The sequence below is a fragment of the Bradyrhizobium sp. genome (assembly GCF_050014615.1).
GTDB lineage: Bacteria > Pseudomonadota > Alphaproteobacteria > Rhizobiales > Xanthobacteraceae > Bradyrhizobium.
On the sequence record NZ_JBEKCZ010000041.1, the window covers coordinates 1 to 49,996 of the forward strand.

Here is a 49,996-nt window from a genome sequence, read left to right on the forward strand (position 1 = left end):
CGCCCATTTCGGCTCGGTCATGGTCAGCCAGCGGCGATACGCCTCCAGACGCCATTCCAGCATCCAGGCCGGCTCGTTCTTTTTTGCTGAAATAAACCGGACGGTATCTTCCGACAGGCCCTTCGGGGCCTTGTCGGACTCGATCAACGTCTCGAATCCATATCGATACTGGTCGACGTCGATTCGCCTGACGCGATCGACCGTCTCTTGTACGGCAGCCATTCCATCCTCCGCTCGCGGTTTCAAGGACCGCGGTGGATCAATTCCGCAACACTATTACGATGTTTCACCGACGAAATCACCTGCTTAGAACCGTTCAAGCTGTGTTTCGTCGCTAACCCCTAAGTAAGGTACCTTCGAGCTTTCGCCAAGCCTCAAGACAGCGGTCGACGTCCGCGTCCGTGGTGGACCAGCCCAGACTGAGCCGCACCGCTCCCTGGGCCAATTCGGAGCCGAATCCCATGGCTTCCAGCACATGTGAGGGCTGCACCTTGCCCGATGAACAGGCGGAACCCGAGGAAACCGCGATCCCCGCGAGGTCGAATCCAATGACCGCGGTCTCCGCCTTGAGGCCGGGAACCGTAAACAGCGTGGTATTGGGCAGCCGTGGCGCGCCATCGGCGAACACGATCGCGTCAGGGGTATCCCGCAGGCCATTTTCGAGGCGATTTCGCAGGCTTTCGAGACGGACCGCATCGCTGTCCCGACTGTCCATGGCGGCCTTCACGGCGGCTCCGAACCCCGCGATTCCCGCGACATTTTCGGTCCCCGCCCGTCGGCCCAGCTCCTGACCACCACCGCGCAGCAGCGGCTCGAACCCGAGCACCCCCTCGGCCAGGACCACGACGCCCACGCCTTTGGGGCCGCCGATCTTGTGCGCTGACAGCGTCACCAGATCGGCATTCATCTCATTGATACTAAATGGTATTTTTCCAAACGCCTGGATCGCATCGACGTGCAGCAAACCGCCGGCCGCATGAACCATCGCACCGGCCTCCGCCACCGGCTGCACCGCCCCGGTCTCGTTGTTGGCCAGCATCAACGACACCAGCATGGGGGGCCTGCCGGCAAGCATCTCGCGCAGGTGGTGCAGGTCCAGCAGACCCGAACGGGTGACGCCGACGGTATCGATGGCCTCCGACGGAAACCGGCCGCCCGCGAGCACCGAGGCATGCTCGATCGCCGAGACCACCAGCCTTTCAGCCGGCAGGCCAGAACCGCGTCGAAGCCCTGATGCCAGCGCCAGCGCGTTGGCTTCGGTTCCACCCGACGTGAATACGACGTTGCGCGGCTGTGCCCCGATCGCGCCGGCAACCCTCGCCCTGGAGTCCTCGACCAGCTTTCGGGCCTGGCGGCCCTCGGCATGGACCGATGAGGGGTTGCCGCAGAGATCCCACGCCGCAGCCATCGCCTCGCGCGCCTCAGGGCGGAGCGGCGTGGTCGCATTCCAGTCGAGATAGACCCGGTCAGGCATAGACGTATTATAATACCTTCAATGGATGATTTCGGACCCGCATGCCGGCTGATCCGGCGCGTCCGACCTTATGCCAAGTGGCGATCGCCATGTCTTGAGGCAATCGGCCGGCTAACGCTTTGAACGCGTTGCGGGATGTTCATGAAGCTTGCTTTTGGCCCCTCGCCTCATGCTAGAACGCGGCCTCCAGTTCACCGAGCGCCATCAGCTCAAGCCCGACGACGCCTGATCCGCCCCCTTTATCCTTGCCAAGGCTTGGTCTGCGAACAGCCAGACGAACCCGGCACAAAGGCGGTTGATTTGCCAAGCGATCAATCAAGGGATCCAGATGCCTGAAGTTATTTTCACCGGCCCCGCAGGCCGCCTCGAAGGCCGTTACCATCCCGCCAAGCAGAAGAACGCGCCGATCGCGATGGTGCTGCATCCGCATCCGCAATTTCACGGCACGATGAATCATCAGATCATCTACCAGTGCTACTATGCGTTCGCACATCGCGGATTTTCCGTGCTGCGTTTCAATTTCCGCGGCGTCGGCCGCAGCCAGGGATCGTTCGATCACGGCACCGGCGAACTTTCCGATGCGGCCTCCGCGCTCGACTGGGCGCAGACCATCAATCCCGAAGCGCGCGCCTGCTGGGTCGCCGGCTTCTCGTTCGGCGCCTGGATCGGCATGCAGCTTCTGATGCGCCGGCCGGAGGTCGAGGGCTTCATCTCGATCGCGCCGCCCGCCAATCTCTACGACTTCTCGTTTCTGGCGCCCTGCCCGTCTTCCGGCCTGATCGTGCATGGCGAGAAGGATGCGGTGGTGCCGCCCAAGGACGTCAACACGCTGGTCGAGAAACTCAAGACCCAAAAGGGTATCGTGATCGACCAGCAGATCATCCCCGGCGCCAACCATTTCTTCGACGGCAAGCTGCAGCCGCTGATGGAAACCGTGACCGGTTATCTCGACATGCGGCTCGCCAACGTTCGCTAGGAGCTGGATCGGCGATGGGCTCGTTCGTGGCTTTGCTGCGCGCGGTCAATGTCGGCGGCACCGGCAAACTGCCGATGAGCGATCTCAAGGACCTCTGCGAGGAGCTTGGGTTCGCAACCGTCCGCACCTACATCGCCAGCGGCAACGTGGTCTTCACCAGCCGCAAGTCCGAAACCGCGATCAAGACCGCGCTTGAAAAGCGGCTGGAAGCCTATGCCCGCAAGCCGGTCGGCGTGCTGGTGCGCAGCGCCGCCGAGATGGCCCGGGTGCTGGCGGACAATCCATTTCCGAAGGCCGCGCCAAACCGCACCATGGCGGTGTTCCTCGACCAGGCGCCGCCGGCGGACACCCTGGCCAACGTTCGCGGCCGGCGGGACGAACAAATCCAGTTGGGACGCCGCGAAATCTACATCCATTACGGAGAAGGCATGGCGGCGTCGAAGCTCGTCATTGCCGCCGCCAAAACAGGAACCGCGCGCAACATGAATACGGTGGCAACGCTGGCCCGGATGGCTGCCGAATCCTGAGGGCGAAATCGTGCGACTACGCTGAAGCTTTGCCGTTAGCTGATAGCAAGGCTGCCATGCGCGGCGCAGCCTGGTTCACGGCCGGGCGATCAGCCCGCCCGTCATCGGAATCGGGACGCCTGTTGTCGCGGGATAGCTGAGCGGGAGGCCCTTCAAGCCCCGTGCTGCCAGGAAACCAAAAGCCTGCGCCTCGATGGCATCGGTCGACCATCCCAGCGCGTCGGCGGCCTCGACGGTGGCCGGCGCCAGCCGCTCGCGCAGCATCCGCAGCATGGTAAGATTGCGCGCGCCGCCGCCGGCCACGATCCAGCTCTGCGGCGCCTTCGGCAACAGCGGAACGATCCGGGCGATCGCGGCCGCCGTGAAGGCGGTCAGGGTCGCGGCACCGTCGGCCGGAGGCATGTCGCGCAGCGCCAGCGCGGCAAAATCGTTACGGTCCAGCGACTTCGGCGGCGGGCGCACAAAGAACGGATGCTGCAGCGCCCGGGCAATCCAGGCTTCATCGGCATGGCCCTGGGCGGCCATGCGGCCCTCGCAATCGTACGGCTGGCCGGCGACGCGGTACATGAAATCGTCGAGCAGGGCATTGCCGGGCCCGGTATCGCAGGCGATCAGGGTATCGGCACCATCGATATAGGTGATGTTGGAAACGCCGCCGATATTGAGCACCGCCATCGGCCCTTCGCGCTCCAGCGATTGGGCCAGCGCGCGGTGATAGACCGGCACAAAAGGCGCGCCCTGCCCGCCGGCGGCGACATCGGCGGCGCGGAAATCGTGCATGACAGGGATATGGATCGCCCTGGCGAGCGCGGTGGCATCACCGATCTGCACGGTCATTTTCTGCGCCGGCCGGTGCAGGACGGTCTGGCCGTGAAAGCCGACGATATCGACGTCCTCGCGCGCGATGCGGTGCTGCGCGGTAAAGGACGCGACGGCTTCGGCATGGGCGAGGGTCACCACGCGTTCAGCCTCGGGCAGGATGCCGGGCCGCGCGTCGCGCTGCGGCAGGTTTACGGCCTCCGCCAGGGCCTGGCGCAGCAGATCACGCTCTTTTTCCGTGTAGGGACGATAGCCTGACGGGCCGAACGCCTTGACGCGCTTGCCGTCGGTTTCGATCAAGGCGACATCGACCCCGTCGAGCGAGGTGCCGCTCATCAGACCGATTGCCGTCAACATCATCGCCCTGGTGCCTTCGCGGCGCCGGCCCCGGGCGCCCAGCTTGTATCGAACCAGTACATCTTATAATGCCACAGCGCGCCGGGCAGCGGCAGCCTATTCCGCAGAGTTCCGCAACTCGTTACAAATACCGTGAAATAAGAATTATCAGAGTCGCACAGAAATGACCGCCTTCAAATCTGATTTTCTCAATGTGCTGCAGGAACGCGGATTCATCCACCAATGTTCCGATTTCGAGGGCCTCGACGCGCTCGCCGCCAAAGGTCAGGCGACCGCCTATGTCGGCTACGACTGCACCGCACCGTCCCTGCATATCGGCAACTACCTCACCATGATGATGCTGCATTGGCTGCAGGAAAGCGGCAACAAGCCGATCACGCTGATGGGCGGCGGCACCACCATGGTCGGAGATCCCTCGGGAAAGGACGAATCCCGCGCCCTGCGCAGCGTCGGAGAGATTGAGGCCAACAAGGCCAGCATCCGCGGCGTGTTCGCCAAGGTGCTGCGCTACGGGTCGGGAGCGAGCGATGCGGTCATGCTCGACAACGCCGAATGGCTGACCAGACTGAACTGGATCGAAATGCTGCGCGACATTGGCCGGCATTTCTCGGTCAACCGCATGCTGACGATGGATTCAGTCCGCCTGCGCCTCGAACGCGAGCAGGAGATGAGTTTCATCGAGTTCAACTATATGGTCTGCCAGGCCTATGACTTCGTCGAATTGTCGCGTCGCGTCGATTGCCGGCTGCAGATGGGCGGTTCGGATCAGTGGGGCAACATCGTCAATGGCGTCGAACTCGGCCGCCGCATGGGAACACCGCAATTGTTCGCCCTGACGACCCCGCTGCTCACGACCGCGTCGGGCGAGAAGATGGGCAAGACCGCCAAAGGCGCGGTCTGGCTCAACGCCGACGCGTTCAGTCCCTACGAATTCTGGCAATACTGGCGCAATGTCGAAGACGCCGACGTCATCAAGTTTCTCAAGCTTTTCACGATCCTGCCGATCGGCGAGATCGCCCGGCTCGAAGCGTTGCAGGGCGTCGAAATCAACGAAGCCAAAAAGGTGCTGGCAACCGAGGCAACCGCTCTGCTGCACGGCCGCGACGCGGCCAACGCCGCATCCGATACGGCCCGGCAAACCTTCGAGGAAGGCGCGATCGCGGAAAACCTGCCGAGGGTGGAAATCTCCCACGGCGAACTGGAAGCCGGCATCGGCGTGCTGGCGTCGTTCGTCAAGGCGGGCCTTGTCGCGTCGAATGGCGAAGCACGGCGCCAGATCAAGGGCGGCGGTCTGCGTGTCAACGATGCCGCTGTCACCGACGAGAAGATGGTGCTGAAACCTTCCGACCTCACACCAGAGGGCGTGATCAAGCTGTCGATGGGCAAAAAGCGCCATGTCCTGCTCAAGCCTGCATAGGCGCATTCGCTTTTGACACTTGCCCGGGAGCGCGGAAACGCGCTCCTTGCGGGTGATGGATGAAAAAACGCCAGGGAAAATGCCGGGGGAGGATGTCGTTGCGAAGCCGCTGAAACCGGCGCGCGTGGCGCTGAACGTGCTGGCGCTGTGCTTTTCGCTATCGGTGCTCGGCCGCGGCCTCGGCGAAAGTTTCACGGTCTTTCTCAAACCGATCTCGGAGAGTTTCGGCTGGGACCGCGCCCAGGTGGTCTCGGTCTATTCGCTGTCCGCGCTGGCGGGCGGCTTGGCTTCACCGCTGATCGGCCGGCTGTTCGACTATTCCGGACCACGCAGCGTCTATTCGCTCGGGCTATTGCTGCTTGGCGGCGCGTTCCTGTTCGCCGGGCATGCGCAGCAGCTCTGGCAGTTCCAGCTCAGCCTTGGCGTTTGCGTCGGCGTCGGCATCGCCTTTATCGGCAACGTTCCGAACTCGATCCTGCTCGGCCGCTGGTTCGGCCCGCGTTTGCCGACCGCGATGGCAGTGGTTTATTCGGCGACCGGCGCCGGGGTGTTGATCCTGCTGCCGGCGTCGCAGGTCCTGATCGATCATCTCGGCTGGCGCGGCGCCTATCAGGTTTTTGGCGGCGCGGCGCTGTTCCTGCTGGTGCCGCTGTTGATCCTGCCGTGGCGGCTGTTCTCCGGCGGCTCCCCCCATCTCGCCAGGCCCGACGCCGCCGATTTCGTCGACCAGGGCTGGACCCTGCTCCGCGCGCTGCGCCACCACGCGTTCTGGGCCCTGTTCTCGACCTTCTTCTTCACAGCGATCGGCATGTATGCGATTGCGCCGCAAGTCGTCGCCTATCTGATCGACGTGGGTTTCCCGCCATTGCAGGCCGCGACAGCCTGGGGCTTCAGCGGAGTCGTGCTTTTGTTCGGCATGCTCGGCATCAGCTGGCTCGACGGCATCATCGGCCGCAGGCCGTCGGTCCTGTTCAGCTACGCGCTGTCGATCGTCGGGATTTTTCTGCTGTGGCTGCTGCAATGGCATCCGAACATCTGGATACTGACCGGCTTTGTCGTCTGCTTTGGCAGCATGATCGGCTCACGCGGCCCGCTATTGACGGCAACCGCGATGAAGATCTTTCGCGGCGAGCGGGTCGCCACGATCTATGGCGCCATTTCAATCGGCAGCGGACTGGGGTCGGCGTTCGGTTCCTGGAGCGGAGGGCTGATCCACGACTGGACCCACAGCTATAATCCGCTGATCGCGTTCGCGCTGGTCAGCGTACTCTGCGGGATGATCCCGTTTCTGGTGGTGCCCGCGCTACGGCGCTGACCGGACCGGGGATTCGCCGGTCAGTTGTTGTTCGAGGGAAATTCGACCGGATTGTTTTGCTTGCCGGTGCCGAATTCAAAGATTTTCCGCAGTACCCCCGGCGCCATGGCCGAGATCGGATTAACGCGAAGCACCGGCTGGCCGAGTGTGCCGACGACCTCGTAGGTCATCCCGAACAACCCTTCATTGCTGCCGCCGCCCAGAAACAGCCCCAGCACCGGAATCTGGCCGAACACGTTGTTGATCCCGTACAATGGAACGAAAGTGCCGCTCATGCGCACCTGGCTTGCGGAATCGATAGTGCCTTCGATGGTACCGCCGATTGTCAGCCCTTTCAGGACCCCCTCCCGGATCGTGAGCTGGCCATTTTGCCGGGTAAATTCCGCGCGCAGTCCCGTGAAGGCAACGCCGCCTTGCGCGCCGGTCGCCCCGCCCGCCGCCAACCGGTCGAGCGCGGCCTCGCCCTTGATCGAGAAGTCGCGAACGCTGATCAGGCCCTCTTTCGCGCTGGGTTCGACGGTCGGCGGATCCATCGCCAATTGAAGCTGGCCGCCGACCAGCTTGGAGTAAGTGTCAACGAAGCGGAAGAATGCGCCGGCGTCATTGGTCTCGAGATAGATCACGTCGCGTCCCTGCGCGCGGCCGCGCAAATCTCCCGTCAGCAGCGTATCGCGTCCAAGCTTGCCGCTGAGCGCAAAGCTTTTGATGGTTCCGTTGCGCCGCGATAATTTGGCATCGACGCTGCGCAGCGCTTCGCCAAAATAGCCCGCGACCGCGCCGAGCTTGATGTCCAGATCGAAATCGACGTTCTTGGCCTTGCTCTTGGGGTCGGCTTCCTTGCCCGAAACCGCGGATTTGAGAAAGCCGCGGCCATCGAACACGTCGCCGCGCATGACGACTTTGAGCGCGCCATCGGGGCCACGATCGGCCCGCAGCGAGGTCTTGTCGCCTTCGGACGGCGAATAGGTCGGGAAGTTCACGTTCATCAGGTCGCCGTTCTGATCGACTTCGACCGATCCCTTGATCGACACGCCGCCGCCATCGACGACGATGTTTTCAAGACGGGTGGACTGCGGCGTCTGGACCACGTTAAAGACGGCCCGACTCGATTTGCCCGGCAGCTTGACCCATCCCGGCAGGATATTGTCGAGCTTCAACGAGGTCAGATCGGCGTCGATGCCGAGGCGGCTGTCGCCTCCGATCTTGCCGATCAGCTTGATCGGGACTGCGCCACTGACCGCCGGTCCGAGATCGAACCCGAGACGGGCGCGGCTGGCGTCGTCGAGCGTCGCCTGCAGTTTGATGTCCGCATCGCCCTCGCTCGGCTTGCGGTAATCGAGCGAGGCCGGCTGCCCGTTGATGCGGACGTCACCCTTGACCTGATAACCCCCGTTGTTGGCGACGACCTTCAGCGCGTTGGCTTCGAGCTTTTGATTCATCACCAGGCGATCGGCGGCGAATCCGCCGAGGTCGGCGGTAATGGCATAGGTGGTGTCGGCTTTGGTCAGTTCGCGCTTGATCGGCAGGCCGAGCGTGACCACCGCGGAAACCGTTCCCTTGCTCGAATTGGGATCGATCAAGGTGCCGGAAAATTCGCTGAGCCTGTCCAAAGCGAGAATCTCCGCCGCCGCCGGTACCGGGCCGTCGATCCGGAATTTAACCCGGGCCGGAGACGGCTTCGGTGCCATATCCGGCACCTCGAAAACAAAATCTGAAATGTTGAGTTTGCGGCCCGTGGGCGTGTCGACCGCGGCCTGCCCGATGGTCACCGTCGCGGTGCGGCCCGTGACATGGGCCTTCAAATCCGCGTCGCGCACCAGCGGCAAATCATCCACCGGCCGCAATGTAACTCCGGTACCGACGATGTTAACCGCGAGGCCGTCGTCGGGAATCGGCGGGCCTCGCCGCGAAAGGTTTCGAACCGGCGAATTGATGCCAATCTCGATGCGCTGCAGCGAGCCGCGTTCGACCCGGCCGATCACCCATTCGCGCACCTCCGGAACGGCCAGGGTCGGCCAGATCCGCTTCAGCGCGGAGGCCGACATCGGCGTTCCCGCAAGACCGAGCTGCAGACGCGGTTCCGCCGAATAGTCGACGCTGCCGCTTCCGGCGACGCCGATTTCCCCGTTGCTGATGTCGGCCTGGGTCAGCAGCACCCGCCGTTTTTCGGTGTCGAAACGCAAATTGATGGCGATGCGATTCAAAATCAGCGGCGGTTCGTTGTCGATTCCGGCCAATACGATGGTGCCGCCACTGAAGCCCATCTGCCAATCGTTGACGCTGTCATTGGGCGGCTCAAGATGCGCGAGCAGCGTGATCCTGTTCGCGCCGGAGAATATCTTGAAAGGGGCCACCAGCACGCGCCGTCCGGCATCCCATTCGACGTTCACTTCGATCGAATCGATCGCCATCGGATAATCAGGCGTATCGCTGTCGATGATGTTTCCGGCGCCGGTGGTGATTTTGCCGCGGAAATAGGTCGGCAGGCCGTCGCGGCCCAATTCGCCCTTCAGTTCGCCGGTGAGCAACAGATCCGCGCTGTAGGTCAGGTCCTTCAGCCGCAACACCCGCAGGATATTGGTCGTCGATACCTTGTCGGCGCGAATATCCACCGATCGCACGCCGTTCGCGGCGGGGCCGACCGCCACCCGAAGCGACCAGGCATGGCTGCTCTCTTCCCCGACACTCAGCACCACGCCACCGCCGCTGGGCCGACGCAGACTGAGGGTGATATTCTGGAAATTCCACTTGTTGCCGCGCTGCTGATCGTCGACGATCAGGTTGCCGTTCTTCAAACCGATTTCGTTGAGATTTTGTCCGTCGAGCCCGGTCAGGCTCAGGCTATCGAGCCAGTCAAGGCCGGCCAGCACTCCGCTCGTGGTATCGCGGCTATTGGGGGCCACCGACGGCGTGTTTGACTGCGCACCTGATGGCGGCGGAGCAACCGGGCTGGCAGGCGTCGCCGCCTGGATTTGACCTGACGGTGACGGCGGGCCGCCCGGCTGTCGCTTTGAGGTGACGCCGGTCGCGAGCGGCCGCGCGTTATCGCCGGTGGACACGGTCACGTAGCCGTCCGGCGTGATGCGCACCGAAAGCTCGGCGTCCACCAGATTGAGGCTCTCGGCGCGAAGCCGCCCCATCAACAGCGCGGAGCCTGAAAGCTTCACCTCGGCTTTCGGCGCGCTCGCCACAATGGCATGGTCGCGATCCCTGACGATGATGTCGCGGATGCGGACAGCGATGCGAATCCGGCCGGCGCGCTCGATCTGCGTGCCGCCGACCTCGACGGTATTGCCGTGGCCGATATTTTCCTCGATCGCCTGGGCCAGCCATGGCGTCGCCATTTCGAGGTTGATCGGACCGGCGCCAAGCCGCCACCAAAGCCCGCCGAAGCATCCGGCAAAGATCACCAGCAAGGCGCCAATGACGACGGCTAGCCGTTTCACCCAGCGTTCACTGGCGACCCACCGGCGAAGCGCTCCGAGGCGATCGCCGAACCGGTGAAAGCGGGAGTTCGACCTCGACAACAGCCGGCGCGCCCGATGACCCGCCGCCTCGTCGTGTTCCTGATCCCAACCGGCATCATCCCACTGCGAGAGCTGGACGTCAGCACGCGGATTTGACCCCTGGGGCGACGTATTCCTTGCCATTGCCTCTCGGTGCTGGCGCTGATTGTCAGATTGATCGCCGCCAAGGCTTCGCCCGTCGACACGCAACGAGCGCTCCCGTGCCGGCATTGCTACCAATCCTCACCTATAGCGTTGCTCGTCATCCGACCCAAGGAGCACGTTCCAAGGAGCACGTTCCAAGAGACACATTCAACGAGCGGATGGGTGGTGCGTCGAATTCCTTGTAAGCTTATTCAGAGGCCATCAGACTCACCTGACAGTCTGCTCGATTCCAGTCTGCCTCAATACCCCAATGATTGATCCGCGGAAAGCGACGAAAGGAAGGCGTATGTCCAAGAAAACGCGCAAGAAATCCTCCAAACCCGCGGCCGGGAAGGCGATCCGCACCCGATCGGCGATGCCTGCGAAAGCGGCGCCTTCGAAGGCACGCAAGGCGACTGCGACCAAGTCAGGCAAGAACACAAAAAACAGGCGAACCGGCACCCCGACCGCAAAAGCATCGCATAAGGCCCCGTCGAAAAAGTTAAAATCATCCAGCCCGGAAAAATCAGCGCCGCCGACGATTGCGGCACCGAAGGCGGCCGCCGCCAGGCCTGACGCTGGAACTCCGCCCGTGAGGAAGCTGCCGGTCGAAAAGGCCGGCGGATCGCCCGCTCCCCGCGTGACCCCTTCCGCACCCGTTTCAGTCCACGCTTCAGTCCACGCTTCAGTACCCTTGGCCGAGGGCGCAAAGGCGCCGGCATTCAGCCTGCCGCGCGACGGCGGCAGCACGGTCTCCCTGAAGGATTACGCCGGCCAAAAGCTGGTGCTGTTTTTCTATCCACGCGCGGACACTCCGGGCTGCACCAAGGAGGCCATCGACTTCACTCGCCTGGCGAGCGCGTTTGCGGACAGCCAGACCGCGGTCCTCGGGGTTTCAGCCGACCCGTTAAAGGCACAAGAAGCCTTTCGAAACAAACACCAACTCTCCACTCCTCTTGTTTCAGATGAGCAACACCAGATGTTGGAGGCTTATGGTGTGTGGGGCGAAAAATCCATGTACGGCAGAAGCTTCCAGGGCATTCTTCGCACAACGGTTTTGATCGGAGGCAATGGCCGCATCGTGAGGATATGGCGCAATGTGAAGGTCGACGGCCATGCCGACGAGGTGCTCGCGGCTGCCCAAGCTGGCTGATTTGCCGACTAAATTGCGGGCCCGCTGATTTGCGGGTCCGCTGATTTGAGAGCCTCGTTCGCTAAAAATTAACCATGAGAAGGTCAAATCACTTCCGTAAATTTGGCCGTACGGAACTCGCCTCCGACCGGCGCGGGAGTGCCGATGTCGTACCGTTCCGGTCATTATACCGAGTATCCCCAGCACCATCCGCACGACCAAGGCAGGCTATCCGCCCGTCGTCCGGTCGCCACCAGCCATGCCGCCCCGGGTACCGCGCAGCACGCACAAGCTGGCTATACGCTGGTGCATGCCGGCAAGCAGGTCCGGTTCGGTCCGGTGGTGTTCTGGATCGTGATCGGCACCGTGACGGCGCTCGGCATGTGGTCGGCCGCGACCGCGACCTATTTCGCGTTCCGCGACGATGTTCTCACCCGGCTGATCGCACGCCAGGCGGAGATGCAATACGCCTACGAAGACCGCATCGCGGAACTGCGCGCGAAGGTGGATCGCACCACCAGCCGACAGTTGCTGGATCAGGAACAGTTCGACCAGAAGCTCGAACAGGTCATGCGCCGCCAGACCACGCTGGAATCCCGCGCCACCGCGCTCGGCACCATTCCGGATGTGCAGGTCACCGGATCGATCAGGGCCCCTTCGCGGGGAACAACCGATCCGGCCCCGTCGGGCGTGCCTAAACCCTCCCCGATCAGCGACACCGTCATTTTCGTGGCGCCTCCGGATCGCGAAGCGCGCCTGGAATCGCGGGCGCCGCTGGTCACCACTCCGCAGCCGAACAAGTTCGCGAAGATCCAGGGCGTCGATAATGTGATTGTCCGCCTGCAGACCTCGCTCGATCAGGTCGAGGGCCGCCAGCTCGCGGCGCTGAGCTCGGTCGAAGACGGCATGGAATCGCGGGTGCGCCGGATGCGCGGCGTGTTCAGCGATCTCGGTCTCGACATGACGCAACTGGAAGCCGCGACCCCGCGCGCGGGCATGGGCGGTCCCTTCGTTCCCGTCAAGCTTGCCGCCGACGCCGGTCCATTCGAGCGTCAGCTCTACCGAATCAACATCACCCGCGCCCAGGTGGAACGTCTCAACCGGACCCTTGCGCTGGTGCCGTATCGAAAGCCGGTGATCGGCGAAGTCGAATTCACGTCCGGTTTCGGGGTCCGCAGCGATCCATTCCTCGGCCGCCCGGCCATGCACACCGGTCTGGATTTCCGCGCGGCCATGGGCGATCCCGTGCGCGCCACCGCGAATGGAAAAGTGGTGTCGTCCGGATGGGCCGGCGGTTACGGCCGCATGGTGGAAATCGACCACGGCAATGGTCTGTCGACCCGCTACGGCCATCTGTCGGAGATCAGCGTCAGGGTCGGGGACCCGATCAAGATCGGGCAGGTGATCGGCGCCGTCGGCTCAACCGGCCGGTCGACCGGTCCGCATCTGCATTACGAAACCAGGATCGACGGCGAAGCGGTCGATCCGCAAAAATTCCTGCGCGCCGGCGTGCGGCTGAGCGCGGGCTGAAGCCGCGGCACGACCCCTGCTCTGCGTTAATCCACATCCTCGACCGCGCCGGGCGATACACCGAAAGCGCGCTGCGCCAGCGTCGCCGCCATGAATTCGTCGAGGTCACCGTCGAGCACGCCTGAGGTATCCGAGGTCTGCACCCCGGTGCGCAGGTCCTTCACCATCTGATAGGGCTGCAGGACATAAGAGCGGATCTGATGGCCCCAGCCGATATCGGTCTTGGCGGCCTGGTCGGCGGCGGCCTGCTCCTCGCGCTTCTTCAATTCGATTTCGTAGAGCCGCGCGCGCAGCATGTCCCACGCCTGCGCCTTGTTCTTGTGCTGCGACCGTCCGGCCTGACAGACCACCGCAACCCCGGTCGGAATGTGGGTGAGCCGCACGGCGGATTCGGTCTTGTTGACGTGCTGACCGCCGGCGCCGCCGGAGCGCATGGTGTCGGTGCGCACGTCGGATTCCTTGATGTCGATCTTGATGCTGTCGTCGACCACCGGGAATATCGCGACGCTGGAGAACGAGGTGTGGCGGCGCGCGTTGGAATCGAATGGCGAGATCCGCACCAGCCGGTGCACACCCGCTTCGGTCTTCAGCCAGCCATAGGCATTGTGGCCGCTGATCTGGATGGTGGCGGATTTGATGCCGGCTTCCTCACCCTGCGTCTCTTCCAGATATTCGATCTTGAAACCGTGCTTCTCGGCCCAGCGCGTATACATCCGCAGCAGCATCGAGGCCCAGTCCTGGCTTTCGGTGCCGCCGGCACCGGCGTGAACCTCGAGGTAGGAATCGAAGCGATCGGCCTCGCCCCCCAGCAACGCCTCGAGCTCGCGGCGCGCGACTTCCTTTTTCAGGGCCTTGAGCGCGGCCTCGGCCTCGGCCACCACGCCTTCATCGTTCTCGGCCTCGCCGAGTTCGATCATGCCGATATTGTCCTCGAGCTCGCGTTCGACCTTGCCGATGCCACTGAGCGCGTCCTCCAGCGAGGTTCGCTCCTGCATCAGCTTCTGCGCCTTCTGCGGGTCGTTCCAGAGATTGGGGTCTTCGGCGAGCTTGTTCAGCTCCGCCAGGCGTGCCGTGGATGCATCGACGTCAAAGATGCCTCCTCAGCAGCCCGACTGACTGCTTGATCTCTTCAACGAGGCGTTCGACTTCAGCGCGCATGGCTTCTCTGATCTGCGGCGCAAGCCGCTATTGCAGGGTGTGAGGGATGTAGCGGCGAAGGCCGCAAAGCGCAATCGGGCTCGTTCTATTTAAGTGTTTTCTTCGTGCCAACCGGCGCCCGCGTCGCCCAAGTCCGCTAGTAATGCCCGCTAGTAAAGCCCGCCGGTACCGGAGCGCATGATGGTGCGATCGGCGTCCGGCGACACCGTGAGCGAACGGCCGTCGGCATCGGCAACGCCAATGACCGAATAATTATCCGGCGGCGCCGTGCCCGGCTTGAAGGCTTCGAGAATCGTCCGGCCGCCGTCGCCCGGACCGGCGCGCATGCCGCTCTTGGCATCGACCCGGATCAGCTTGATCCCCGCCGGCACCTTGAACGGAATAGCCGGCTTGTCGGCGAGCGCGAGTTTCAGGAAGTCGCGCGCGATCGGCGCGGCCAGATGGCCGCCGGTCGCGGCATTGCCTCGGCCGAGCGGCCGCGGCTTGTCGAAACCCAGATAGATGCCGACCACGATGTCGGGCGAGAAGCCGACGAACCAGGCGTCTTTCGCCTCGTTGGTGGTGCCGGTCTTGCCGGCGATCGGCTTGCCGACTTCCTTCACTGCGATGGCGGTGCCGCCTTGCACCACGCCTTCCAACATCGAGGTGATCTGATAGGCGGTCATGGTATCCAGCACCTGTTCGCGGCGATCGACGAGTTGCGGCTCGGGCTGGTTCTTCCAGCCGCCGGGAGCTTCACAGCCCCGGCATTCGCGGGCGTCGTGCTTGAATATCGTATGACCGTAGCGATCCTGAATACGGTCGATCAGGGTCGGCTTGACGCGACGGCCGCCATTCGCAAACATCGAATAGGCCGTGACCATCCGCATCACGGTGGTTTCGCCGGCGCCGAGCGCATAGGACAGATAGTTCGGCAATTCATCATAGACGCCGAAGCGCCTAGCATACTCGCCGATCAAGGGCATGCCGATGTCCTGCGCCAGACGCACCGTCACCGTATTCAACGACAGGCGTAACGCGTTGCGCAGCGTCGTCGGCCCCTGATACTTGCCGTTCGAGAAATTCTCCGGGCGCCAGACGCCACCGCCCTGCCCCTGGTCGATTTCAATCGGCGCGTCGACCACGACGGTCGACGGCGTATAGCCATTGTCCAGCGCCGACGAATAGACGATCGGCTTGAACGACGAACCCGGCTGCCGGTAGGCCTGGGTCGCGCGGTTGAACTGACTCTGGTCGAATGAGAAGCCGCCGACCATCGCCAGCACGCGACCGGTCCAGGGATCCATCACCACCATCGCGCCGGACACTTCCGGCAGCTGGCGCAAGCGGTACTGGCCTTCGACCGGATTGCCGTCCTTGAATAACGGATCCGCATAGATAACGTCACCCGGCGACAGCACCTGCGACATCGCCGTCGGCGTCCTGCCCTTCGCCGGTCCGGCCGTGGGCTTGGCCCAGCGGATGCCATCGAGCGTGATGATTCCGGTCTGCCGTTCCTTGCTGATGGCACCACCGAGTTCGCGGCCGGGCTGAAAACCGATCCGCGCCGATTGATCGCTGGTCTCCAGCACCACGGCCATCCGCCATGGCGAGATGTCCGACAGCGATTTGACGTCGGCCAGTCTCACGCCCCAGTCGCCGGCGATATCGAGCTTGCTCAGCGCGCCCCGCCAGCCCTGCGCCTCGTCGTAATTGACGATGCCGGCCGCCATGGTCTTGCGCGCCATCACCTGGATCTTCGGATCGAGCGTAGCCCTGACCGACAGGCCACCTTCGTAGAGTTTCTTTTCGCCGTAGCGCTCGAAGATATCGCGGCGAACTTCCTCGGCGAAATATTCACCGGCGAAAATATGCGCCCCGTTGGAGCGGTTGGTGACGGTCAGCGGGTCCTTGCGGGCCTTGTCGGCATCGGCCTGCTTGATCCAGCCATTTTCCAGCAAGCGGTCGACCACATAATTTCGCCGCTCGATCGCCCGGTCGCGGTTGCGCACCGGATGCAGCGCCGCCGGCGCCTTCGGCAGCGCCGCCAGATAGGAGGCTTCCGCAACCGTGAGTTCGTTCACCGATTTGTCGAAATAGACCAGCGAGGCCGCGGCGACACCGTAAGCGCCAAGGCCGAGATAGATTTCATTGAGATAGAGTTCGAGAATCTTGTCCTTGGAATAGGCGCGCTCGATCCGCATCGCCAGCAAGGCTTCCTTGATCTTGCGGGTGAACGACACTTCATTGGTCAGGAGAAAGTTCTTCGCCACCTGCTGGGTGATCGTGGAGGCGCCCTGCGGACGGCGGTTGGAGCCAAAGTTCTGCGCGTAGAGAACCGCGGCACGCGCCATGCCGGAAAAGTCGATACCGCCATGCTCGTAGAAATTCTTGTCCTCGGCCGCGAGGAAGGCGTTGATGACCAGTTTTGGAACCGCCTGGATCGGCAAATACAGGCGGCGCTCCTTGGAATATTCGCCGAGCAGCGCACCATCCGCGGCATGAACGCGCGTCATCACCGGCGGCTCATAATCCTGCAGCTGCGAATAATCCGGCAAGTCCTTGGAAAAATGCCAGATCAGCCCCGCCACGGCGGCGACGCCCACCAGGAACACAACGGTTCCGGCGGCGAACAGGAAACCCAAGAACCGCACCAGCAAGCGCATTATCGAATATCCGTTTCAGCCCGTGCGCCGCAACTTTTGGCGCTTTCCTTAACGCGAATCCTGGCACGGAACGATCGAGCATTCCACGCAGACGCATAACACGCTGGCCACGAGGCAGTTTTGAACGATTCCGAGGACCTCGCGCCAGCTTTTTTATAGTGCAGTCGCTGTGGCCAAACTAGGGCTACCGGCATCGCGGTTCCCTTCAGTTGGCCGGACCGGCGGTTGCGAGACGTTTGGCGAAGAAGGCATCGATGGCATGCGCCACCGACCCAACCGTTCGGGAACGCCAATTCTCCGAGACCAGATGTTCGAGATCTTCCTTGTTCGAGACGTAGCCGAGCTCGATCAGCACCGACGGCACGTCAGGGGCCTTCAGTACCCTGAATCCGGCCGATTTGAGCGGGTGCTTGTGCATCCGCGTGGTCGTCTTCATATCGCCCATCAGGAGGCGCGCGAACCGGTTCGAGAAGGTTCGGGTTTCGCGCTGCGCGAGGTCGATCAGAATGTCGGCGACGTCGGTCGGCTCTTCGGTCAGGTTTACGCCGCCGATGGCGTCCGCCTTGTTTTCGGCCTCGGCCAGCCTTTCCGCCTCGGCGTCGGAAGCGCGGTCCGATAGCGTATAGATCGTGGCGCCCTGGGCATCGCCCTCGCGACGCGGCAGGGCGTCGGCATGGATCGATACGAACAGCGCGGCCGACTGATTGCGCGCGATCCTGACCCGGTCATTGAGCGGGATGAAGGTGTCGTCGGTGCGGGTCATGACGACCCGATATTTGCCGCTCTTCTCGATGCGATCGCGCAACGCCGAGCCGAATTCCAGCACCAGGTTCTTTTCGTATTCATTGCCGGACTGGGTGCCGTTGTCGATGCCGCCATGGCCGGGATCGATCACGATCACGGGACGCAAATCAGCTGGCGTGGCGGGCTTGTCCAGCACTGCCGCGGGCTCCGCCTGCGCCTCGATGGTGGCGACGGCGTCTTTGGTTGCGGCGATCGCGGGCCGCAGCTCGGGCCGGTTGTCGACTGAGAGCGACTGAACGAAGGTGGTGCGGTCCACTTCTTCCAGTTCAAGCACCAGCCGCGGCGGTTGTCCGTTGGCTGCCTCGAGCAGATAGGAATTGGCGATCCTGGCCGGGCCATTCAGATCGAACACGATCCGCGAGCCGCCGGGCATCACCAGACCGTAGCGAAATGCCTTGATCAGCCCGCGCCCGGCAGTGCCGGCACCGGCAGGAAGCTGAAAGCTGACCTGGGGAATATCGAGCACCACGCGGTACGGATCGGCCAGCGGAAAGGCACGAAACGAGATGGTCTGGTCGAGGTCGAGAATGAAGCGGGTCTGTTTGCCGTCACCGGCCAGGCGGACGTCCGAGACCACCGGAATGCCAGACGCCGCGATCGGTTTCGAAGGCTGATCTTCGGTCGCGCGGCCAATGGCGACCGGGGAACACAGCAATGCTGCGGCGCACAATAGCGCGCAGATCAGCAAAACATAATGATTTGCGCGGCTCGCCAACGAATCTATGCCTCCGAGCAGCCCTCTTACCGCAATAGAACCACAGGGTTAACCACTGCTTAAGGCCCCCGCGGCGAATAAGGCCGAGTGTTGCCGGGGGGCGACGCTTCACTTGCACGCGGCGACCAATCCACGTATGTAAAAGGGGCTGACGGCTAAAACTCCCGGTTGTGTCGCGTTCAGCCTCCCGGTGCAGCGCCGGAACCTTCGAACAAATCTGAGGTTCCAGCGTCCTTCCGATCCCTCCACGGCCAGCGCAGCGCGCGGCTGACAAGGAGCGGCGGTTTCGAGCCCGAGCGGCGTCCGGTCCCAGGTTACCATCTTGTTCCAGGGACGGCTTTAGACACGGCATAACCGATTATCGGGCCGCATGGCCCCGATATGCGATGGCCGGCGGGCGCTTTGGCGCCACGCCGGGCTGTCAGCGACCGACAAGGCGGCGCTTTTTGCCGCCAACGTGTTCAGACGGGCCGACGCTTGATGCGCCAGACTGTGTTGCCGACGATGATCCACGGAAGAACCGCGCCGACGCGGAGCGAAAGCTCCGCGCGTCGTTTTACTCCGCCAAGATCCCGTTCGGCTCGGCGCCCCGGGTTGCGTTTTGGCCTTCCCCTCACCCCCGAATCAGGTGGACCGTCGCGTCACCCGGCCGCGCCATACGCGCGCACCGACATACGCGCCCGCCGCCGTCAAGAGTCCCAAAATGCCCAACAAAATGTTGATCGATGCCACCCACCCGGAAGAGACCCGGGTCGTCGTGGTCCGCGGCAATCGCGTCGAAGAGTTTGATTTCGAGACCGCTCAGCGCAAACAACTGCGCGGCAATATCTATCTCGCCAAAGTCACGCGCGTAGAGCCATCGCTGCAAGCCGCCTTCATCGAGTATGGCGGCAACCGTCACGGCTTTCTCGCCTTCAGCGAAATCCATCCGGACTATTATCAAATTCCGGTCGCCGATCGCCAGGCCCTGATCGAGGCGGACGAGCGCGCCCATCGCGAGGCCGAGGAAGAAACCGAAAATCGCTCCAACAACCGCCGCCGCCCGCGTCACCGCAACTCGCGCCGCCGCGGCAATGGCGAACGCGTCCAGAGCGAGATCGTCGAGAACGCCAGCACCGATCCGTCGCAGGCCGCTCAGCCCTTTGAACATGCTGATGGTTCGCACCCCGACGACAGCCACGGCCACGACGCCGGCCATCACCACGCCGATGCCGAGCATCATGACCACGAACATCATGACCATGAAGATCATGAGCATTCACACGATCATGAGCATGAACACGCTGATGGAGAGCACGTTCACGCGAGCGAAACGCCTGCCGTTGAATCCTCGCCCGATATGCCGGTGTCGATGGCGATCGAGGCATCGGCCGCGGTAGCGCCAGAAGCGCACGAAGAACATGCGCATGACGAGCACTTCCACGAGGAGGACGCGCGCGAAAACGCCGCCCATGCCGACGACGCGCCGCACGCCGAGCACGGCGACGGTGAGCACGCCAGTGAAGCCCACGCCGTTCCATCCCACGACGAACATGCCGCCGCGTCGCATGGCGACGAGCATCACGACGATGACGATGAAGGCGATGAAGCCGAGGAAGAAGTCGTTGAATCCGTCGGCGGCGACGATGTCATGGAAGAAGTGCCCGAGCGCGCCTTCCGCCCGCGCCGGCAATACAAGATCCAGGAGGTCATCAAGCGCCGCCAGGTCATGCTGGTGCAGGTGGTCAAGGAAGAGCGCGGCAACAAGGGCGCCGCGCTGACGACCTATTTGTCGCTGGCCGGCCGTTATGCCGTCCTGATGCCGAACACCGCGCGCGGCGGCGGCATCAGCCGCAAGATCACCTCGGCGCAGGATCGCTCACGGCTGAAGGAAGTGGTGCAGGATCTCGACGTGCCCGAGGGCATGGGGATCATTCTGCGCACCGCGGGCGCCTCGCGCACCAAGCCCGAAATCAAGCGCGACTTCGAATATCTGATCCGGATGTGGGAAACCGTGCGCGACATGACCCTGAAGTCGCAGGCACCGACCCTCGTCTACGAGGAAGGCTCGCTGATCAAGCGGTCGTTGCGCGATCTCTACAACAAGGAAATCGACGAAATCCAGGTTGCCGGCGAAGCCGGCTATCAGGAAGCCCGCGATTTCATGAAGATGCTGATGCCCTCGAACGTGCGTGCGGTCCGGCAATATCGCGACGGCCAGCCGCTGTTCTCGCGGATGGGCGTCGAGAGCCAGCTCGATGCGATGTTCTCGCCGACCGTGCAATTGCGCTCCGGCGGCTACATCGTGATCAACCAGACCGAAGCGCTGGTTTCGATCGACGTCAATTCCGGTCGCTCGACCCGCGAACATCACATCGAGGATACCGCGCTCAAGACCAACCTCGAAGCCGCCGAGGAAGTCGCACGCCAGCTGCGCCTGCGCGACCTCGCGGGCCTCATCGTCATCGACTTCATCGACATGGACGAGAAGCGCAACAACCGCTCGGTGGAACGCAAGCTCAGCGACTGCCTGCGGCAGGACCGCGCGCGCATCCAGGTCGGGCGCATTTCGCATTTCGGTCTGCTCGAAATGTCGCGCCAGCGCATCCGCGCCAGCGTGCTGGAGAGTTCGACCGAGCCCTGCCCGCAATGCGGTGGCAGCGGGCACGTGCGCTCGGTATCGTCGGTGGCGTTGCAGTTGCTGCGCGGCCTTGAGGAAATATTGATGAAGGGCGCGACCCACAATCTCGTGGTGCGCACCCGGACCGATGTTGCGCTCTACGTACTCAACCACAAGCGCGGCCATCTGCGCGATCTCGAAAACAGTTTCAAGGTCACGCTTGCCGTGATCGCCGATCCGACCGTGAGCGGCCAGCAGTCGTTCATCATCGATCGCGGTGAACAGGTGCACACGCTGGAGGCCGCCAAGGCGCTGCTGGCAGCGCAGGTCGCCGCGTTCCCGCCGCACGTCGAGGAAGCGTTCGACGAGGACGAACCGTTCGACATCGAAGCCGAAGCGGAAGTCGAAACCGACGAGACCGAAGGCCTGGTCGGCGATTCGTCCGTCAGCGAGGCAAGGGACGGCGAACCCGATGCGGATGGCCACAAGCGCAAGCGGCGGCGGCGGCGACGCGGCCGTTCCGGCGAGGCTCGCGAAGGTGGCGGGCGTGATGAGAACGTGGTGCGGGACGACAATGCTATGGCGCCGATCGCGCCTGACGCGGGTGCGATCGCAGGCACCGATGAAGCCGAATCCGACGAGGACGAATCCGAGGAGCAGCCCGGCGTTGTTCGCGCCGATCAGGCCGCAGGCGGCGAGCGGCGGCCCCGCCGCCGCGGACGCCGTGGCGGACGCCGCCGGCGCGGCGGACCGGAGGACGGTCTCGCCGGATCGATTGCCGACGAACTCGGGCCAACCTCGGCTCCGGAAGCGACCAGCGCGGTTGCCGATTTCGATGGCTATTCCGCCCCGGAACCCTCTGTGCCGGTGATCCAGCCCGAATCCATTGCACCGACCCCCGAACCACAACCGGCCGATCATGGTCACGGGGAGGCCCGCGCCTCCACCCAGGAAGAGACCGCTCAGGAAGCCGAGCGCGCCGCGCGGCGGCGTTCGACGGTACGCGAAAAAGTCAGCTTCCTGGTCAATGCCCAGCCCGAGGCCACCTCGCCCGTCACGCACAGCCCGCCCGGACCATCGGCGCCCCCTGCCCCGGCGGAGCCCGCTTCCGAGGACACCCAGCCCCGCCGCGCGGGATGGTGGTCACGGCGCTTCGGTAACGGCGAATAGATCATCAGGATTCGTGAAACGAAAAACCGCCCGGCAAAACCGGGCGGTTTTTATTTGTGGGAATAGCAAAAGCCATTTCGGACGAAAGCTCGCAGCAAACCTGATGCGGCCCGGCTACCGGTTCGAGGCAAAAAACGTGGCAAACCAAAACAATTCGGTTCCAATCCGATCAGAACCGATCTCGCTTTAGATTAGCCCGTCGTCACCGCCGTCTCCAGATCCGACGGATCGATGGTCTTGTTGAGATTGGCGTGCAGCCGCTCGTGATCGAGTTCGCCTTCCCACCACGACACAAACACCGTGGCAATGCCATTGCCGGTGATGTTGGTGAGCGCACGGACCTCGCTCATGAACTTGTCCACCGAGAACACGATCGCCATGCCCGGTACCAGCGCCGGATTGACCACCGAGAGCGTCGCCGCCAGCGTGATGAACCCCGCGCCGGTGACGCCGCTGGCGCCCTTCGAGGTCAGCATCGCGACCACCAGAATGGTCAATTGCTGGCCGAAAGTCAGGTCGACGCCAAGCGCCTGGGCGATGAACAGCGTCGCCAGCGTCATATAGATATTGGTGCCGTCGAGGTTGAACGAATAGCCGGTGGGCACCACCAGCCCGACCACCGATTTTGAACAACCGAGCCGCTCCAGCTTCTCCATCAATTGCGGCAGCGCGCTTTCGGACGAACTGGTGCCGAGCACGATCAGCAATTCATCCTTGATATAGCCGATGAACTTGAAAATATTGAAACCGATCAGGCGCGCGATCAGGCCGAGCACGAGGATCACGAACAGCCCCGCCGTCGCATAGAACAGCGCGATCAGTCCAATCAGATTGCCGAGCGCGGCCGGCCCGAATTTCCCGATAGTATAGGCCATCGCGCCGAAGGCGCCGACCGGCGCGGCCTTCATGACAATGGCGATCACGCCGAATACCGCGTGGGACGTGTCATCGACGAGGTCGCGCAGCCGGTGGCCGCGTTCGCCGAGCGCCATCAGCGCAAAGCCGAACAGAATAGCGAACAACAGAACCTGCAGGATGTCGCCGCGCGCCAGCGCGCCGACCACGCTGTCGGGAATGATGTTGAGGACGAAATCGACCGACTTCTGCGATTCCGCCTGCTTGACGTAAGTCGCGACCGCCGCGGCGTCGGGCTTCGCCGCCAGCCCGTGGCCGACTTGAATGAGGTTGCCCATCAGCAGGCCGAGGATCAGCGCGAAGGATGAGACGATTTCAAAATAGACCAGCGCCTTGACGCCGACGCGGCCGACCTTGCGGGCATCCTGAATGTGCGAAATGCCCGAAACCACCGTGCAAAAGATGATCGGCGCGATCACCATCTTGATCAGCTTGATGAAGCCGTCGCCGAGCGCCTTGATCCAGTCATTGGTGGCCAGTTCCGGCAATTTCCAGCCCACGACCACGCCGAGCAGTATGGCGATCAACACCTGAACATAAAGGATCTTGTACCAGGGTTTAGCGGCGCGGGCCGGCGCCTCGGTTGCGATCGTTGCCGCCATCAGTCTCACTCCCCAACCTTAACTATCGGTCCGTCGCGTTTGGCGCGGGCCGCCCTGTTTCCGGATACAGCCAAAAGCAATTGGATCAACGAAGTCAATGGCACCGGCGCATTTTACGGCGTTTGGAGCCAGCGCGTCGGATCGAATCTGCGACTGATGGCCTCATCCAAGCCATTGCGCGATGCGCGCGACCGCTTCGCGCATTTCGTCGGCCGAACGCGCATAGGAGAACCGGATGAACTGGCGGCCGTGAACCGGATCGAAGTCGATGCCGGGGGTTGCGGCGACGCGCGCCTGTTCCAGCATCTCGCCGGCGAATTTGAAACTGTCGGAGGTGAATTCCGAAACGTCGGCGTAAAGGTAAAATGCGCCGTCGGCCGGCAGGAATTTGGTGAGGCCGGCCCGCGGCAGGCCCTCGATCAGAATGCGGCGGTTCTCCAGATAGCCGCGCTTGACCTCTTCCATCTCCGGGCGGCCTTCGAACGCCGCCTCGGCGGCAATCTGCGACAGCGTCGGTACCGAGATGGCGAGATTTTGCTGCAACCGCTCGATCGGACGCACCAGAGGTTCCGGCGCCACCATCCAGCCGACCCGCCAGCCGGTCATGCAGAAGTATTTCGAGAACGAGTTGATGACGAGCGCATGGGGCGAAAGCTCCGCCGCGGTCACCGCCGGAAACGCATAATCGAGGCCGTGATAGATCTCGTCAGAAATGAAACGGATACCCGCGCTTTCCGCCGCCGCAATCAGGCTGGTGAGGGCTTCGCGGGACATCATGGTACCGGTGGGATTGGCCGGACTTCCGACCAGCACCCCCTTCAGCGGTGTCTTGCGATGGACCGACAGCAAGGTTTCACCGGTCAGGGCATGCCGGGTTTCGCTCGAGGTCTCGATCAGCACCGGCTCACAGCCCAGCGCGGTGAGAATATGGCGATAGGGCGGGTAACCGGGCACGGTGACCGCAACCCGGTCGCCGGGCTCGAACATGGCCAGAAAGCCCAGGATGAACGCGCCCGAAGAGCCCGTGGTGACCACAATGCGCTCGGCATCGACATCACAGCCGTAAGCCTCGCGGTAGTGGCGGGCGATGCGCCCGCGCAACGAGGGGGTTCCCAGCGCGGAAGTATAGTCGATCCGCCCGCCATCGAGCGCGGCATGCGCGGCCATGATCGCCGCTTTCGGCGCCGAAGCCGCCGGTTGTCCCACTTCCATGTGAATGACATGGCCGCCGGCCGCTTCGATGCGCGCCGCGGCCGCCATCACATCCATCACCATGAACGGCGGAACGTCGCTTCGCCCCGATGCCGCCAGCAGGCCTTTTGCACGGTCTCTCAGTGTCGCTTCAGGCATCGATATCTGCTATTTGAGCTGGCGCCCCAGACTAGCCGCATTCGGCGGTTTGTTAGGGCATATCGCGTATCCGCCCCGCCGCCAATCATTAAAGACTGCTCGATGCTGCTCCGCCTAGCGTTACGCAAGAAAACCTGGAAGCTCACCGCCGTCACCGCCGCGATCGCGCTTGCGCTTGCGCCGATATCGGCGCTGGCGGAGGAAAAGGAAAAGGGCCCGCCGATACTGCGCGACACCGAGACCGAGCAATTGCTGCGCGACTACTCGCGACCGATCCTGCGGGCCGCCGGCCTCGAGAAGCAGAACATCCAGGTGACCATCATCAATGAGAGCGTTTTTAACGCCTTCGTCGCCGACGGCCACCGCATTTTCGTGAACTACGGCGCATTGATGCAGTCGGAGACCCCGAACCAGATCATCGGGGTGCTGGCGCACGAAACCGGCCATCTGGCCGGCGGCCATCTCGCCAAGCTTCACGAGCAACTGGAGCGGGCACAGACGCAGGCGGTCATCGCGATGCTGCTGGGGGCCGGCGCGCTCGCGGCGGGCGCCAAGAGCGGTAACGGCAATAACGGTCTGGCCGATGCCGGCGCGGCCGCCATTGTCGGGCCGCAGGAAATGATCCGCCGCAGCCTGCTCTCCTATGTGCGCGGACAGGAAGAAAACGCCGACCGCGCCGGCGTGAAGTTTTTGACCGCAACCGGCCAGTCCGCGAAGGGCATGTACGACACCTTCAAGCGGTTCACCAATGACAGCCTGTTCGCCGCGCATGGGGCCGATCCTTACGTCCAGTCGCATCCGATGCCGGCCGAGCGCGTTGCCGCGCTGGAGGAAATGGCGCGAACCAGTCCCTATTGGGACAAGAAGGACGATCCGGCCCTGCAAATGCGCCACGACATGATGCGCGCCAAGATCTCGGCCTTCATGGAGCGGCAGGACACCGTCTATCGGCGCTATCCGATATCGAATACCGGCATGCCGGCGCGCTATGCGCACGCGATCACAACCTATCTGCACGGCGATTTGCACAATGCGCTCACCCAGATCGACGGGCTGATCGCGGCGCAGCCCAACAACCCCTATTTTTATGAATTGCGCGGCCAGGCGCTGCTGGAAGGCGGCAGGCCCGCGGAGGCGATTGCGCCCCTGCGCAAGGCGGTGCAACTCTCGAATAACGCGCCGCTCATCGAGATGTTACTTGGGCAGGCGCTGGTGGCGTCCGATAATAAGGCCTACGCTGAGGAAGCGATCGGGATTCTGCGTGCCGCGGTGGCGCGCGAGACCGAGGCGCCGCTTGGCTATTTGCAGCTTGCAATGGCCTACAGCCGAAAGGGAGATTTGGCGGAGGCCGATCTGGCATCGGCACAGGCGGCCTATCTTCGCGGCGACAACAAGACCGCGCGCGATCTCGCCTCCCGCGCCAAAACCCGTTTCGCCGTCGGCACGCCCGGATGGGTCAAGGCCGACGACATCATCACCGCCAAGCCGCCACCAAAGAGCAAGTAAAAATAAGCCGAGTTGAGCTAAGCCGAATCGAACCAAGCCATGAGAAATAAACTGACCTGACCTAGCAAGGTTTCCGAAAGCCGCTTTTAAAAGAACTTGCTCCAAGAACTTGCTCCTAAGAACTTGCCCCTAAGAACTTGCCCCTAAGAACTTGCCGTAAGTCTCACTCAAGAGGATTTGCCGATGCCTCCGTTCCGCCTGCTGATGCCCGCCCTGCCCGCTTTGTTCGCGTTCGCCCTGTGGGTCACGCCGCCGGCGGCATCGGCGGAAACCTTCTCCGACGGCCAGCGCGGGGAGATCGAGAGCATCGTCAAGAATTATCTGATCGCCCATCCCGAGGTGCTGGAAGAGGCGATGGCCGAACTGAACAAGCGCCAGGCCGCCGCCGAAGCGGAGAAGCACGAAGCCAGCGTCGCCACCAACGCCGATGCGATTTTCAATTCGCCGCGCGGTGTCACGCTCGGCAACAAGGACGGCGACGTTACCTTCGTCGAATTCTTCGACTACAATTGCGGCTACTGCAAACGCGCCATGTCCGACATGCTCGATCTGATGAAAACAGATCCCAAGCTGAAGGTGGTGCTGAAGGAATTCCCGGTGCTGAGCGAGGGTTCGGTCGAAGCCGCGAAGGTCGCGGTCGCCGTGCGGATGCAGGATCCCGGCGGCAAGAAATATCTCGATTTTCATCAGAAGCTGCTCGGCGGACGCGGCCCGGCGGACAAGGCGCGCGCGATGGCCGCGGCCAAGGAGGCCGGTCTCGATACCGCCAGGATCGAAAAGGATCTGGCGAGCCCGGAAGTGCGCGCCACCATCGAGGAAAACTTCAAGCTCGCCGAAGCGATGGGCATGAACGGCACGCCGAGCTATGTGATCGGCAAGCAAGTGGTGATCGGCGCGGTCGGTCTTGACGGTCTCCGGGAGAAAATCGGCGTCGCCCGTTGCGGCAAGGCGACCTGTTGAGCCAACGCCAACCGTTGAACGTTCGATAGAGCAAGGGCCGGCTGTTTAGCCGGCCCTTTTATTTTGGCGATTTGCGAAACGCGCGAGCGTTCATCGCCCATTCACAAAACAAAATCGCACAAAACAAAATCGCACAAAACAAAATCGATGGAACCGCGGATCTCGGGGAACATCGCCCATCTCCTTTCGTTGTCGGCCATGCAACACACAAACACCTGAGGAGATATTTTGATGTTCAAACGTTTAATGATGACGACAGCCGCAGCGGCGCTGATCGCCGGAACCGGTTTCGCCCATGCGCAGGGAATGAACCGCGAAACGCCGTCGGCGGGCGCGGGCACGCAGCAGAGCGCGCCTACGGATCGCGGTCCCGCTGCCGCGGCGGCCGAGGAAAAGATGCAGCCCCAGGGCGGCAAGACCCAGCGCACGCAAGGCGACATGAAGTCCGGGCCCAAGAGCGAGAAGTCGGCCCAGGAAAACAATACCAACAACAATATGAAGGGCGAAAAGCCCAACAGCATGCGCTCGGAGACCAACGACAAGGGCGCCGCGGGTAAAGACATGAAGGCCGAAGACCGCAACGGCACCATGAACGCGGATTCGAAGGGCGCCGCCGACAACAAATCCCAGACCGTTGGCCAGGCCGGCGCCGGCGCCAAGCTCTCGACCGAGCAGCACACCCGGATCACGTCGGTGATCAGGGATCAGCACGTGGCCCCGGTTACCAGTGTGAACTTCTCGATCGCAGTCGGTACCCGCATTCCCCGCGACGTCACCTTCCATCCGCTGCCGACGGAGATCGTGACGATTTATCCGGACTGGCGCGGATATGAATTCATCCTGGTCAACGATCAGATCGTGGTGGTGAATCCGCAGACGTTCGAAATCGTCGCCGTCATCGATGCCTGATATCGGCCAAAACGGTGATCCGGGGCGGGCCGAAAGGCTCGCCCTTTTCCGTTCGCATCCAGGCTTCCGAGCCGGCCACGTCCTGGAGACGGCGCTATCCTTTAACATTGGTTAACGAGTAGTTTCCGTAGGTTCCACGCGGGTTTTTACCAAATAGATGAGGCATTTGAGCGTTGTCGCGAAGGGCCTAAAGGCTTCCCCTGGGCCCGGTTGTTACCTATAACCGCGCCACCTACCACCACATTGCCGGGATCTGGATGGCCAAGACACCTGCCGACAAGACGCCTGCCGACAAGACAGCTGCCGAGACGATTTACGTGCTCAACGGCCCGAATCTCAATCTGTTGGGAACCCGCGAGCCCGAGACCTACGGCCACGCCACGCTCGCCGACGTCGAGAAGCTCTGCGCGCAGACGTCGGCGCAATTCGGCATGAAGGCCGATTGCAGGCAGTCCAACCGCGAGGGCGAACTGATCGATTTCATCCACGAGGCGCATGCCAGGAAGGCCGCGGGAATTATCATCAATGCCGGAGGCTATTCGCACACCTCGATTGCCCTGCATGACGCCCTGGTGGCGGTGAAGATTCCGACCGTCGAAGTGCACATCAGCAATATCCACGCCCGCGAGAGTTTCCGTCATCACTCCTTCACCGCCAGGGCCGCTTTCGCGACGCTGTCAGGCTTCGGCATCGACGGTTACCGACTCGCGATTTCCGGTCTTGCCGCCAAGCTCGGCGTCAAGGCAAAAGCCTGACGCATCCGCCCTCCCCAAGCAGAAAGTTCCGGATCAAGCTCATGGCGCGCCAGCCTGACGACAAAACAGCCGCAAAATTCACCAGCAGCGACAGTGCGCTTATTCGCGAACTCGCTTTGCTACTGGACGAGACCAGTCTGACCGAGATCGAGATCGAGCGCGCCGGCTTGCGGCTGCGGGTGGCGCGCAATGTCAGCATCGCGGCATCGATGCCGGCGAGCTTGCAGCCGGCGGCCTCGGCGCCGGCGGCTGCCGCCGCACCGGTCGCCGTGGCCGACGTCGCCAAGCACCCGGGCGCGGTGCCCTCGCCGATGGTCGGCACGGCCTATCTGGCTTCCGAGCCCGGCGCCAAGCCATTCATCGAGATCGGCACCAAGGTGTCGGTCGGGCAAACGCTGCTGATCATCGAAGCGATGAAGACGATGAACCAGATCCCATCCACGCGCGCGGGCACCGTGACACAAATTCTCGTCGAGGACGGCCAGCCGGTCGAATTCGGCGAACCGCTGGTGATTATCGAGTAAGAGCGCGCGGTGCCTGGCGAATAGTCTTCGCTGCCGTCATTCGCCATTCACCGCTCGCCACTCACTGTCTAGGACAACATGTTCGACAAGATCCTGATAGCCAATCGCGGCGAAATCGCACTGCGTATTCTGCGCGCGTGCAAGGAACTCGGCATCGCCACCGTTGCGGTGCATTCCACCGCCGACGCCGACGCCATGCATGTGCGGCTGGCCGACGAGAGCGTGTGCATCGGCCCGCCGCCGTCAAAGGACAGCTATCTCAACGTGCCGGCGCTGCTGGCCGCTTGCGAGATTACCGGCGCCGATGCGGTGCATCCCGGCTACGGCTTTCTGTCGGAAAATGCCCGCTTTGCCGAAATTCTCGCCGATCACAATCTGCATTTCATCGGGCCAAAGGCCGAACACATCCGCCTGATGGGCGACAAGATCGAGGCCAAGAAGACCGCCAAGCGGCTCGGCATTCCCGTCGTGCCGGGTTCCGATGGCGGCGTCGGTCCCGAGGACGACGCGATGGCGATCGCGCAGGCGATCGGTTTTCCGGTGCTGGTGAAGGCGGCTTCGGGTGGCGGCGGCCGCGGCATGAAAGTCGCACAGACCCCCGGCGACCTGATGCTGGCGCTCTCGACCGCGGCCAACGAAGCCAAATCCGCATTCGGCGATGCCTCGGTCTATCTCGAAAAATACCTGCAGAAGCCGCGCCACATCGAAATCCAGGTGCTTGGCGATGGCCGCGGCGGCGCCATTCATCTCGGCGAGCGCGACTGCTCGCTGCAGCGCCGCCATCAGAAAGTCTGGGAGGAAGGTCCCTCGCCCGCGCTCGATGCTGCGGCGCGCGCCAGGATCGGTGCTACGGTCGCAAAGGCAATGCAGGAGATGAAGTATCTCGGCGTCGGCACCGTCGAATTCCTGTATGAAGACGGCGAATTCTATTTCATCGAAATGAATACCCGCATCCAGGTCGAACATCCTTCCTGTATGAAGACGGCGAATTCTATTTCATCGAAATGAATACCCGCATCCAGGTCGAACATCCTGTCACCGAGATGATCACCGGCATCGACCTCGTGCTGGAACAGATCCGCATCGCCGCCGGCGGCGATCTGCCGGTGACGCAGGATGAAGTCGTCATCAACGGCCACGCCATCGAATGCCGCGTCAACGCCGAGAACCCCGTGACCTTCCGGCCCTCGCCGGGCAAAATCCTGCAATACCATCCGCCGGGCGGTCTCGGCGTGCGGATCGATTCCGCCGTCTACCAGGGCTATGTGATCCCGCCCTATTATGACTCGCTGGTCGGCAAGCTGATCGTCCACGGCAAGACCCGCGGCGAGTGCCTGATGCGGCTGCGCCGCGCGCTGGACGAAATGGTGGTGGAAGGCATCGAAACCACGCTGCCGCTGTTTCGGGCGCTGGTCAGGGAACCAGACATCATCGATGGCGACTACCATATCCACTGGCTCGAACAATATCTCGCCGGCCAACCACCGGCCAGTTGACGGCCCCGCAGCCCCGCAAAAAGATGACGAGCCCGGCAAACTGACGGGAACCAATGGGAACCATTGGCCCGGACGGGCGTTTGGGTGAGTTGGGAACTTTTCCCAGCTGGGGACTGCTGGAATTTCATTACCCGATGACGCGAGACCGTTGTGACGTCTGATGCCACGCGCCGGGGCGCGATTTGGCAAATCCTGCTGCTCGCGGCGGGCCTCGTCGTGCTGACCGTTATCAGCGCCGGTTCGGTTTATCTAGTCAATCGGGCACGAGAAGACGCTGGATGGGTTGTCCACACCGTGGAAGTCGAAAACCAGATATCGCTCACGCAACTGCAGATGCGCCGGGCCGAAAGCGCGCAGCGCGGTTATATCTCGACATTGCAGCCGGATTTTCTGACCGATTTCGAGAAGGCCGCCTCCGAACTCACGCCGGACCTGATGCGGCTGCGCCAGCTTACCAGCGACAACCCCGTTCAAGGGCACTTGCTGGACGAGATGATTCCGCTCAGCAATCAGCGGATCGAGGAATTCCGCAACACCATCGCGCTGGCGCGGGCGGAGCACGTGGATGACGCCGCCCGGATCGTGCGCGAAGGCATCGGCCGCGACGCCATGAGCCACATCGCCGATCTGGCCCGCCAGATGCGCGCGGAAGAAGATCATCTGTTCGCCCAGCGCACGATGAGCGCCGACCGCAGTCAGACCCTCGCGGCTTCGATGACCGGTGTGGGTTCAGGCCTGGTGGTGCTGCTGGCGGGCATTTCCATCTTTCTGGTGCGGCGATCCGCGCGCGCGCGCGACGACGCCGAAGCGCAGTTGCGCGACAACAATCTCAATCTGGAGGCCACGGTCGACGCGCGCACCGCCGACCTTCGCGAGGCCAACGACGAAATCCAGCGCTTCGCCTATATCGTCAGCCACGATCTGCGCTCGCCACTGGTGAACATCATGGGCTTCACCAGCGAACTCGAGGAACTGCGCACCGACATTTTCAAGCGGATCGCCACGCTCGGTCGCGCTTCGGCTTCGCCAGCGCCGGCAGCTGCCGGAGAGATCGAACCCGCCCTCGAGGGCGAGGACAGGCAGCTGTCGCAGGATTTCACCGAGGCCTTGGGATTCATCAAATCGTCAATCGCCAAGATGGATCGCCTGATCACCGCCATCCTCAACCTCACGCGGGAAGGACGGCGCGAATTCGAACCGGTCAAGACCGACACCCGCGAACTGATCGAAGCCATCGTCGCGACCGTCGCACACCAGGCCGCGGAAGCCGAGGCCCAGATTCGCATCGAACCGCTGCCCGCTATCATCAGCGACCGCCTCGCGCTGGAACAGATATTCTCGAACCTGATCGACAATGCGCTCAAATATCTCAAGCCCGGGGTGCCCGGCGACATCGCGATCCGGGGCCGGACCAAGCTCGGCTTTGCGATCTTCGAGATCGCAGACAACGGCCGCGGCATCGATCCCAAGGACCATCAGCGGATTTTCGACCTGTTCCGCCGCGCCGGCGAACAGGACAGACCGGGACAGGGAATAGGGCTTGCCCATGTCCGCGCCTTGGTGCGGCGACTGGGTGGCACCATGTCGGTATCGTCGGAACTTCACAATGGCAGCACATTTACGATCACACTCCCCATCGCCTGGACAACCAGTAACCGGAACCGAGACACATGAGTAAGCCAGTCACCATCATCATGATCGAGGACGACGAGGGACACGCCCGCCTGATCGAGCGCAATATTCGCCGCTCCGGCATCAATAACGAGATCGTGCCGTTCACCAACGGTACCGCCGCGGTCAACTATCTGTTCGGCAGCGATGGCACCGGCCTCCATCACGGGAGCCAGGCGCTGCTGATCCTGCTCGATCTCAATCTGCCTGACATGACCGGCATCGACATCCTGCGGCGGGTCAAGGAAAACAAATATCTGAAATGCGCGCCGGTCGTGGTGCTCACCACCACCGACGATTCCCAGGAAATCAAGCGCTGCTACGAACTGGGCTGCAATGTCTACATTACCAAGCCAGTGAATTACGAAAGCTTCGCCAACGCCATTCGTCAGCTCGGACTGTTCTTCTCGGTCATCCAGGTTCCGCGATCCGCCCCATGAATGCTGTCGCACCCACGCTGCTGTATATCGACGACGACGCGGCGCTTGCCCGGCTGGTCGACCGCGGCCTGACCCGGCTGGGCTTTCGGGTTGTTCATGCAGCGAGCGGCCAGCACGGGCTCGACCGGCTCCAGCAAGGCGGCATCAACGTCATCGCGCTCGACCAGTACATGCCCGGTCTCGACGGCCTCGAAACCCTTGACCGGATATTGGCGATCCCGAACGCACCCCCGGTGATATTCGTCACCGCCGCGCAGGACTCGAGCATCGCCGTCACGGCATTGAAGGCCGGCGCCGCCGATTATCTGGTGAAGGACATCCAGGGCGATTTCATCCCGCTGCTTCAGGTCGCCATCGATGGCGCGCTGCGCCAGGCCAGTATCCAGAAGGCCCGCGACGACGCCGAGGCCGAAGTCCACGCCTCGCGCGACCGCTATGCCGCGCTCGCCGCCGAACGCGAGGTGCTGCTGCGCGAAGTCAACCACCGCGTCGGCAACAGCCTGCAGATCATCGCGTCGCTGTTGCACCTGCAGGCCAATTCCAGCACCGACGACGACGTCAAGGCGGCGCTGACCAATGCGATGGGGCGGGTCGCCGCCGTGGCGCAGGTTCATCGCCGGCTCTATACCTCGCACGACCTCAAAAGCGTGCTGCTGAACCAGTACCTCGACGCCCTGCTCGAGGATCTCAGAAGATCCACCGAGGGTAACCGGATGTCACGGCTGACATTGAAGGCCGAACCGATCGAGATCGATCCGGACCGCGCGGTCGCGATCGGCATCATCGTCAACGAGCTGGTGATGAACGCGGTGAAATACGCCTATCCCGATGGCGCCGGTGCCATTCACGTCGACCTTCGTGCGCAAGACGACCACCTGCTGTTGTCGATCGCCGACGACGGCGTCGGCCTCAACGTCAAGACCGACCCGCGTTCCACCGGCATGGGGCAGCGCATCGTCTCCGCCATGGCGTCCAAGCTCGAGGCCAGCGTCGAGCGCGATCCGAACCATGCCGGTACCCGGATCATGCTGCGGTTCCGTCGCACCAACGCCCCCGCCGCGGCCAAGCCTGCGACCGCAGCGGCAAGCTAGCCGCCGCGCCCCTCCCCCTGCTATCCTCCGATCCATGACGTCGCGCGACTCCGCCGCTTCCGAAATCACGCCCGAAGTGCTGCTGCGCGCCTATGCCTGCGGCATCTTCCCGATGGCCGAGAGTGCTGACGATCCGACCTTGTTCTGGGTCGAGCCGGAAATGCGCGGCGTGATTCCGCTCGACGGTTTTCGGATCTCGTCGCGCCTGGCGCGCACGGTGCGCTCCGACGCCTTCACGGTATCAGTCAATACGGCATTCAAAGCCGTGATTGCCGGCTGCGCCGCGCCGCAGCCCGGCCGCGTCGACACCTGGATCAACAAGCGCATCCGCGATCTCTATGTCGGACTGCACGAGCTCGGGCATTGCCACAGCGTCGAGGTCTGGGAAAATGACGAACTCGTCGGCGGATTGTATGGGGTCAGCCTCGGCCGGGCCTTCTTCGGCGAGAGCATGTTTCACCGCGCCCGCGACGCCTCGAAAGTGGCGCTGGTGCATCTGGTGGCGCGGTTGATCGCGGGTGGCTTCGAACTGCTCGACACACAATATGTGACCGAGCATTTGCGCAGCTTTGGCGCCGTCGAGATCCCGCGGCGGCGATATACCACCCTGCTCGACAGGGCGATCAAAGCTGGGGCTGATTTCCGGACATTACCGGTTGATCGTCCGATCCGCGGCGCGGAGGCGCTTGAGATCATCGCGGGACGGCAATGAACGTGCATGCCCGCAAAGTAACTCAAAGACGCGCGTATCCGCGCTTATGGCGATACCCGGCGTCCAGCGAGCGCAAAGGGATTACTGCCGGAAAATCCCGAACAGGCCGCCGTCCTGCTGCTGGGGCTGCGGCTGAGGCGGTGGTGGTTGTTGCTGCTGGAATTGCGGCTGCTGTGGCGGCGGTGGACGCTGCGCCTGCTGCTTGGGCGCCGGCGGGCGTTTCTGGGCCGGCGGCGGCGGCGCGGCCTTTGGCGGATCGGGCTGCGCGGTGACGACGGTGGTGTCGGGGGCTTTGCAGTCGGTGAGCCAGATATCGTAAATCGGATGCTCGACGCCGTGCAGGCCGGGACTGGCCGCGAACATCCAGCCCGAAAAAATCCGCTTCACCTCGCCCTGCAGCGTGATCTCGTCGACCTCGACAAAAGCGTCGGTATTGGCGGCTTCGGTGGCCGGGCGGGTATAGCAGGCGTCGGTCTTGACGCGCAGCGCGCCGAACTGGACCGTCTCGCCGACGTCTTCGTCGAAATTGATGATGCGGCCGGTGATCTTGTCCAATCCCGAAAAGCTCGCCTTCTTGTTGACGATCTTCTGCGCCGGCGGCTCGGAGACCACCTCGTCGCCGGGCTGTAACGTGGCCGGCGTCTGCGGCACGTTTTTGGGCTGGCGCTGCCCCGGCGCTCCCGGCGCGGGATTGGCGCCCGAGGGCGCGACCGCCACGCCTTGATTGGGCTGCGGCGGTGCCACCGCGACGCCCGGCGGCGTGTTCTGCGGAATGATGGTGGTGCCCGGCGGCGGCGCCAATGGCTGCGACTGCACGCTGCCCGGCGCCGGCACGCCCTGCCCCGGCGGCAGCGGACGGTTGGGGGTCGGCAGCAGGCGGCCCTGCGGCAGTTCCGGCACTTCCTCTTCGTCCTCGGGCTGTGGTTGTTGGTTGCCGCGGGGAATGCTGCCGGGCGGTCGTGGCGCCGGATCGGAAAAAATATTGCCGATCTGCGCATGCGCTGATGGCGCAAGCGAGATGGTCGTGGCGGCTACCAGAGCCGCAAATCCGGTCAGGGCAATGGTTCGAAACATCTCGCGGCTTTAAAAAGGCGAATCGGGCTCGCGACATTCTATAGGCTATCGCCGCGCGCAGGGCCTCCGGTTAACATGCCGAATACGGCGGGGAAAGGGCGGGTTGCGGTGTTGCCCGGCTACTGGTCAGCCCCTGCGACACATGGAATAATCCAGCCATAAAGGCTCGCGCGCCGCGCGCAGGGCCTCGAAGGTCCGGAATAACCGGACCAGCCAGGGAAACGCCAAGGAAACGCCACGCATGCCCGATCGCATTCGTCTCGATGGCAGGGTTGCCGTCGTCACCGGCGCCGCCGGCGTCATCGGCACCGCTACCATGCAACTGCTGGCCGAGCGCGGTGCGCATATTGTCGCAGTCGACCGCAAGCAGCGGGAATTGCAGACCGCGATCCAGGACCTGCCGGCGTCGGCCCGTGCCGTTGCGATCGCGGCCGATGTGACCCGCGAGGACGAGGTCGCCGACTATGTCCGCGCCGCGCTCGACAGCTTCGGCAGCATCGACGTGTTTTACAACAACGCCGGCATCGAGGGCGACATCGCACCGATCACCCGATATTCGCTCGAGACCTTCCGCCGGGTGCTCGACGTCAACGTGGTCGGCGTGTTCCTAGGGCTGAAGCATGTGCTGCCGGTGATGCTCAAACGCGGCAAGGGCAGCATCATCAACACCGCCTCGATTGCCGGCCTGATCGGCTCGCCCGACATCGCGGTCTACAGCGCCAGCAAGCATGCGGTGATCGGCCTCACCAAAAGCGCCGCACTGGAATGCACCGCGACCGGCGTACGCGTGAATTGCGTTTGCCCCGGAATGATCGACAGCCGCATGCTGAGCGCAATCATCGACGGCCGCAATCCCGGCAATGCACCGGTTCCCAGCGACAAGATCGTGGAGCGAATTCCCGGCCGCCGGCTCGGACACGCTTCGGAAGTCGCTTCCATCGTCGCGTTCCTCGCCTCCGACGAAGCGAGCTACGTCTCGGGCTCCGCCTACACCGTCGATGGCGGACGAACCGCCGGCTAAGCATCGTCGTCAACAGGACTTCTCATCATGCCCGTCACCCTCGATCCCGATGCCGCCTTCGTCTTCCAGGCATTTCAGGAGGCCGGCCGGCCGCCTTACGAAACGCTTTCGGCTGGCGAAGCGCGCGAATATTATTTACAGGCCCGTCTCGTCACCAACCCTGACCCGCCCGCACTCAAATCGGTTGCACCGCTGGCGATCCCCTCGCCGTCCGGATCGATCCCTGCGCGTATCTACACGCCGTTAAAGCTGCGGAACGCCGGCGGCCTCGCGCCTTGCCTGGTATTTTTCCACGGCGGCGGCTGGGTGATCGGCGATCTCGATACCCACGACGTGGTGTGCCGAAAACTGGCTGACGAAGGTGAGCTGATCGTTATTTCCGTCGATTACCGTCTCGCCCCCGAGCATAAATTCCCCGCCGCAATCGATGACGCCATCGTGGCGACGACATGGATCGCCGGTCACGCGCAAGATCTCGGCATCGACGCCTCGCGGCTTGTGGTCGGCGGCGACAGCGCCGGCGGCAATCTTGCCGCGGTGGTCGCGATATCGGCGCGCGACGGCGATGGCCCGGCGATCTCGGGACAAATGCTGATCTATCCGGCGACCGACTTTGCGATGACGCATGCTTCGCATAGCGAGCCCGAGACCAGCATTCTTCTCACGCATTCCGTCATCAGGTGGTTTCGCGATCACTATCTCAATGGCATCTCCGACATCGGCGATTGGCGGGCATCGCCGGCACGCGCCAAAACATTCGCCGGATTGCCGCCGGCCTATGTGCTGACCGCCGGCGCCGACCCCTTGCGCGACGAAGGCGACGAATATGCCAGGCGCCTGAAAGAAGCCGGCGTGGCCGTGACCTGGCGGACATTCCCCGGCCAGTTCCACGGCTTCTTCACCATGGGCAAACTGTTGCAACAGGCCAATGTCGCAGCCGGCGAAATCGGCGCGTGGCTGAAGGCGCTGGGCTAGCACGCCTATTCTTGCCATCCCCGAGTAGAGCACCGGGTGAGATTCCAATATATTAGCCGGAACGCTCGCTGGAAGGCATGCTCGTTGCTGCGTTTGGGAAGCTATTTCGGGAAATCATCATGGTCGGTGATCAGCGAAATCGCTCAACCTCAAACGCATCAAGGAGATTTCCATGAATTTGCCTGTTACTTCCCGCAGACAAGCGCTGGCTGGCGCTGCTGTTGTCGTCGCAACTTCAGCTTTTGTTGCCAACGAAAACGCCAGCGCTGCCGCAAGCCTGGGTGGAATCAATGCAATTCCCGAGCTTGCATCGCACTGGAAAGAGCTCGATCTGGTGGAAATTCTGTCTCGGCCGGCGGCATTTATGTCGGTCAGCCAGAACAAGTCGCTATATGATCCTGGGGGTGTGCAAGCCGGCGAGAAACATCGAGAACGTGGAAGCCTGCCCGCGACCGTCAAGGTTGCGACAGCAGCCCGCAAGGCTGCTAATTTCAAATCGTTCAACTGGATCGGTTATGAAGTCTTCAGGGAAAGTTATCCGCAGACCGATTTCGATCGCGTCCAATACGGAAGCTGGGTGAAGGGATTGAACTTCACGCCGGAAATGAAAAAGAGAGACGGCGAACTCGTCGGTGAACTACGAGCGCTAGTACAACCTGGAGATAACGAATTCAACGAGCTCGCTCTGCAGACGGCCTTCGCGGGCACGCAATTGCCCCTCGAACTAAGCCGCAAGCGGATTCAGACGATCGTGTTGACCGGCATACATCTGGACTGGTGCATCGAGGGTAACGCACGCGCGGCTCGCGACGCGGGTTATCTCCCGATCGTTATCGGTGACGCCTGCGCGTGCCAGAAGCCTGAACAGGAAGCCGCTGCGATGGAACGCATCAACAATTTCTTCGCGCCCGTGATATCGTCGGACCGTTTCGTCGAATTGATCTCGCGGAAGGCCTGATCGCCTCGGGAGCTTCGTCTCTCCCGGAGCTCCCGAATTCGTTGCTTGAGAAAGTTTAATGGCCCGGGACGAACTGAACAAGGCCATCGGAGGCCGGCTCAAAGGTCTCCGCGTAAGCGCGGGCCTCACCTTGAATGAACTAGCCGCCCGTTCCGGCGTCAGCCGCGCAATGATCGGGCGAGTAGAGCGCGGCGAAAGCAGCGCCACCGCGGTACTGCTGGGCAAGGTGTGCGCCGCGATGGATGTCACGCTGAGTTCAGTCATTGGTCTTAGCGATCGTCCTCCCGAGCGTCTGGCACGCTTCGCCGACCAGCCGGTCTGGCGCGATCCGGAAACAGGCTATCGCCGACGACATGCGTCCGCGCAAAACGTGTCGAGCGGAATCGAAATTATCGTGGTCGATCTACCCGCCGGCGCGCGGGTTTCATACAGTCCCTGGGGACGGCGCGCCTATACACAACAATTGCTGATGCTGACCGGAAAGATATCCGTCTACATCGATCTGAAGTGTTTCGATCTGGGCGAAGGAGACTGTTTCGACTTCGATGTGATGCGCGCAGTCACATTCGAAAATCAGAACGACGTCCCCGCCAAATACATCGTGATCATTCGGCACAAATGACCGTCGAGCGGTCTCACTCTGGCTTTCGGGCCGGTCACCGATCGCCTTTTTCAGATCGGCAATACACCGACGAGCACGACCCTATGCGTGGCGCTCCAGAACCAAGTCGATCCGTCGTGCGCGGCTTGCAAGCTGAAAAACCGTTTGTTCCAGTGCGGATCATGGACGAAACGGATGTTCTCGATCTTGAAATCAACCTGTCGCTCTTTCCACTCTTTCGACCAAGCCAGGTGCGCTTCGTCGAGTTGCTGCCGCAATTTGGAGACTGCGATCGAATAGGAAGACGGAAACAGAATTGTGTAAGCCATCGACTGACTCACCATCATGCAATCCCTTTCCACATGGGCAGCACCTTACATCAAGCAATAAGATAAGGCCGCCCCTGTTCGATTAAAGCGGGGATAACAATAAAAAAATCGGCTCAGACTTTTCAATTAACCCGCCCGCGCCGCGCGGCGCAGCGATTGCGGCGGCTGGCCGAAGGCGCGGATGAAGGCGCGGCGCATCCGCTCGGGATCGCGGAAGCCGGTGGTTTCGGCGACCCGCTCGATCGCCTCGCTGGAGGACTGCACGCGCTGCCGCGCCACCTCGATCCGCAGCCGCTCGACCGCCTTCGACGGCGTGGTGCCGGTCTCCGCAATGAAGGCGCGGGTAAAATGCCGCGAACTCATGCCGGCCTGCTCGGCCAGATCCTCCACCGTCAGCGGTGCGTCGAGATGCTCGCGCGCCCAGGTCAGCAACGGGCCAAAGCGGCCCGCGGGCGTCTTCAATTCCAGCAACGATGAAAATTGCGATTGGCCGCCGCTGCGGCGGTGGTAGAGCACGAGCTGGCGTGCGGTGTCCTGCGCGATGGCGTCACCGAAATCCTCCGCCACCAGCGCCAGCGCCAGATCGATGCCGGCGCTGATCCCGGCCGAACTCCAGATATTGCCGTCGCGGACGAAAATCCGGTCGGGCTCCAGTTTCACCTTGGGATAGGCCGACAGGAAATGCCGGGTGCGCCCCCAATGCGTGGTGGCGCGGCGGCCATCCAGCAGGCCGGCTTCGGCCAGGATATAGGCGCCCGAGCAGACGCTGGCGACGCGGACACCGCGTCTGGCGATCGCCTTCACGAAGGCCAGCGTCTTGTCGCACTGCGACGCCTCGCGCACCCCCTGACCGCCTGCGACGATCAGGGTACTGATCGCGCCATCGGGCCTGAGGCCGCGCGCCATCATCTCGACACCCGATGAACTGCGTACCGGACCGGGCGTCGCCGCCAGCACCTTGATTGACGAGGTCTTGATTGAGGAAGTCTTGATTGACGAAGTCTTGGTCAACGAGACCCCGGTCGACGAGGCCACAGCGGCCAGGCGCGCAGCGATCTCGAACACCGAAATCGGACCGGCGGCATCCAGCAGCTGGAAGTCGGGAAATACGAGCACGGCGATCATGATTAGGTCATGTCCTAAAATGAGGGAAATAAGCCATTCAGGACACAAACCAATCATGTCAGGATCTCGGGGTCAAGCAGGCTCTGGCCGTCCTTGACCGCGTATATCGCCCCAACCTCGAAAGGCTCGTCATGTCGGCACCGCTCCAGATCGGACTTCTCGTGTTCCCGAAAGTGACCCAGCTCGATTTCACAGGTCCGCTGCAGGTATTCGCGAGCGTGCCCGGTGCGCAGGTGCACCTGATCTGGAAACGGATCGAGCCGGTGCCGAGCGATTCCGTGCTGACGCTGACGCCGACCGTCAGTTTTGCGGATTGCCCGCAGCTCGACGTGATCTGCGTTCCCGGCGGTGCCGGTACCGACGACATGATCAATGACGAAGAGATGCTGGAATTCCTGCGCCGGCAGGCCAAGGGCGCGAAATACATCACCTCGGTGTGCACGGGATCGCTGGTGCTGGGCGCCGCTGGATTGCTCAGAGGTTACCGGGCGACCACGCATTGGACGGCGATGGACTTTCTGGCGCCCTATGGGGCGACGCCGACGAAGACGCGCGTGTGTATCGACCGCAATCGCGTCACCGGCGGCGGTGTCACCGCGGGCATCGATTTTGCGCTGACGCTGGTGTCGATCCTGCTCGACCGGCCGACCGCCGAGGCGATCCAGTTGCGGCTCGAATACAATCCGGCGCCGCCGTTCGATGCCGGCTCGCCCGATACCGCGCCGCCGGAAATTCTCGCCCGCATGAAAGAACGGAATGCGCCGGGCCAGCAGCGCCGCAGCGAAGCCAACCGCGTCGCCGCCGCGCGGATGGCCTGACGCCGTTCCGACGTTTCAATGGCGCTGCAAAGAAAAAGGCCGCCTGGTTTCCCAGACGGCCTTTCCTGTCTTACGGCAGCTCCACATTGACGGGCGATTTCAGAAACTCTGCGCCGGGGGCCTATCTCCCAGCCGTATTCTGATCGGCAGCCGCTGCAAATCGGGGCAGTCGCGAACTGGAGCCCGAACCGACGCGATGGTTTCCCACCTCCATAAGATGACGTGATTGAGCCACCAGCGCGGGCTGAACTCAAGAACGCGTCGGTAAATGTCCCCGCTGTTCCCGTTGTTCACAGGCTTATCTCCGTCATTCCGGGGCGCACGTAGTGCGAACCCGGAATCCATAACCACGATCGGGAGTATGGATTCCGGGTTCGCGCTTACGCGCGCCCCGAATGACGGTGGTTAGCTGATGCTCAGTTGCTGCCGGGAGTCCAGGGCTGGTAATCGCCGGTGGCCTTCGGACGGTGGCCACTCGCCAGCGTCGAGCCGGCCGGCCGGTAGGCCGCCGGTGTCCCGGTCATGTTGGGCAGATGCGGCTTTTCCCATTCACGCGGCGTATAGGTCTCCTCGGTCGGCGCCACGTCGACGGTGTGATGCAGCCAGCCGTGCCATGACGGCGGTACGCGGGTCGCCTCGGCATAGCCGTTATAGACCACCCAGCGCCGCTCGAAGCCGAGCGATGGATCGATCTTGCGTCCCTTGGTGCGGAAATAGCGATTGCCCTGCTCGTCCTGGCCGACCAGTTCGCCGAACCGCCATGTCCACAATTGCGTGCCGAAGGTCTGGCCATTCCACCACGTGAAGAGTTTAAGAAAAAACAGTTTCATGGGGCCTGGCCGGTTCGAGAAGCGCTGGAGTTCTGATGCCATTGGCGGGCCGAATTGTCCAGTTAAGTCCGGTACAAAAGTCCGTTCGACCGGATACAGCCGACCTCACCGAAGCCATGGAATCAGCGCAATCCGTTCATTCCGCGTACAGTCGACGTCTCGCAATCTCCGGCCGCGCACGATTGGGTGCGGGGCTCGGGAACATCCGCCCTCCCAGGGGATTGGTGTGTCTCGTCCATGGAGCCGAAAATGATCAATCTTAAAATCTTGAGTACTGCCGCCGTAGTGGTTCTCGCACTGGCGGTGCCAACCGCGAGCTTCGCCCAAAGCCATGGCGCCAGAGGCGGCGGTGTCCGCGCAGGCGGCGGCGCTGGCTTCCATGGCGCTGCGGCGGGCGCGCGTTTTAGCGGCGGTGGCGGTGGTTTTCGCGGTGGTTACGGCAATCGCGGCGGCGGCGGCTTTTTCCCCGGCGCTGTGGCGGGTGCCGTGATTGGCGGCGCGCTCACGTCAAACGCCTATTATGGCGGACCGGGCTATTACGCGCCGGGCTACTACGATGACCAATATGACAATGATGGCCCCGTTGCGGTCGTCCAGGGTCCGGGCGGCGGCGACGATACCGTCGCCTACTGCATGCAGACCTATCGCTCCTACGATCCGAGGTCAGGAACCTATGTCGGTTATGATGGCCTGAGGCACCCCTGCCCGTAACCAAGGCTGGGATTTGCGAAATTAAAGGACGGCGCAATTCAATGCGCCGTCCTTTTTCATTATGGATGCGCCGTTGTCGTTATGAATGCGCCGTTACTTCGGCGAAGTGAACGGTCGCGGGGTTGCCTTCGCAACTCCCCGGCCCCCGGAGAGCGAGCTTCGCTCGCCTGCGGATCGGCACCCACCGGACGAAAAACGTCTGCATTAAATATTAAATATCGTCCCGGTGTGTTACCATAACAATACAATTATAGGTAACAATATTGTCGGCGCGTTTTTTGCCCCAAGAAATATGACAACAAATGACAACAAGGGAGGTATCACCATGATGAACATTTCACGGTTTTTGACTTTGCTTGGACTGCTACTCGCTGTGGTCCTGCATGCCGCGCCGGCACAGGCGCAGGCGACGCGAACCTGGGTTTCGGGTGTCGGCGACGACGTCAATCCATGCAGCCGCACCGCGCCGTGCAAAACATTCGCCGGAGCCATCTCGAAGACCGCGGCGGGCGGTGAAATCAACTGCATTGATCCTGGCGGCTTCGGCGCCCTCACCATCACCAAGGCGATCACCATCGATTGCACCAGTACCGAAGCCGGGGTTCTGGTGTCCGGCACCAACGGCTTCGTCGTCAATGCCGGCGCGGCCGACACCGTGATCCTGCGCGGCCTCGATATTATCGGAACGGTGGTCGGGCCGGGACTGAGCGGCATCGCGTTCAATACCGGCAAGGCGCTTCTGGTCGACAAGTGCACGATCCGCGAATTCCTCTCGTCAGGGTCGTTCGGAATTCTGTTCCAGCCGACCGGTGCCAGCAGCCTCTATGTCTCGGATACGACGATTGCCAACAATGGATCGGGCACGACCGGCGGCGCGATCGATATCAAGCCGTCCGGTACCGGGGCCGCCCGGGTCACCATCAACGGCGTATCGGCGTTCAGCAATGTCGCCGGGATCATTGCAGATGGCAGTGCCACGACGGCGGAATCGGTTATCGATGTCATCAATACGGTGTCGGCTGGTGCTACGGCCGCCGGTATTTTGGCACTGACCCCGACGAGCGGCGGCGGTGCGATAGCAATCCTTGTCGATCGATCGTCCCTCATCAACAACGTAACGGGTGCCAGCGCCTCGGGTCCCAAATCGAGTATATTCCTCACCAACACGACCATATTCGGCAACACCACCGGCCTGGTGACATCCGCCGGTTCTACCCTGTCCTACAAGACCAACAACATCAACGGCGGCAACGACACGGACGGAACGCCGACCGTCAACCTGTCGCAGGACTAGAATTAAGAGATCGCAGCGCAACAGAACCAGCTGTCGAATCCGAAAGCGACCGCCGCACCCGGCGCCGATACGGCGGCGCCGGGTGATGATATTAATTGACGAAATGCGCCGCACCAATTTGATTGCAGCGCCATGCGACGCCGGCACGCGCGGCAACAGCCCGCCGCTATTTGGCCGCCGATTTGGCCTGCAGCACTTTTTCCAGATTTTCCTTGGCGCCCTTGTAATTGGGTGCGATCTCGATCGCGCGGCGGTATTCCGCGATCGCGTCCTCGATCTTGCCCTCACTGGCCAATGCGAGACCCAAATCATTGTGGGTCGTTGCGTTCTTGGGATCGACCTCGATCGCCCGATGAAATTCCGCGATCGCCTCCTCGGCCTTGCCTTCGCGATATAGCGCCATGCCCAGATTGTTGTGTGGAAGCGCAATCTTCGGATCAAGCGCGATGGCGCGTCGATATTCCGTGATCGCGTCGACAACGTTGCCCTGGTGATAGTAAGCGAGGCCAAGATTGTTGTGCGGAAGCGCAAAACGTCGATCGAGCTCGATCGCCCGCCGAAATTGCGCGATGGCGTCGGCCTGGCTCCCGTTCGGCAGCGCCTTCATGCCCAGCGCGATGCCCAGATTGTTATAGGCCACCGCCAATCTGGGGTTGATGCCGAGGGCGCGATGGTATTGCGCAATGGCTTCATCAAATCTGTTCTGACGCCACAAGGCGCGACCCAAATTGTTGTGCGGCCCTGGATTACTCCAGTTCAGGCTGACCGCCTTTCGCAAAAACCTTTCCGACTCGGCATAATTGCCGCGATCAAAAAAATAATCTCCCTTCAAGACATACGCGAGCTGCACATTCGGATCGCTTTCCGGCGAACTGGCGATGATATCGTCGGCTTTCTCCACCGCCTGCTCCGGATGCTCGCGATACAAGGCCAGCGCGGCGATATAGGGGTGTATTTTTTCCATAATGGCGGGCGCGGCGCTGGTCAGGAGTTCGTCAGGATTCTCGGCATCGAATCCGCTGCTGTAGACCTCGTGGCCGTCAACGCGCAGCCGCAACGCCAGTTTGTCGCGCAAAATCAGTTCGCCGGAGATCCGTCGCCCGGTGCCGTAATGCAGCACGCTACGAAGCGACGAGACCACGGCATTGAGCGACAGACCGATTTGCGGAATGACGAAATCCGGTAGTTCATCGCTGGGCGCAATATTCAGCACTTCAATCAGCGGGGCGGCTCTGTTGATGCTCGCGTAATGTTTGATGGCATCGAGCAGCCGATGACCGGCCACTTCGGGCGTATAGCCGTTATCGGACAACGTTTTCGGCACCGAGATCGGTTCGATCGTGACGACATCACGCGCGACTTCCTCCGCGATGAGAAAGCCGATCACGACAAAGATGACAATCCAGCTCAGTCCGATGATGTTGCTGAGCGAAGCCGATCTCGCGATCCATCCGGCTGCAGCCTGAAAAATTGCTTTTAATTTGAACCAAACAGCAATTGCCTGTGCCACGGCTCAACCTTCCCAGTTGTTCCGTATAACAGACACAACCCTAGCATTTTGTGCGCGGCCGGGTAAGCCGCTTCCGCGTCTAATTCGGCGCGTGGTTCCCTGCGTTCTGCCGCGGCAGCTACGATCGCGTCACCAGCGCGCGGTCTAGGATCGCGTCGCCAAGGCGACGCCCGCCAGCGTGAACACCAGGGCCGCGATCTGGCCGATGCCGAGCGGCTCGTGCAGCGCCAGTGCCGACGCCACCACGCCGATCACGGGCACCGCCATGGTGCCGATCGCCGCCACCGAGGCCGGCAGCCGCGCCAGCGCGGCGAACCAGCTGACATAGGCGACGCAGAACTGGATCACGGTGGAATAGCTCAGCAGCAGCCAGTCGAGCGGCAGGCATCCGACCCCGATCTGCCAGGCCGCCGCCGGTATCGGCGGCAGCCCAAGCGGCAGCTTCTTGGCCAGTACCGCACCGACCGCAAAGCCGATCGCGCCGCAAAGCGCCATGATCATTCCCGGCAGTTTGGAAAGGCTGGCCTCAAAGCCGTTGCCGCCGAGGATGGCGCTGATGCCAAGGAACGCCATCACCAGCGAGATGACGCGCAGCAAATTGGGCCGTTCGCCGAGAATCGGCCATGCCAGAATCGAGGCCCATACCGGCATGGTGTAGGCGATCAGCGCGGCTTCGCTGGCCGGAAGCCAGAGCAGCGCAAATCCCATCAGCACCATCCAGCAGCCGACGTTGAGGAACGCGGCCAGCACCAGCCTTGGCCAGAGCGCGCGGGCGAGGCGCAGATTTTCGCCGCGCGCCAGCGCCAGCAGCGCCAGCAAAACAGCCCCGACCACGCCGGTGGTGCCGCGCAACGTCAGCGGCGGCAGCACGCTCACGAGATGCTTGGTGATCGGCCAGTTGAACCCCCAGCCCACCGAGGTGATGGCGAGGAACATCAGGCCCGCGGGCGCGATGCGCGCTTTGGCGCCCGTCTGGTGCTGCAGTGTCATGGGAGTTGGGACCGGTGTGAATCGGCGCCACCCTGCCGGTTATCGCCGCCACTGACCATCGGCCGGCGGACATGCCTGCCTGTTGGAAAATATGAGTCTGCGCCGCGGCTGCCGGATTTGGTCTTCGCGCCTCGATTCGCCGGGTACCGCGCCGATGCCAAATCGGCCGCGCCAGACCTTCCCGTAGCTTCACGTGAGTCTTCCCGAGGCAATCCCTTGACCACAATAAATAGTTGCCCTGTGAACAGCGGGATGAAGCCCGCGATTGGGTCCCGGAGTCACTTTTTTTCGCTTGGGAATCCCTGAGGACTCACTGATACTTGTGGCCAGATCACAGGCGCGGCCACCCCCTGTTATTCCCCCTTTTCCACCATATTTAGTATTTGATTCAGGAACTCGTACTAATCCTTGACGGGCGCGATGGAGTCGTCCTAGCTTCGATCCTGTTCGGCGCGAGTGTGTTTGGGTCCCGCCGGTCGCTCCCTAAAGGGTTCCAAAAATGACCACTCCGCCAGCCGGTCGAGGCAGCGGGTGCGGGCTTTTTTGTCCCTGAAATTGGGGATTTCGGAGCGAAAAAACGAGCCAAAAACGGCTCAGAGTGAGTGGCGTTGAGAGCATGAACTGACCGGAACGGGGCCGTTCCATCAGACCATGCGGCGGCAGACCGGGTGTTCGCACCAGGTTGGCGGCCAGAGAAACAGGGCCGGGTTCACCGGTAGAGCTCGCGGACTAACAGTTCGCTCAAGGATAACATCCGGCGCCGCAGGGCTGCGGACCGGTCAAAAACAACGGGGCACGACCAATGCGAATCGAACGGCGCAACACGACTCAAGGCCAGTCACCCTACGCAGGGATTGATTTCAGATTAACGACATCTGAGATCCGCAATCCCGATGGCTCGGTGGTGTTTCGCCTGGAAAACGTCGAAGTGCCGGAATTCTGGTCGCAGGTCGCCTCCGACGTGCTGGCGCAGAAGTATTTCCGTAAAGCCGGTGTCGCCGCGCGCCTGAAGAAGGTCGAGGAAGAAACCGTGCCGTCCTGGCTGTGGCGCTCGGTGCCCGATGCCGCCGCGCTGGCGGATCTGCCGGAATCAGAGCGCTATGTCAGCGAACTCTCCGCCAAGCAGGTGTTCGACCGCCTCGCCGGCTGCTGGACCTATTGGGGCTGGAAGGGCGGCTACTTCTCCTCCGAAGAGGACGCGCGCGCCTTCTCCGACGAGCTGCGCTACATGCTGGCCAAGCAGATGGTGGCGCCGAATTCGCCGCAATGGTTCAACACCGGGCTGCATTGGGCCTATGGCGTCGATGGACCGGGCCAGGGCCACTATTATGTCGATCCCTTCACCGGCAAACTGACCAAGTCGAAATCCTCCTACGAGCATCCGCAGCCGCACGCCTGCTTCATCCAGGGCGTCAATGACGACCTCGTCAACGAGGGCGGCATTATGGATTTGTGGGTGCGTGAAGCCCGCCTGTTCAAATACGGCTCCGGCACCGGCTCAAATTTTTCGCGGCTGCGCGGTGAAGGCGAACGGCTCTCCGGCGGCGGACGCTCCTCGGGCCTGATGAGTTTCCTCAAGATCGGCGACCGCGCCGCGGGCGCGATCAAGTCCGGCGGCACCACGCGCCGCGCCGCCAAGATGGTGGTGGTCGATGCCGACCATCCTGATATCGAGACCTATATCGACTGGAAGGTGAAGGAAGAGCAGAAGGTCGCCGCCCTCGTGACCGGTTCCAAGCTCAACCAGCGCCACCTCAAGGCGGTGCTGAAAGCCTGCGTCAATTGCGAAGGAAGCGGCGACGACTGCTTTGACCCTGAGAAGAACCCGGCACTCCGCCGCGAAATAAAACTCGCCCGCCGCGCCATGGTGGCCGACGGCATGATCAAGCGCGTGATCCAGTTCGCCAAGCAAGGCTACAAGGAGATCGATTTTCCGGTCTACGATACCGACTGGGATTCCGAAGCCTATCTCACGGTCTCCGGCCAGAACTCCAACAATTCAGTCTCGCTGAAGGATGATTTCCTGCGCGCGGTGGAAACCGATGGCGACTGGAACCTGATCGGCCGCACCAACAAGAAGATCACCAAGACCCTGAAGGCACGCGACCTCTGGGAGAAAATCGGTCACGCCGCCTGGGCCTCGGCCGATCCCGGCCTGCACTTCAACACCACCATGAACGACTGGCACACCTGCAAGGCGTCCGGCGACATCCGCGCCTCCAATCCGTGCTCGGAATACATGTTCCTGGACGACACCGCCTGCAATCTGGCGTCGGCCAATCTGATCACCTTCTACAACACCACGACCAAGCAGTTCGACGTCAATGCCTATGAGCATCTGTGCCGGCTGTGGACCGTGGTGCTCGAAATATCCGTGATGATGGCGCAGTTCCCCTCCAAGGCGATCGCGGAACTGTCTTACGAATTCCGCACGCTGGGCCTCGGCTTTGCCAATATCGGCGGCCTCTTGATGACCATGGGTCTGTCCTATGACAGCAAGGAAGGCCGCGCGCTGTGCGGCGCGCTGACCGCTGTCATGAC

38 protein-coding genes and 2 pseudogenes are annotated in these 49,996 nt (G+C 62.6%); 25 read left to right on the top strand and 15 right to left on the bottom strand.

Translation table 11 applies throughout. The features are described from left to right. Nucleotides 1-222, bottom strand: a pseudogene (locus ABR948_RS09245) (Fe-S cluster assembly protein SufB); the annotation flags it as partial. 112 nt (nt 223-334) lie between these two features. Then, entirely contained in the window at nt 335-1,474 is a 1,140-nt protein-coding gene (locus ABR948_RS09250) for a cysteine desulfurase family protein (RefSeq protein WP_428116204.1), read from the bottom strand. 328 nt (nt 1,475-1,802) lie between these two features. Here ABR948_RS09250 and ABR948_RS09255 point away from each other — a divergent pair, with 328 nt between their 5' ends. Both ABR948_RS09255 and ABR948_RS09260 read left to right on the top strand, forming a co-directional pair. Continuing rightward, a complete protein-coding gene (locus ABR948_RS09255; protein ID WP_159009389.1) occupies nt 1,803-2,450 on the top strand; it encodes an alpha/beta hydrolase in 648 nt (215 codons plus the stop codon). A gap of 14 nt (nt 2,451-2,464) precedes the next feature. Next, nucleotides 2,465-2,977 carry a DUF1697 domain-containing protein gene (locus ABR948_RS09260; RefSeq protein WP_428116207.1) on the top strand — a complete coding sequence of 171 codons (513 nt, stop codon included), beginning with the start codon at nt 2,465-2,467 and terminating at the stop codon, nt 2,975-2,977. Between the two features lie 75 nt (nt 2,978-3,052). Here ABR948_RS09260 and ABR948_RS09265 read toward each other — a convergent pair whose 3' ends face one another. After that, nucleotides 3,053-4,156, bottom strand: coding sequence for an anhydro-N-acetylmuramic acid kinase (locus ABR948_RS09265; protein WP_428116210.1), 1,104 nt, complete (start codon nt 4,154-4,156; stop codon nt 3,053-3,055). A gap of 160 nt (nt 4,157-4,316) precedes the next feature. On the opposite strand from ABR948_RS09265, the gene tyrS reads away from it, so the two are divergent. Together tyrS and ABR948_RS09275 are read left to right on the top strand one after the other, a co-directional pair. Then, nucleotides 4,317-5,570 (top strand): tyrosine--tRNA ligase, encoded by a 1,254-nt coding sequence (tyrS, locus tag ABR948_RS09270; RefSeq protein ID WP_428116213.1) that lies wholly within the window; start codon nt 4,317-4,319, stop codon nt 5,568-5,570. Between the two features lie 55 nt (nt 5,571-5,625). Then, a complete protein-coding gene (locus tag ABR948_RS09275; protein WP_428116299.1) occupies nt 5,626-6,885 on the top strand; it encodes an MFS transporter in 1,260 nt (419 codons plus the stop codon). Nucleotides 6,886-6,905: 20 nt separating this feature from the next. Here ABR948_RS09275 and ABR948_RS09280 read toward each other — a convergent pair whose 3' ends face one another. Then, nucleotides 6,906-10,622 (bottom strand): hypothetical protein, encoded by a 3,717-nt coding sequence (locus ABR948_RS09280; RefSeq protein WP_428116215.1) that lies wholly within the window; start codon nt 10,620-10,622, stop codon nt 6,906-6,908. Between the two features lie 220 nt (nt 10,623-10,842). Between ABR948_RS09280 and ABR948_RS09285 the strand changes: the two genes are divergently transcribed. Both ABR948_RS09285 and ABR948_RS09290 read left to right on the top strand, forming a co-directional pair. Then, the gene (locus ABR948_RS09285) at nt 10,843-11,688 is read left to right on the top strand and encodes a peroxiredoxin (RefSeq protein ID WP_428116218.1); all 846 of its coding nucleotides are present in this window, start codon (nt 10,843-10,845) and stop codon (nt 11,686-11,688) included. A 144-nt stretch (nt 11,689-11,832) separates the two neighbouring features. Further along, nucleotides 11,833-13,197 (top strand): M23 family metallopeptidase, encoded by a 1,365-nt coding sequence (locus ABR948_RS09290; protein ID WP_428116221.1) that lies wholly within the window; start codon nt 11,833-11,835, stop codon nt 13,195-13,197. Nucleotides 13,198-13,223: 26 nt separating this feature from the next. Here the strand turns inward: ABR948_RS09290 and prfB are convergent. From prfB to ABR948_RS09305, 3 genes are all read right to left on the bottom strand, one after another. Continuing rightward, nucleotides 13,224-14,355 (bottom strand): peptide chain release factor 2 gene (gene prfB / locus ABR948_RS09295; RefSeq protein ID WP_428116223.1). Its coding sequence is split into 2 segments (ribosomal slippage): nt 13,224-14,285 and nt 14,287-14,355, totalling 1,131 coding nucleotides; the frame shifts between segments, so codons are not numbered across the junction. Between the two features lie 149 nt (nt 14,356-14,504). Further along, the gene (locus tag ABR948_RS09300) at nt 14,505-17,000 is read right to left on the bottom strand and encodes a penicillin-binding protein 1A (protein WP_428116226.1); all 2,496 of its coding nucleotides are present in this window, start codon (nt 16,998-17,000) and stop codon (nt 14,505-14,507) included. A gap of 205 nt (nt 17,001-17,205) precedes the next feature. Beyond that, nucleotides 17,206-18,402: an N-acetylmuramoyl-L-alanine amidase gene (locus ABR948_RS09305; RefSeq protein WP_428116302.1), complete on the bottom strand. Its 1,197-nt coding sequence runs from the start codon at nt 18,400-18,402 to the stop codon at nt 17,206-17,208. A gap of 820 nt (nt 18,403-19,222) precedes the next feature. Here ABR948_RS09305 and ABR948_RS09310 point away from each other — a divergent pair. Beyond that, nucleotides 19,223-22,288 carry an Rne/Rng family ribonuclease gene (locus tag ABR948_RS09310; RefSeq protein ID WP_428116229.1) on the top strand — a complete coding sequence of 1,022 codons (3,066 nt, stop codon included), beginning with the start codon at nt 19,223-19,225 and terminating at the stop codon, nt 22,286-22,288. Between the two features lie 191 nt (nt 22,289-22,479). Here ABR948_RS09310 and dctA read toward each other — a convergent pair whose 3' ends face one another. Then, the gene (gene dctA, locus ABR948_RS09315) at nt 22,480-23,805 is read right to left on the bottom strand and encodes a C4-dicarboxylate transporter DctA (protein WP_428116231.1); all 1,326 of its coding nucleotides are present in this window, start codon (nt 23,803-23,805) and stop codon (nt 22,480-22,482) included. Between the two features lie 162 nt (nt 23,806-23,967). Continuing rightward, nucleotides 23,968-25,155, bottom strand: a complete 1,188-nt coding sequence (locus ABR948_RS09320) for a pyridoxal phosphate-dependent aminotransferase (RefSeq protein WP_428116234.1) — start codon at nt 25,153-25,155, stop codon at nt 23,968-23,970. 102 nt (nt 25,156-25,257) lie between these two features. Between ABR948_RS09320 and ABR948_RS09325 the strand changes: the two genes are divergently transcribed. The 10 genes and pseudogenes from ABR948_RS09325 to aat all read left to right on the top strand — a co-directional run bounded on the left by ABR948_RS09325 (nt 25,258) and on the right by aat (nt 35,219). After that, a complete protein-coding gene (locus ABR948_RS09325; protein ID WP_428116237.1) occupies nt 25,258-26,661 on the top strand; it encodes a M48 family metalloprotease in 1,404 nt (467 codons plus the stop codon). A gap of 183 nt (nt 26,662-26,844) precedes the next feature. Beyond that, entirely contained in the window at nt 26,845-27,621 is a 777-nt protein-coding gene (locus ABR948_RS09330) for a DsbA family protein (RefSeq protein WP_428116240.1), read from the top strand. Nucleotides 27,622-27,852: 231 nt separating this feature from the next. Beyond that, nucleotides 27,853-28,530 carry a DUF1236 domain-containing protein gene (locus ABR948_RS09335; protein ID WP_428116244.1) on the top strand — a complete coding sequence of 226 codons (678 nt, stop codon included), beginning with the start codon at nt 27,853-27,855 and terminating at the stop codon, nt 28,528-28,530. Between the two features lie 257 nt (nt 28,531-28,787). Next, nucleotides 28,788-29,285 (top strand): type II 3-dehydroquinate dehydratase, encoded by a 498-nt coding sequence (aroQ, locus tag ABR948_RS09340; RefSeq protein ID WP_428116247.1) that lies wholly within the window; start codon nt 28,788-28,790, stop codon nt 29,283-29,285. A gap of 41 nt (nt 29,286-29,326) precedes the next feature. After that, nucleotides 29,327-29,809, top strand: coding sequence for an acetyl-CoA carboxylase biotin carboxyl carrier protein (accB, locus tag ABR948_RS09345; RefSeq protein ID WP_428116249.1), 483 nt, complete (start codon nt 29,327-29,329; stop codon nt 29,807-29,809). 78 nt (nt 29,810-29,887) lie between these two features. After that, nucleotides 29,888-31,305 (top strand): annotated as a pseudogene (locus ABR948_RS09350) (acetyl-CoA carboxylase biotin carboxylase subunit). 150 nt (nt 31,306-31,455) lie between these two features. After that, a complete protein-coding gene (locus ABR948_RS09355) occupies nt 31,456-32,979 on the top strand; it encodes a sensor histidine kinase (RefSeq protein WP_428116252.1) in 1,524 nt (507 codons plus the stop codon). Continuing rightward, nucleotides 32,976-33,416, top strand: a complete 441-nt coding sequence (locus ABR948_RS09360; RefSeq protein WP_428116255.1) for a response regulator — start codon at nt 32,976-32,978, stop codon at nt 33,414-33,416. The genes ABR948_RS09355 and ABR948_RS09360 overlap by 4 nt, the downstream gene beginning before the upstream one ends. Next, nucleotides 33,413-34,507, top strand: coding sequence for a sensor histidine kinase (locus ABR948_RS09365; RefSeq protein WP_428116257.1), 1,095 nt, complete (start codon nt 33,413-33,415; stop codon nt 34,505-34,507). Before ABR948_RS09360 ends, ABR948_RS09365 begins: the two co-directional genes overlap by 4 nt. A 34-nt stretch (nt 34,508-34,541) precedes the next feature. Further along, entirely contained in the window at nt 34,542-35,219 is a 678-nt protein-coding gene (gene aat / locus ABR948_RS09370) for a leucyl/phenylalanyl-tRNA--protein transferase (protein ID WP_428116260.1), read from the top strand. Nucleotides 35,220-35,300: 81 nt separating this feature from the next. Here the strand turns inward: aat and ABR948_RS09375 are convergent, their stop codons facing one another. Further along, on the bottom strand, nt 35,301-36,293 hold the full coding sequence (locus tag ABR948_RS09375) for a DUF2155 domain-containing protein (protein ID WP_428116263.1): 993 nt from the start codon (nt 36,291-36,293) through the stop codon (nt 35,301-35,303). A 241-nt stretch (nt 36,294-36,534) separates the two neighbouring features. Here ABR948_RS09375 and ABR948_RS09380 point away from each other — a divergent pair, with 241 nt between their 5' ends. From ABR948_RS09380 to ABR948_RS09395, 4 genes are all read left to right on the top strand, one after another. After that, complete coding sequence (locus ABR948_RS09380) at nt 36,535-37,314, top strand: SDR family NAD(P)-dependent oxidoreductase (RefSeq protein WP_428116266.1); 780 nt, start codon at nt 36,535-36,537, stop codon at nt 37,312-37,314. Between the two features lie 27 nt (nt 37,315-37,341). Next, the gene (locus tag ABR948_RS09385) at nt 37,342-38,289 is read left to right on the top strand and encodes an alpha/beta hydrolase (protein ID WP_428116268.1); all 948 of its coding nucleotides are present in this window, start codon (nt 37,342-37,344) and stop codon (nt 38,287-38,289) included. 172 nt (nt 38,290-38,461) lie between these two features. Further along, on the top strand, nt 38,462-39,247 hold the full coding sequence (locus tag ABR948_RS09390; RefSeq protein ID WP_428116271.1) for a cysteine hydrolase family protein: 786 nt from the start codon (nt 38,462-38,464) through the stop codon (nt 39,245-39,247). A 58-nt stretch (nt 39,248-39,305) separates the two neighbouring features. Beyond that, nucleotides 39,306-39,869, top strand: a complete 564-nt coding sequence (locus ABR948_RS09395) for a helix-turn-helix domain-containing protein (RefSeq protein WP_428116274.1) — start codon at nt 39,306-39,308, stop codon at nt 39,867-39,869. A 50-nt stretch (nt 39,870-39,919) separates the two neighbouring features. Here the strand turns inward: ABR948_RS09395 and ABR948_RS09400 are convergent, their stop codons facing one another. Together ABR948_RS09400 and ABR948_RS09405 are read right to left on the bottom strand one after the other, a co-directional pair. Further along, a complete protein-coding gene (locus ABR948_RS09400) occupies nt 39,920-40,195 on the bottom strand; it encodes a hypothetical protein (protein ID WP_428116276.1) in 276 nt (91 codons plus the stop codon). A gap of 108 nt (nt 40,196-40,303) precedes the next feature. Continuing rightward, nucleotides 40,304-41,302, bottom strand: coding sequence for a GlxA family transcriptional regulator (locus ABR948_RS09405; RefSeq protein WP_428116279.1), 999 nt, complete (start codon nt 41,300-41,302; stop codon nt 40,304-40,306). A 131-nt stretch (nt 41,303-41,433) separates the two neighbouring features. On the opposite strand from ABR948_RS09405, the gene ABR948_RS09410 reads away from it, so the two are divergent. Next, entirely contained in the window at nt 41,434-42,120 is a 687-nt protein-coding gene (locus ABR948_RS09410) for a DJ-1/PfpI family protein (RefSeq protein WP_428116282.1), read from the top strand. 416 nt (nt 42,121-42,536) lie between these two features. Here ABR948_RS09410 and ABR948_RS09415 read toward each other — a convergent pair whose 3' ends face one another. Beyond that, complete coding sequence (locus ABR948_RS09415) at nt 42,537-42,950, bottom strand: NADH:ubiquinone oxidoreductase subunit NDUFA12 (RefSeq protein WP_428116285.1); 414 nt, start codon at nt 42,948-42,950, stop codon at nt 42,537-42,539. Between the two features lie 249 nt (nt 42,951-43,199). Between ABR948_RS09415 and ABR948_RS09420 the strand changes: the two genes are divergently transcribed. Then, nucleotides 43,200-43,661 (top strand): BA14K family protein, encoded by a 462-nt coding sequence (locus tag ABR948_RS09420; RefSeq protein ID WP_428116288.1) that lies wholly within the window; start codon nt 43,200-43,202, stop codon nt 43,659-43,661. 325 nt (nt 43,662-43,986) lie between these two features. Next, on the top strand, nt 43,987-44,955 hold the full coding sequence (locus tag ABR948_RS09425; protein WP_428116291.1) for a right-handed parallel beta-helix repeat-containing protein: 969 nt from the start codon (nt 43,987-43,989) through the stop codon (nt 44,953-44,955). A 166-nt stretch (nt 44,956-45,121) separates the two neighbouring features. On the opposite strand, the gene ABR948_RS09430 is transcribed toward ABR948_RS09425, so the two are convergent. Together ABR948_RS09430 and ABR948_RS09435 are read right to left on the bottom strand one after the other, a co-directional pair. Continuing rightward, entirely contained in the window at nt 45,122-46,465 is a 1,344-nt protein-coding gene (locus ABR948_RS09430) for a tetratricopeptide repeat protein (protein ID WP_428116294.1), read from the bottom strand. Nucleotides 46,466-46,609: 144 nt separating this feature from the next. Next, on the bottom strand, nt 46,610-47,455 hold the full coding sequence (locus ABR948_RS09435) for a DMT family transporter (protein ID WP_428116296.1): 846 nt from the start codon (nt 47,453-47,455) through the stop codon (nt 46,610-46,612). An 802-nt stretch (nt 47,456-48,257) separates the two neighbouring features. Here ABR948_RS09435 and ABR948_RS09440 point away from each other — a divergent pair. After that, on the top strand, nt 48,258-49,996 hold a 1,739-nt coding region (locus ABR948_RS09440; protein ID WP_490337839.1), incomplete at its 3' end, for a vitamin B12-dependent ribonucleotide reductase.

Coding starts and splice junctions, on each gene's coding strand:
- ABR948_RS09285 (WP_428116218.1), top strand. CDS start 10,843: ATGTCCAAGAAAACGCGCAAGAAATCCTCCAAACCCGCGGCCGGGAAG.
- aat (WP_428116260.1), top strand. CDS start 34,542: ATGACGTCGCGCGACTCCGCCGCTTCCGAAATCACGCCCGAAGTGCTG.
- dctA (WP_428116231.1), bottom strand. CDS start 23,805: ATGGCGGCAACGATCGCAACCGAGGCGCCGGCCCGCGCCGCTAAACCC.
- ABR948_RS09395 (WP_428116274.1), top strand. CDS start 39,306: ATGGCCCGGGACGAACTGAACAAGGCCATCGGAGGCCGGCTCAAAGGT.
- ABR948_RS09250 (WP_428116204.1), bottom strand. CDS start 1,474: ATGCCTGACCGGGTCTATCTCGACTGGAATGCGACCACGCCGCTCCGC.
- ABR948_RS09380 (WP_428116266.1), top strand. CDS start 36,535: ATGCCCGATCGCATTCGTCTCGATGGCAGGGTTGCCGTCGTCACCGGC.
- ABR948_RS09290 (WP_428116221.1), top strand. CDS start 11,833: ATGTCGTACCGTTCCGGTCATTATACCGAGTATCCCCAGCACCATCCG.
- ABR948_RS09425 (WP_428116291.1), top strand. CDS start 43,987: ATGATGAACATTTCACGGTTTTTGACTTTGCTTGGACTGCTACTCGCT.
- ABR948_RS09360 (WP_428116255.1), top strand. CDS start 32,976: ATGAGTAAGCCAGTCACCATCATCATGATCGAGGACGACGAGGGACAC.
- ABR948_RS09385 (WP_428116268.1), top strand. CDS start 37,342: ATGCCCGTCACCCTCGATCCCGATGCCGCCTTCGTCTTCCAGGCATTT.
- ABR948_RS09415 (WP_428116285.1), bottom strand. CDS start 42,950: ATGAAACTGTTTTTTCTTAAACTCTTCACGTGGTGGAATGGCCAGACC.
- ABR948_RS09310 (WP_428116229.1), top strand. CDS start 19,223: ATGCCCAACAAAATGTTGATCGATGCCACCCACCCGGAAGAGACCCGG.
- ABR948_RS09375 (WP_428116263.1), bottom strand. CDS start 36,293: ATGTTTCGAACCATTGCCCTGACCGGATTTGCGGCTCTGGTAGCCGCC.
- ABR948_RS09280 (WP_428116215.1), bottom strand. CDS start 10,622: ATGCCGGCACGGGAGCGCTCGTTGCGTGTCGACGGGCGAAGCCTTGGC.
- ABR948_RS09320 (WP_428116234.1), bottom strand. CDS start 25,155: ATGCCTGAAGCGACACTGAGAGACCGTGCAAAAGGCCTGCTGGCGGCA.
- ABR948_RS09330 (WP_428116240.1), top strand. CDS start 26,845: ATGCCTCCGTTCCGCCTGCTGATGCCCGCCCTGCCCGCTTTGTTCGCG.
- ABR948_RS09300 (WP_428116226.1), bottom strand. CDS start 17,000: ATGCGCTTGCTGGTGCGGTTCTTGGGTTTCCTGTTCGCCGCCGGAACC.
- ABR948_RS09260 (WP_428116207.1), top strand. CDS start 2,465: ATGGGCTCGTTCGTGGCTTTGCTGCGCGCGGTCAATGTCGGCGGCACC.
- ABR948_RS09435 (WP_428116296.1), bottom strand. CDS start 47,455: ATGACACTGCAGCACCAGACGGGCGCCAAAGCGCGCATCGCGCCCGCG.
- ABR948_RS09420 (WP_428116288.1), top strand. CDS start 43,200: ATGATCAATCTTAAAATCTTGAGTACTGCCGCCGTAGTGGTTCTCGCA.
- ABR948_RS09390 (WP_428116271.1), top strand. CDS start 38,462: ATGAATTTGCCTGTTACTTCCCGCAGACAAGCGCTGGCTGGCGCTGCT.
- ABR948_RS09365 (WP_428116257.1), top strand. CDS start 33,413: ATGAATGCTGTCGCACCCACGCTGCTGTATATCGACGACGACGCGGCG.
- tyrS (WP_428116213.1), top strand. CDS start 4,317: ATGACCGCCTTCAAATCTGATTTTCTCAATGTGCTGCAGGAACGCGGA.
- ABR948_RS09255 (WP_159009389.1), top strand. CDS start 1,803: ATGCCTGAAGTTATTTTCACCGGCCCCGCAGGCCGCCTCGAAGGCCGT.
- accB (WP_428116249.1), top strand. CDS start 29,327: ATGGCGCGCCAGCCTGACGACAAAACAGCCGCAAAATTCACCAGCAGC.
- ABR948_RS09265 (WP_428116210.1), bottom strand. CDS start 4,156: ATGATGTTGACGGCAATCGGTCTGATGAGCGGCACCTCGCTCGACGGG.
- ABR948_RS09405 (WP_428116279.1), bottom strand. CDS start 41,302: ATGATCGCCGTGCTCGTATTTCCCGACTTCCAGCTGCTGGATGCCGCC.
- ABR948_RS09325 (WP_428116237.1), top strand. CDS start 25,258: ATGCTGCTCCGCCTAGCGTTACGCAAGAAAACCTGGAAGCTCACCGCC.
- ABR948_RS09335 (WP_428116244.1), top strand. CDS start 27,853: ATGTTCAAACGTTTAATGATGACGACAGCCGCAGCGGCGCTGATCGCC.
- ABR948_RS09410 (WP_428116282.1), top strand. CDS start 41,434: ATGTCGGCACCGCTCCAGATCGGACTTCTCGTGTTCCCGAAAGTGACC.
- ABR948_RS09275 (WP_428116299.1), top strand. CDS start 5,626: ATGGATGAAAAAACGCCAGGGAAAATGCCGGGGGAGGATGTCGTTGCG.
- aroQ (WP_428116247.1), top strand. CDS start 28,788: ATGGCCAAGACACCTGCCGACAAGACGCCTGCCGACAAGACAGCTGCC.
- ABR948_RS09400 (WP_428116276.1), bottom strand. CDS start 40,195: ATGATGGTGAGTCAGTCGATGGCTTACACAATTCTGTTTCCGTCTTCC.